This window comes from Curtobacterium sp. PhB136, assembly GCF_004346855.1.
Classification (GTDB): domain Bacteria; phylum Actinomycetota; class Actinomycetes; order Actinomycetales; family Microbacteriaceae; genus Curtobacterium.
On the sequence record NZ_SMGH01000005.1, the window covers coordinates 55,830 to 111,803 of the forward strand.

The 55,974-nt window shown below is 72.6% G+C and carries 54 protein-coding genes, 2 pseudogenes and 1 riboswitch; of the genes and pseudogenes, 23 read left to right on the forward strand and 33 right to left on the reverse strand.

The window, feature by feature from the left end:
* Nucleotides 1–65 precede the first annotated feature (65 nt).
* Nucleotides 66–896: a pyrroline-5-carboxylate reductase gene (proC, locus tag EDF27_RS06665; protein WP_132047865.1), complete on the reverse strand. Its 831-nt coding sequence runs from the start codon at nt 894–896 to the stop codon at nt 66–68.
* Nucleotides 897–960: 64 nt separating this feature from the next.
* On the opposite strand from proC, the gene EDF27_RS06670 reads away from it, so the two are divergent.
* A complete protein-coding gene (locus EDF27_RS06670; RefSeq protein ID WP_132047867.1) occupies nt 961–1,917 on the forward strand; it encodes a cation diffusion facilitator family transporter in 957 nt (318 codons plus the stop codon).
* 31 nt (nt 1,918–1,948) lie between these two features.
* Here EDF27_RS06670 and EDF27_RS06675 read toward each other — a convergent pair whose 3' ends face one another.
* Entirely contained in the window at nt 1,949–2,380 is a 432-nt protein-coding gene (locus EDF27_RS06675; protein ID WP_123655986.1) for a nucleoside deaminase, read from the reverse strand.
* Between the two features lie 120 nt (nt 2,381–2,500).
* Here EDF27_RS06675 and upp point away from each other — a divergent pair, with 120 nt between their 5' ends.
* The 5 genes from upp (at nt 2,501) to EDF27_RS06700 (ending at nt 7,976) form a co-directional block, all read left to right on the forward strand.
* Nucleotides 2,501–3,136, forward strand: a complete 636-nt coding sequence (gene upp, locus EDF27_RS06680; protein ID WP_123655519.1) for a uracil phosphoribosyltransferase — start codon at nt 2,501–2,503, stop codon at nt 3,134–3,136.
* A 445-nt stretch (nt 3,137–3,581) separates the two neighbouring features.
* A complete protein-coding gene (locus EDF27_RS06685) occupies nt 3,582–4,364 on the forward strand; it encodes a winged helix-turn-helix domain-containing protein (protein ID WP_123655520.1) in 783 nt (260 codons plus the stop codon).
* A 290-nt stretch (nt 4,365–4,654) separates the two neighbouring features.
* A complete protein-coding gene (locus tag EDF27_RS06690; protein ID WP_132047869.1) occupies nt 4,655–5,194 on the forward strand; it encodes a MarR family winged helix-turn-helix transcriptional regulator in 540 nt (179 codons plus the stop codon).
* Nucleotides 5,191–6,540, forward strand: a complete 1,350-nt coding sequence (locus EDF27_RS06695) for a deoxyribodipyrimidine photo-lyase (protein ID WP_123655522.1) — start codon at nt 5,191–5,193, stop codon at nt 6,538–6,540. The genes EDF27_RS06690 and EDF27_RS06695 overlap by 4 nt, the downstream gene beginning before the upstream one ends.
* Nucleotides 6,537–7,976 (forward strand): serine hydrolase domain-containing protein, encoded by a 1,440-nt coding sequence (locus EDF27_RS06700; RefSeq protein WP_132047871.1) that lies wholly within the window; start codon nt 6,537–6,539, stop codon nt 7,974–7,976. Before EDF27_RS06695 ends, EDF27_RS06700 begins: the two co-directional genes overlap by 4 nt.
* A gap of 80 nt (nt 7,977–8,056) precedes the next feature.
* Here the strand turns inward: EDF27_RS06700 and EDF27_RS06705 are convergent, their stop codons facing one another.
* Nucleotides 8,057–9,031 carry a PfkB family carbohydrate kinase gene (locus tag EDF27_RS06705; protein WP_165931382.1) on the reverse strand — a complete coding sequence of 325 codons (975 nt, stop codon included), beginning with the start codon at nt 9,029–9,031 and terminating at the stop codon, nt 8,057–8,059.
* Nucleotides 9,032–9,193: 162 nt separating this feature from the next.
* Here EDF27_RS06705 and EDF27_RS06710 point away from each other — a divergent pair, with 162 nt between their 5' ends.
* The gene (locus EDF27_RS06710; RefSeq protein WP_123702268.1) at nt 9,194–9,769 is read left to right on the forward strand and encodes a TetR/AcrR family transcriptional regulator; all 576 of its coding nucleotides are present in this window, start codon (nt 9,194–9,196) and stop codon (nt 9,767–9,769) included.
* A 126-nt stretch (nt 9,770–9,895) separates the two neighbouring features.
* Here the strand turns inward: EDF27_RS06710 and EDF27_RS06715 are convergent, their stop codons facing one another.
* From EDF27_RS06715 to EDF27_RS06735, 5 genes are all read right to left on the reverse strand, one after another.
* On the reverse strand, nt 9,896–10,510 hold the full coding sequence (locus tag EDF27_RS06715; protein WP_123655526.1) for a superoxide dismutase: 615 nt from the start codon (nt 10,508–10,510) through the stop codon (nt 9,896–9,898).
* A gap of 45 nt (nt 10,511–10,555) precedes the next feature.
* Nucleotides 10,556–11,065: a flavin reductase family protein gene (locus tag EDF27_RS06720; RefSeq protein WP_123702266.1), complete on the reverse strand. Its 510-nt coding sequence runs from the start codon at nt 11,063–11,065 to the stop codon at nt 10,556–10,558.
* Nucleotides 11,066–11,245: 180 nt separating this feature from the next.
* The gene (locus EDF27_RS06725) at nt 11,246–12,769 is read right to left on the reverse strand and encodes an MFS transporter (protein ID WP_132047875.1); all 1,524 of its coding nucleotides are present in this window, start codon (nt 12,767–12,769) and stop codon (nt 11,246–11,248) included.
* Nucleotides 12,770–12,960: 191 nt separating this feature from the next.
* A complete protein-coding gene (locus EDF27_RS06730) occupies nt 12,961–14,031 on the reverse strand; it encodes a LacI family DNA-binding transcriptional regulator (RefSeq protein ID WP_132047877.1) in 1,071 nt (356 codons plus the stop codon).
* A complete protein-coding gene (locus EDF27_RS06735) occupies nt 14,010–16,052 on the reverse strand; it encodes an aldo/keto reductase (RefSeq protein WP_132047879.1) in 2,043 nt (680 codons plus the stop codon). Before EDF27_RS06735 ends, EDF27_RS06730 begins: the two co-directional genes overlap by 22 nt.
* A 183-nt stretch (nt 16,053–16,235) precedes the next feature.
* On the opposite strand from EDF27_RS06735, the gene EDF27_RS06740 reads away from it, so the two are divergent.
* The 6 genes from EDF27_RS06740 (at nt 16,236) to EDF27_RS19610 (ending at nt 20,334) form a co-directional block, all read left to right on the forward strand.
* Entirely contained in the window at nt 16,236–17,537 is a 1,302-nt protein-coding gene (locus EDF27_RS06740) for an extracellular solute-binding protein (RefSeq protein ID WP_243698240.1), read from the forward strand.
* Nucleotides 17,534–18,577 carry a sugar ABC transporter permease gene (locus tag EDF27_RS06745; protein ID WP_123655534.1) on the forward strand — a complete coding sequence of 348 codons (1,044 nt, stop codon included), beginning with the start codon at nt 17,534–17,536 and terminating at the stop codon, nt 18,575–18,577. The genes EDF27_RS06740 and EDF27_RS06745 overlap by 4 nt, the downstream gene beginning before the upstream one ends.
* The gene (locus EDF27_RS20230; RefSeq protein WP_279433183.1) at nt 18,574–18,705 is read left to right on the forward strand and encodes a hypothetical protein; all 132 of its coding nucleotides are present in this window, start codon (nt 18,574–18,576) and stop codon (nt 18,703–18,705) included. Before EDF27_RS06745 ends, EDF27_RS20230 begins: the two co-directional genes overlap by 4 nt.
* A gap of 12 nt (nt 18,706–18,717) precedes the next feature.
* The gene (locus tag EDF27_RS06750) at nt 18,718–19,491 is read left to right on the forward strand and encodes a carbohydrate ABC transporter permease (RefSeq protein WP_243698241.1); all 774 of its coding nucleotides are present in this window, start codon (nt 18,718–18,720) and stop codon (nt 19,489–19,491) included.
* A 56-nt stretch (nt 19,492–19,547) separates the two neighbouring features.
* Complete coding sequence (locus EDF27_RS06755) at nt 19,548–20,096, forward strand: TetR/AcrR family transcriptional regulator (RefSeq protein ID WP_123655535.1); 549 nt, start codon at nt 19,548–19,550, stop codon at nt 20,094–20,096.
* A 67-nt stretch (nt 20,097–20,163) separates the two neighbouring features.
* The gene (locus EDF27_RS19610) at nt 20,164–20,334 is read left to right on the forward strand and encodes a hypothetical protein (protein ID WP_165931383.1); all 171 of its coding nucleotides are present in this window, start codon (nt 20,164–20,166) and stop codon (nt 20,332–20,334) included.
* Nucleotides 20,335–20,637: 303 nt separating this feature from the next.
* Here the strand turns inward: EDF27_RS19610 and ribH are convergent, their stop codons facing one another.
* The 7 genes and pseudogenes from ribH to EDF27_RS19910 form a co-directional block, all read right to left on the reverse strand.
* A complete protein-coding gene (gene ribH, locus EDF27_RS06760; RefSeq protein WP_123655536.1) occupies nt 20,638–21,126 on the reverse strand; it encodes a 6,7-dimethyl-8-ribityllumazine synthase in 489 nt (162 codons plus the stop codon).
* Between the two features lie 50 nt (nt 21,127–21,176).
* A pseudogene (gene ribB / locus EDF27_RS06765) lies at nt 21,177–21,770 on the reverse strand (3,4-dihydroxy-2-butanone-4-phosphate synthase); the annotation flags it as partial.
* A gap of 86 nt (nt 21,771–21,856) precedes the next feature.
* Complete coding sequence (locus EDF27_RS06770) at nt 21,857–22,507, reverse strand: riboflavin synthase (protein WP_123655538.1); 651 nt, start codon at nt 22,505–22,507, stop codon at nt 21,857–21,859.
* A 109-nt stretch (nt 22,508–22,616) separates the two neighbouring features.
* A riboswitch (FMN riboswitch) is annotated at nt 22,617–22,751 on the reverse strand.
* Nucleotides 22,752–22,808: 57 nt separating this feature from the next.
* Nucleotides 22,809–25,316, reverse strand: a complete 2,508-nt coding sequence (locus EDF27_RS06775; protein WP_132047883.1) for a DUF2156 domain-containing protein — start codon at nt 25,314–25,316, stop codon at nt 22,809–22,811.
* 20 nt (nt 25,317–25,336) lie between these two features.
* Nucleotides 25,337–26,761, reverse strand: coding sequence for an alpha/beta hydrolase-fold protein (locus tag EDF27_RS06780; RefSeq protein WP_132047885.1), 1,425 nt, complete (start codon nt 26,759–26,761; stop codon nt 25,337–25,339).
* Between the two features lie 156 nt (nt 26,762–26,917).
* Complete coding sequence (locus EDF27_RS20045; RefSeq protein WP_132047887.1) at nt 26,918–29,038, reverse strand: hypothetical protein; 2,121 nt, start codon at nt 29,036–29,038, stop codon at nt 26,918–26,920.
* Between the two features lie 83 nt (nt 29,039–29,121).
* Nucleotides 29,122–30,522 carry a hypothetical protein gene (locus EDF27_RS19910; protein WP_207909602.1) on the reverse strand — a complete coding sequence of 467 codons (1,401 nt, stop codon included), beginning with the start codon at nt 30,520–30,522 and terminating at the stop codon, nt 29,122–29,124.
* A 109-nt stretch (nt 30,523–30,631) separates the two neighbouring features.
* Between EDF27_RS19910 and EDF27_RS06795 the strand changes: the two genes are divergently transcribed.
* Complete coding sequence (locus EDF27_RS06795) at nt 30,632–31,063, forward strand: GNAT family N-acetyltransferase (protein WP_123702256.1); 432 nt, start codon at nt 30,632–30,634, stop codon at nt 31,061–31,063.
* A gap of 323 nt (nt 31,064–31,386) precedes the next feature.
* On the opposite strand, the gene EDF27_RS06800 is transcribed toward EDF27_RS06795, so the two are convergent.
* The 3 genes from EDF27_RS06800 to EDF27_RS06810 form a co-directional block, all read right to left on the reverse strand.
* Nucleotides 31,387–31,914: an Lrp/AsnC family transcriptional regulator gene (locus EDF27_RS06800; RefSeq protein WP_123655543.1), complete on the reverse strand. Its 528-nt coding sequence runs from the start codon at nt 31,912–31,914 to the stop codon at nt 31,387–31,389.
* A gap of 334 nt (nt 31,915–32,248) precedes the next feature.
* Complete coding sequence (locus tag EDF27_RS06805) at nt 32,249–32,755, reverse strand: hypothetical protein (RefSeq protein ID WP_132047889.1); 507 nt, start codon at nt 32,753–32,755, stop codon at nt 32,249–32,251.
* Nucleotides 32,756–32,797: 42 nt separating this feature from the next.
* A complete protein-coding gene (locus tag EDF27_RS06810) occupies nt 32,798–33,187 on the reverse strand; it encodes a DUF5997 family protein (protein WP_123702254.1) in 390 nt (129 codons plus the stop codon).
* A 33-nt stretch (nt 33,188–33,220) separates the two neighbouring features.
* Between EDF27_RS06810 and EDF27_RS06815 the strand changes: the two genes are divergently transcribed.
* Nucleotides 33,221–34,036, forward strand: coding sequence for a LysR family transcriptional regulator substrate-binding protein (locus EDF27_RS06815; RefSeq protein WP_165931384.1), 816 nt, complete (start codon nt 33,221–33,223; stop codon nt 34,034–34,036).
* Complete coding sequence (locus EDF27_RS06820) at nt 34,033–34,503, forward strand: GNAT family N-acetyltransferase (RefSeq protein WP_123702250.1); 471 nt, start codon at nt 34,033–34,035, stop codon at nt 34,501–34,503. The genes EDF27_RS06815 and EDF27_RS06820 overlap by 4 nt, the downstream gene beginning before the upstream one ends.
* Nucleotides 34,504–34,536: 33 nt before the next feature.
* On the opposite strand, the gene EDF27_RS06825 is transcribed toward EDF27_RS06820, so the two are convergent.
* The 7 genes from EDF27_RS06825 to EDF27_RS06855 form a co-directional block, all read right to left on the reverse strand.
* Complete coding sequence (locus EDF27_RS06825; RefSeq protein WP_185021612.1) at nt 34,537–35,367, reverse strand: DJ-1/PfpI family protein; 831 nt, start codon at nt 35,365–35,367, stop codon at nt 34,537–34,539.
* Between the two features lie 32 nt (nt 35,368–35,399).
* Nucleotides 35,400–35,990: a DNA-3-methyladenine glycosylase I gene (locus EDF27_RS06830; protein WP_123702248.1), complete on the reverse strand. Its 591-nt coding sequence runs from the start codon at nt 35,988–35,990 to the stop codon at nt 35,400–35,402.
* A gap of 175 nt (nt 35,991–36,165) precedes the next feature.
* Nucleotides 36,166–38,199, reverse strand: coding sequence for a copper-translocating P-type ATPase (locus EDF27_RS06835; RefSeq protein ID WP_132048435.1), 2,034 nt, complete (start codon nt 38,197–38,199; stop codon nt 36,166–36,168).
* 176 nt (nt 38,200–38,375) lie between these two features.
* Nucleotides 38,376–39,389 carry a type II CAAX endopeptidase family protein gene (locus EDF27_RS06840; protein ID WP_243698242.1) on the reverse strand — a complete coding sequence of 338 codons (1,014 nt, stop codon included), beginning with the start codon at nt 39,387–39,389 and terminating at the stop codon, nt 38,376–38,378.
* 25 nt (nt 39,390–39,414) lie between these two features.
* Complete coding sequence (locus tag EDF27_RS06845; RefSeq protein WP_132047893.1) at nt 39,415–39,831, reverse strand: VOC family protein; 417 nt, start codon at nt 39,829–39,831, stop codon at nt 39,415–39,417.
* Nucleotides 39,832–40,010: 179 nt separating this feature from the next.
* Nucleotides 40,011–40,340, reverse strand: a complete 330-nt coding sequence (locus EDF27_RS06850) for a hypothetical protein (RefSeq protein ID WP_207909576.1) — start codon at nt 40,338–40,340, stop codon at nt 40,011–40,013.
* 30 nt (nt 40,341–40,370) lie between these two features.
* Nucleotides 40,371–42,041, reverse strand: a complete 1,671-nt coding sequence (locus EDF27_RS06855; protein ID WP_123702246.1) for a sodium:solute symporter family protein — start codon at nt 42,039–42,041, stop codon at nt 40,371–40,373.
* 189 nt (nt 42,042–42,230) lie between these two features.
* On the opposite strand from EDF27_RS06855, the gene aroQ reads away from it, so the two are divergent.
* From aroQ to EDF27_RS20055, 3 genes and pseudogenes are all read left to right on the forward strand, one after another.
* A complete protein-coding gene (gene aroQ / locus EDF27_RS06860) occupies nt 42,231–42,674 on the forward strand; it encodes a type II 3-dehydroquinate dehydratase (protein WP_123655551.1) in 444 nt (147 codons plus the stop codon).
* Between the two features lie 85 nt (nt 42,675–42,759).
* Nucleotides 42,760–42,888: pseudogene (locus EDF27_RS20235) on the forward strand (gfo/Idh/MocA family oxidoreductase); the annotation flags it as partial.
* Between the two features lie 125 nt (nt 42,889–43,013).
* Nucleotides 43,014–43,823, forward strand: a complete 810-nt coding sequence (locus EDF27_RS20055; protein WP_279433184.1) for a Gfo/Idh/MocA family oxidoreductase — start codon at nt 43,014–43,016, stop codon at nt 43,821–43,823.
* A gap of 24 nt (nt 43,824–43,847) precedes the next feature.
* Here EDF27_RS20055 and EDF27_RS06870 read toward each other — a convergent pair whose 3' ends face one another.
* Nucleotides 43,848–44,444 (reverse strand): NAD(P)H-dependent oxidoreductase, encoded by a 597-nt coding sequence (locus tag EDF27_RS06870; RefSeq protein WP_132047895.1) that lies wholly within the window; start codon nt 44,442–44,444, stop codon nt 43,848–43,850.
* An 86-nt stretch (nt 44,445–44,530) separates the two neighbouring features.
* Here EDF27_RS06870 and EDF27_RS06875 point away from each other — a divergent pair, with 86 nt between their 5' ends.
* Nucleotides 44,531–45,022: an MSMEG_6728 family protein gene (locus EDF27_RS06875; RefSeq protein WP_123655553.1), complete on the forward strand. Its 492-nt coding sequence runs from the start codon at nt 44,531–44,533 to the stop codon at nt 45,020–45,022.
* Here EDF27_RS06875 and EDF27_RS06880 read toward each other — a convergent pair.
* From EDF27_RS06880 to EDF27_RS06910, 7 genes are all read right to left on the reverse strand, one after another.
* Nucleotides 44,982–45,272 (reverse strand): hypothetical protein, encoded by a 291-nt coding sequence (locus EDF27_RS06880; protein WP_243698243.1) that lies wholly within the window; start codon nt 45,270–45,272, stop codon nt 44,982–44,984. The genes EDF27_RS06875 and EDF27_RS06880 overlap by 41 nt on opposite strands.
* Before the next feature lie 260 nt (nt 45,273–45,532).
* Nucleotides 45,533–45,799, reverse strand: a complete 267-nt coding sequence (locus EDF27_RS06885; RefSeq protein ID WP_132047897.1) for a hypothetical protein — start codon at nt 45,797–45,799, stop codon at nt 45,533–45,535.
* Between the two features lie 91 nt (nt 45,800–45,890).
* The gene (locus tag EDF27_RS06890; protein WP_132047899.1) at nt 45,891–47,066 is read right to left on the reverse strand and encodes a cysteine desulfurase family protein; all 1,176 of its coding nucleotides are present in this window, start codon (nt 47,064–47,066) and stop codon (nt 45,891–45,893) included.
* 3 nt (nt 47,067–47,069) lie between these two features.
* Nucleotides 47,070–47,981 (reverse strand): carboxylating nicotinate-nucleotide diphosphorylase, encoded by a 912-nt coding sequence (gene nadC, locus EDF27_RS06895; protein ID WP_132047901.1) that lies wholly within the window; start codon nt 47,979–47,981, stop codon nt 47,070–47,072.
* A complete protein-coding gene (locus EDF27_RS06900) occupies nt 47,978–49,618 on the reverse strand; it encodes an FAD-binding protein (protein WP_132047903.1) in 1,641 nt (546 codons plus the stop codon). Before EDF27_RS06900 ends, nadC begins: the two co-directional genes overlap by 4 nt.
* 2 nt (nt 49,619–49,620) lie before the next feature.
* Nucleotides 49,621–50,892 carry a quinolinate synthase NadA gene (nadA, locus tag EDF27_RS06905; protein ID WP_123702234.1) on the reverse strand — a complete coding sequence of 424 codons (1,272 nt, stop codon included), beginning with the start codon at nt 50,890–50,892 and terminating at the stop codon, nt 49,621–49,623.
* Nucleotides 50,893–50,901: 9 nt separating this feature from the next.
* The gene (locus EDF27_RS06910) at nt 50,902–51,597 is read right to left on the reverse strand and encodes an NUDIX domain-containing protein (RefSeq protein WP_123655559.1); all 696 of its coding nucleotides are present in this window, start codon (nt 51,595–51,597) and stop codon (nt 50,902–50,904) included.
* A gap of 147 nt (nt 51,598–51,744) precedes the next feature.
* Between EDF27_RS06910 and EDF27_RS06915 the strand changes: the two genes are divergently transcribed.
* The 3 genes from EDF27_RS06915 to EDF27_RS06925 all read left to right on the forward strand — a co-directional run bounded on the left by EDF27_RS06915 (nt 51,745) and on the right by EDF27_RS06925 (nt 55,470).
* The gene (locus tag EDF27_RS06915) at nt 51,745–52,026 is read left to right on the forward strand and encodes an acylphosphatase (RefSeq protein ID WP_123655560.1); all 282 of its coding nucleotides are present in this window, start codon (nt 51,745–51,747) and stop codon (nt 52,024–52,026) included.
* Nucleotides 52,027–52,124: 98 nt separating this feature from the next.
* Entirely contained in the window at nt 52,125–53,678 is a 1,554-nt protein-coding gene (locus tag EDF27_RS06920) for an MDR family MFS transporter (RefSeq protein WP_123702232.1), read from the forward strand.
* Nucleotides 53,679–54,234: 556 nt separating this feature from the next.
* A complete protein-coding gene (locus tag EDF27_RS06925; protein ID WP_132047905.1) occupies nt 54,235–55,470 on the forward strand; it encodes a D-arabinono-1,4-lactone oxidase in 1,236 nt (411 codons plus the stop codon).
* Nucleotides 55,471–55,974: the final 504 nt, after the last annotated feature.

Consider the following 55,974-nt stretch of genomic DNA (forward strand, 5'->3'; position numbering starts at 1 on the left):
CGTGCCGGTGGGGAGAGGCCCGGTGCCGGCTGGCACCGAGCCTCCCGTCCGGTCTGTGGTCTGGTCTAGAGCTTCGACAGCTCCTCGGCACGCGCGATCGCCGCGTCGGCGGCACGCCGCAGGGTGTCGGCCAGGTCCGCCTCCCGCAGGACCGCGACCGCGCGCTCGGTCGTGCCCTTCGGGCTGGTCACGGCCCTCCGGAGGTCCGCCGGCTCCTTGCCGGAACGCTCGAGCAGCGCGACCGCACCCCGCACGGTGCCCTGCACCATCGTCTCGGCCTGCTCGTGGGTGAAGCCGAGCGCCTCGGCCGCGCGCTGCCACTCTTCCACGAAGAGGAAGACGTACGCCGGACCGGAGCCGGACACCGCGGAGAGGGCGTCGAGCTTGTCCTCGGGGACCTCGATCACTGCGCCGGACACGTCGAACAGGCTGGACGCGAGCGCGACCGCCTCGGTGTCCGCCGAGGCGCCGCCGCTGATGCCGGTGACGCCGTGGCCGACGCCGATCGGGGTGTTCGGCAGGGCTCGGACGACGCGGACGGAGTCCGGCACGCGGGCTTCCATCGCGGCCGTGGTGACCCCGACGGCGACGCTGACGACGACGGTGCCCGGTGCGAGGTCGCCGGCGATCTCGTCGAGGACGTCACCGATCGCGAACGGCTTCACCCCGAGCACGACGATGCCGGCGCCACGGACCGCAGCGCGGTTCGCATCCGGTTCGGTGTCGCTCGCGTGGGCGTCGAGTCCGCGCTCGCGATGGGCGGCGGCGGACGACTCGGACTTCGTCGTGATGACCACGGTGTCGGGTGCCAGACCGGCGGCGAGGAGGCCGTCGAGGACCGCGCCGGACATGGATCCGACGCCGACGAGGGCGGTGCGGGGCAGTTCGATCGTCATGGCCCGACCCTACCGAGGGACCTGCCCGTAGGATCGGGCAGCAGATCAGGAGACAGGGGTCACAGTGAGCGCTTCCGGAGGCAACCGGGCCATCCTCGCCGCACTCGGCGCGAACGTCGGCATCGCGATCGTGAAGTTCATCGCCGCCGCGATCAGCGGCTCGGCATCGATGCTCGCGGAGGGTGTGCACTCCCTCGCGGACTCGGCGAACCAGCTCCTGCTGCTCCTCGGTGGACGGCGCGCCCGACGTGCCGCCGACGAGGAACACCCCTTCGGCTACGGGCGCGAGCGCTACGTGTACGCCTTCGTCGTCTCCATCGTGCTGTTCTCCGTCGGTGGCGTGTTCTCCCTGTACGAGGGCATCGAGAAGTTCGCGCACCCGCACCCCCTCGAGAACTGGTGGCTGCCGCTGCTCGTGCTCGTCATCGCGATCGGGCTCGAGGGCTTCTCACTCCGCACCGCACTGAAGGAAGCGGCACCGCACAAGGGCTCGCTGTCGTGGGTGCAGTACGTGCGCCGAGCCAAGGCCCCCGAGCTCCCCGTCGTCATGCTCGAGGACACCGCGGCCCTGACCGGCCTGGTCTTCGCGTTCTTCGGGGTCGGCCTCACCGCGCTGACCGGGAACGGGGTGTTCGACGCGATCGGCACCGTGCTCATCGCGGTGCTGCTCATCGCGGTCGCGCTGGTCCTCGGCATCGAGACCAAGAGCCTGCTCGTCGGGGAGGGAGCGACGGCGGCGGACGTGACGAAGATCAAGGCGGCCGTGCTCGACGGTCCCGAGGTCGAGTCGATCATCCGCATCAAGACCCTCTACCTCGGCCCGGAAGAGCTGATGGTCGGCGTGAAGGTCGCCGTCGACGGGGACCGACGACTCGGCGACGTCGCCGCCGGGATCGACACCGTCGAGCAGCGCGTGCGTGCCGCCGTGCCGATCGCCCGGGTCATCTACGTCGAGCCGGACGTGCTCCGCACCGGACCGCGTCCGCCGACCGAGGCGATCGTGATCCGCGCGGCCGACTAGCGCCGTTCCGCGGAGCAGTGCGGAGCGGCGACTAGCGCCGTTCCGCGAAGAAGTCGTCGAGCAGGGCGGCGCACTCCGCCTCGAGCACACCCGCGACCACCTCGGACCGGTGCGGCAGACGACGGTCCCTGGCGATGTCGTAGACGCTGCCGGAGGCTCCCGCCTTCGGGTCCCACGCGCCGAACACGATCCGCGGGACCCGTGCGGCGAGGATCGCCCCCGCGCACATCGGGCACGGCTCGAGCGTGACGACGAGGGTGTGCCGGTCGAGGTGCCAGTCCCCGGTCACGGCGGCCGCGGCACGGAGGGCGAGCACCTCGGCGTGCGCCGTGGGGTCCTGCGTGGCCTCACGCTCGTTCCGGCCGGTGGCGACCACGCGGCCCTGTGCGTCGAGGACGACGGCCCCGACCGGCACGTCCCCGGTCGCGAGGCACGCCCGGGCCTCCTCGAGCGCCAGTGCCATCGCGGACACGTACGGACGCCCGGCCGGGTGCGTCGAGCGTGTCGTGTCCACGGGTCCTCCGGTCTGGTCGGGTACCGCCCGCGACCGCTGGTGGGCACGCGGCACGGTACGCTCGACCCTATGCGAGTCCACGTCGCCGACCACCCGCTCATCACCCACAAGCTCTCGGTGCTCCGCGACCGGACCACACCCTCCCCCACGTTCCGGGCACTGACCGAGGAACTCGTCACGCTCCTCGCGTACGAAGCCACCCGGAACGTCCGCGTCACGGCGACCCCGATCTCCACGCCGGTCGCGCAGACCATGGGCGTCTCGATCGCGAAGCCGCGCCCGCTCGTCGTCCCGATCCTCCGCGCCGGCCTCGGCATGCTCGAGGGCATGGTCAAGCTCGTCCCCACGGCGGAAGTCGGGTTCCTCGGCATGGCGCGCAACGAGGAGACCCTCGAGCCGCAGACCTACGCGGAGCGCCTGCCGGACGACCTCTCGAACCGCCAGTGCTTCGTGCTCGACCCGATGCTCGCGACCGGGGGCACCCTCGCCGCCGCCATCGACTTCCTGTTCGACCGCGGCGCCGAGGACGTCACCTGCGTGTGCATCCTCGGGGCACCCGAGGGCCTCAAGGCCGTCGAGGAAGCCGTGGGCGACCGCGACGTCACGATCGTGCTCGGCGCCCTCGACGAGCGCCTCGACGAGAACGGCTACATCGTGCCGGGCCTCGGCGACGCCGGCGACCGTCTGTACGGACTGGCCGAATAACACTCCTCCGCCCTCGACCGTCCGGGCGGACGGTTGACAGCGACTTGGTATACCGCGGATACTCGTCGTCATGACTGCAACCGTGTCCCGCGTCCTCTCCGAGGCGTGCTCCCTCTCGGGGGCAGTGGGGACCGCCGGCACGATGATGCCGGCGATGGCCGTCATGCGTTGTCGAATGTGTGCCTGATCGGCACCCGTTCCAGCCGGATCCCCCGCGACACCACCCCCGTCGCGAGCGCGTGATCCCCGGGTGACGACCACCGACGACGCGCACTTCACGTCACGAGGTCGTTCCCCGCACCCCCGGGTCAGCCCCGGTCCTCCCCAGCAGGACCGCAGGGCACATCGGCGCACCGCCGATGCGACGTCACCGTACCCGGGCCGACGCATTCGACACCGGCCGCACTGCGAGAGCAGCCGCGACCACATCGCCCGGAGAACCACCATGTCGCTCACCATCGCCCAGCCCCGCACCAGCCTCCGCACCGCTGCTCCCGCCCCGATCGACCTCGGCGCAGTCACCCCGATCCGGCCCCGCCGCGACGCGGCACCGTCGCGGGCCGTGCAGCCCGAGCGCACCGAGATCCCGACGAGCCCGGTCGTCGCACCGCAGCGGAACCGCGCACTGCCGGAAGGCACCGAGGCCCGCGGCTTCGCCCTCTACGTCGGCATCGACGAGGAGAAGGCCGCAGCGGCCGGCACGACCCTCGCCGCGGTGGTCGAGCAGCTGAAGGCGCTCACCGCGCAGCTCGTCCCCGCCGCCGAGACCTACGCCGCGGTCGCCGTGGCCGCCGAGGGCTCCGGTGGCCGTGACGTCGACGTCGTCCGGCTCGCGCTGCAGGACCGCTCCGCCGTCGCCGCACGCAAGCAGGCCGAGAAGCCCGAGCCCGAGGAGACCGGCGTCGTCATCGACATCTCCCGGAAGCGTGTGACGCTCGACGGTGAAGCCGCTCCCCTGACGTACAAGGAGTTCGAGCTCCTGCAGTTCCTCGTCCTCCGCGAGGGCCGCACGGTCGACCGCACCGCCATCATCGACGGTCTCTGGTCCGACGGTGAGGACGAGACCCCGAACGAGCGCACCATCGACGTGCACGTCCGCCGTCTGCGCTCCAAGCTCGGTGCGTTCGAGGAGATCGTCCGCACGGTCCGCGGGGTCGGCTACCGCTTCGACCGGCACGCGGACGTCGCCGTCCGCTACGCGTCGACCCCGTCGCCCGACCTGTTCTGAGCACCGCAGGCCGCGCATACCGGCCTCTTGGTGAACTCGCAGCGAACGTCGGCGGTTCCGGCTAGCGCCCGTTATCCGTTCGTTATACAGTCGGTGGTGCAGACGGTGTTTGCTGTGGCACCGGCTGCGGAATGTGATTGCAGGACACTCTTGGTGCAAGGGAGAGGGCCGGTCGCTCGTTGAGCGGCCGGCCCTCGTCCGTGTCCGGGGTCCGGCAGGCGCGTTGCTCGGTCCGAGTGTCCGACGCCCTCGGTAGGGTGGAAGACCACCGGACCAGAGGGAGCTCCACCGTGAACGACGAGGCGCGCGGCACCGACGGTGCCCGGACCGACGCCCACCGCAGCGAGAAAGCGGTCGCAGTCGGTGCCTGGGAAGCCCTGTTCCGGGCACAGGTCACGGTGATGCGGAACCTCAACACCGAGTTCCCGGGCGGCGAGATCTCGTTCAACGAGTACGACGTCTGCTTCAACCTCTCCACGCAGCCCGGGCGGCGCTGCCGGATGCGTGACCTCACCGGCCACCTCCTGCTCACCCAGCCGAGCGTCAGCCGTCTGGTCGACCGACTGGCCGCACGCGGCATCGTCGAGAAACAGCCGGACCCGACCGACGCCCGCGGCGTGATCGTCGCGCTCACCGCGCACGGGTTCGACGTCTACCGCGCCGTCGCCGTCCAGCACGCCGCGAGCATCGCCGCGCAGGTCAGCGCCGGACTGAGCGACAGCGAGCTCCGGACCCTGACCGAGCTCTGCACGAAGCTCCGTGTCGCCGCTGCCGACATCCCCCCGGTGCGCCGCACCGTCGCCGTCCAGACCGACCCGGCGCCCGTGTGACCGGCGCCCTCGTCTGGCTCCGCGACGACCTCCGGCTCGCGGACAACCCGGCACTCCGCGCGGGGATCGACCACGGCGGCGACCTCACGGTGGTCTACGTCCTCGACGACGACAGCGACGGCATCCGGCCGCTGGGCGCCGCTGCCCGGTGGTGGCTGCACCAGTCGCTGACCTCGCTCGACGCCGACCTGCGGGCCCGCGGGTCCCGGCTCGTCCTGCGCCGGGGCGCGGCCGCCGACGTCATCCCCCGGCTCGTCGCCGACACCGGCGCGGACGGCGTGTTCTGGAACCGCCGGTACGGACCGGTCGAGCGCGACATCGACGCGGGGATCAAGTCCGCGCTGACCGACGCCGGCACCGAGGCGCACAGCTTCGCGGCGACGCTGCTCTGGGAACCGTGGACGGTGCTCAACGGTTCCGGTGAGCCGTACAAGGTGTTCACCCCCTTCTGGCGCGCGGCGCAGGCGATGCCCGAGCCACGGCACCCGCTCCCGAAGCCACGGGAGCTGCCGTCACCCTCGTCCGCCGACAGCGACGACCTGGCCGACTGGGCGCTCCTCCCGACCGCCCCGGACTGGGCCGGCGGACTCCGTGACGCCTGGGATCCCGGCGAGCACGGTGCGGCGAAGCTCCTCGAGGAATTCGTCGAGAACGCCCTCGAGGACTACGACCAGCGCGACGAACCCGCGATGGCCGCCACGAGCGACCTCTCCCCGCACCTCCGCTGGGGCGAGATCAGCCCGTACCAGGTGTGGCACCGGCTGCACGGCAGGCTCGAGCCGCACCAGCGGCAGCAGGCGCCCGCGTTCCTCCGGCAGCTGGCGTGGCGCGAGTTCAACTGGAACGAGTACTTCCACTCGGAGCAGCTCGCCACCGTGAACGTCCGGCGGGAGTTCGACGCATTCCCCTGGCGCACCCCGTCCGACGACGAACTCCAGCGCTGGTACCAGGGGCGCACCGGGTTCGACCTGGTGGACGCCGGCATGCGCGAGCTCTGGAGCTCCGGCGCCATGCACAACCGCGTCCGCCTGGCCGCGGCGAGCTTCCTCGTGAAGAACCTGCTCGTGGACTGGCGCGTCGGGGAGCAGTGGTTCTGGGACACCCTGGTGGACGCCGACGCCGCGAACAACCCGGGCAACTGGCAGTGGGTCGCCGGCTCCGGGTTCGACGCGGCGCCCTACTTCCGCGTGTTCAACCCGGACCGCCAGCTCGAACGCTTCGACAAGCACCGCGAGTACGTCCGCCGCTGGGTGCCCGCCGACGAGGACCGCCCCGAACCGATGGTCGACCTCCGCGAGACCCGCCAACGAGCCCTCGACGCCTACGACAGGATGCGCCGCGCATGACGACCACCAGCCCGGAGACCATCGCGCGGATCGACGAGCTCTTCCGGGAGCGTGTCGAGCGCGGTGTCGCCCCGAGCACCGTGTGGGGCGTCTTCGACGCGGACGGCCTCGTCGCGTCTGGCGGCCACGGCGACCGCGGGGACGGCCGCGCACCAGACGCCGACACCGTCTACCGGATCGCCTCGTGCACGAAGAGCATCACCGCGGCCGCGCTCCTGACGCTCGTCGCGGCAGGCCGGGTCTCCCTCGACGCCCCGATCACCGACTTCGTGCCGGCGTTCGCCGACGTGGCACTGCCGACGCCGGACGCACCGATCCCCACGCTCCGGATGCTCCTGACGATGTCGGCGGGCTTCCCCACCGACGACCCGTGGGGTGACCGCCAGGAGTCGATCTCCGACGACGAACTCGACGCCGTCCTGCGGGCCGGGCTGCTGTTCGACTCCGTCCCGGGCACCGGCTTCGCGTACTCCAACCTCGGCTACGCGCTGCTCGGACGTGCCGTCGCGGTCGTGGCCGGGCGCCCCTTCGTCGAGGTCGCCCACGACGTGGTCCTCGAGCCGCTCGGTCTCGACGACACGGTCTTCGCGGCGGCCGACGCCCGCGGGTACGTCGTGACCGGTGCCCGCCCCTTCGAGGGCACCTGGGAACCACTCCCCTTGAGCAGCCCCGGCGCGTTCTCCCCGATCGGCGGCCTGTTCTCCACCGTCACCGACCTGGCTCGCTGGGCGCGACACCTGTCCTCGGCGTTCGCGCCGCTCCGTGCGCCGGGGTCCGTGGCCGAGGACGGCCCGGTCTCCCCCGCGGACCGCCGCCTCATGCAGCAGGCGATTCGGGTCATCCCGACGACGGTCCCCGGTTCCGGCCGGCCGGTCGGCTACGGCTTCGGGCTCTTCGTCGAGCAGGACGCCATGTACGGGCCGATCGCCTCGCACTCCGGCGGCTACCCGGGCTTCTCGGCGCACATGCGGTGGTCCGTCCGCTCGGGCCTCGGTGTCGTCGCGTTCGAGAACGCCACGCAGGCGAAGGTCTCCGTCGCGACCGAGGCCGCGCACGACCTGCTGCTCGCGGCCGACGTGCGGACCCGGCCGGCGCCCGTGAGCGTCCTCCCCGAGACGCGAGCCGCGCAGGCGGCCGTGTCGCGCCTCCTGGCCGGGTGGAGCGACGACCTGGCGGACGCGATCTGCACACCGAACGTGGCCATGGACGTGCCGTACGACCGGCGACGCGCCGCGATCGCCGCGGCGGCCGCCGCCGTCGGCGCCGACCTCGGTGCCGCGCCCGTCGCGGAGGCGTCGACGACGCCGACGCACCTGCGCTGGTGGCTGCCCGGCACCGCTGGACGGCTCCGGGTCGAGATCCGACTCGCTCCGCTCGCATCCGGGCGCGTCCAGACCCTGATCTGCACCGCGGAGCCCGTCGAAGCCGAAGGCTGACGCGCCGCGGGTCCGCCCCGCGACCGCCGCACGACCGGCACACGACCGCCCCGCGACCGCCGCACGACCGGCGCACGACCTCAGACCGGCGGCCGCCCGCCGACGAACCCGAGCGCGCGAGCGGCGACCCGCGTGCCCTCCCGCGCGGCGGCCCCGACCCGCACCGGGTCGGTGGCCCAGGCACGGATGAAACCCGCCGCGAACGCGTCGCCGGCGCCGATCGTGTCGACGACCGTGGCCGCCGTGGCGGGCACGCGTTGCGGGGTCCGCCCCGGCCGTCCGACGAGGACACCGTCGTGCCCGAGCGTGACGACCACGAGCGGCACGGCCCGGGTCAGGATGCGGGTGGCCTCGACGACGTCGGGCGCTCCCGTGAGTGCGAGCGCCTCGGCCGCGCCGGGGACGAGCAGGTCCACCCCGGCGATCGCGTCGAGGAACGCGGGGCCGCCCACGGCCCGGACCACCGCCGCCGACGACGGGTCGAAGGACACGCGGGCCGGCCCCGAGCGAGCGCGGGCGACGAGGGCCGCCAGGCGTTCCACCCCGCCGGCGCCGAGCATCGCCTCCCCCGTGAGGTGCACGATGTCCGCACGGGCGACGAGCTCGTCCGGCACGTCGTCGGCGGTGATCAGCGAGCTCGCCGCGCCGTCGGACATCGACGTCCGGGCGCGCGCGTTCCGGACCGACACGACGACCCCGGTGGAGGTGCCGGCGTCGTGGTGGATGTGCGGCCGGACGCCCGCGTCCTCGAGCGCGCGGGCGTGCCGGTAGACGTCGTCCACCCCGACGCGCCCGACCAGGTCGACCTCGGCGCCGAGCCAGCCGAGCCAGGTCGCCGTGTTCCCCGCGGCCCCTGCGGGGCGGTGCCGGATGGACGCGGCCGGGTCGTGGTCGCCCGGCCCGGTGGCCCGGGTCTGCACGAGCACGCCGTCCAGCACGTCGCCGATCACCAGGAAGCGCTTCCCGACGCCGCGGCGACGGCCCGCGACCGCCCGTCCGCCGGCCGCCTCCGCGGGACGTGACGGGGGCACGGAACGCTCGGACGGCAGGGACATCCTCGGCAGTCTACGTGAACCCGAGGAAATCTCCACTTTGCGGAGTGAGCCTGCACCCCTCTTCAGATCACGGATGCGATGCGGACTCCCAGCCCGGCGCCGGACTCTGCCGGTAACATTTTTCATGATTGTGTTCTGATCCACCGCACGGCCGGAGACCCCATGCCCCGCAAGCCCGATCCGACCCTGAAGCCGGCGATCGTCGCCAAGGTCGCCCAGCACCTGCAGGACACCAAGCTCGAAGACGTCTCGGTCCGCAGCCTCGGCCGCGTCCTCGGCACCAGCGCGTACCCGATCGTGTACCACTTCGGCACCCGTGAAGCCCTCATCGACGCCGTGGTCGAGCACCTGGCGGAGCGCACCGCGACCGTCGCACTCGACCCTGACGCCGACGACCTCGGCCTCGCCGCCTACCTCGTCGCCGTCTTCGGCGGCCTCGACGACCCGGAGCGCTCCCTCGCGGCGCGGCTCACCTTCGAGCTCGGGTCGGTGGAGTCCCTCGACGGGCGGGACCGCGAACACGTCTTCCACCGCGCGCAGGTGGCCGCCATCGCGGCCTGGTGCACCACCCACGGCTACGGCGCCCGCGACGGGGAACGAGCGGCCCGCGGCGCGGTCCTCGCCGCCCGTGGCGCGCAGTGGGGCACCATCGTCGACCGCGAGCACACGGACATCGACGCCGTCCTGCGGGCGGTGGCCGACCGGCTCGTCTCCGGCGCGCGGTTCGCCACGGCCTGATGCGACGGACCGGGCGCCCGGTTCGCACGGCCTGACGGTGACGGACGTGCGGTGGGCGCGACCACGAACGGACGGGAGGCCCGGTGCCAGCTGGCACCGGGCCTCCCGTCCGTCAGGTCAGAGCGTTCAGAGCGTGACGAACGACTGCGACTTGGCGTTCGCGAAGCGAGCCGCGACGTTCTCCCAATCGACGATGTTCCACACGGCCTTGACGTAGTCCGCCTTGACATTGAGGTAGTCGAGGTAGAAGGCGTGCTCCCACATGTCGAGCATGAAGATCGGCACCAGGCCGAACGGCACGTTCGCCTGCTGGTCGAACAGCTGGAAGGTGGTGAGCTTCTGGCCGACGGTGTCCCAGGCGAGGACGGACCAGCCGGAGCCCTGGATGCCCGTGGCGACGGCGGTGAACTGGGCCTGGAACTTCTCGAACGAACCGAAGAACTCGTCGATCGCAGCGGCGAGCTCGCCCTCCGGGACCTTCGTGTCCGGGCCGAGGTTGGTCCAGAAGATCGAGTGGTTGACGTGACCGCCGAGGTTGAACGCGAGGTCCTTCTCGAGCTTGTTCACGTTCGCCAGGTTGCCCGACTCACGGGCCTCGGCGAGCTGCTGGAGCGCGGTGTTCGCACCCGTCACGTAGGTCTGGTGGTGCTTGTCGTGGTGCAGCTGCATGATCTTGCCGCTGATGTGCGGCTCGAGTGCGGCGTAGTCGTACGGCAGCTCCGGCAGGGTGTACTCAGCCATGTGAGTTCCTTTCGATCAGTGGATTGGCGGATGGTGCTCCGCGGCTCACGAGAGCCGGGAACGATCGGTGAGGGAGTGGAATTCCCGGTTGTGGTAGACCAGCGGCTCGCCCCGTTCGGAGCCGAGCACGATGTCCAGGACCTCGGCGACGACCACGGTCGAACTGCCGATCGGCGTCGTGGAGAGCGGACGGCATCGGAGGGCGGACGCGGCGGACGGCAGGTAGCGGTCACCGGAGGGCAGCGTGCCCCAGATCGGGTCGTCGGCCGCCGGGCTGCCGGTTGACGCGAAGCGCTTGGCCAGGGCGACGCCGTGCGAGTCCATCAGGTGCACGACGAACAGCGGGGCTCCGAGGACGATGCCGGCCGACCCGGACTGGGTGGACAGCGAGAAGACCAGGACGGGCGGGTCGATCGCGACGCTCGCCACGCTCGAGGCGGTGAGCCCCGTCGGGCCGTCGGGCCCCTCGGCGGTGATGACGGCGACGCCGGCGGGGTGACCGCGGAACGCCGACTTGTACGCGTCCGCGATGGTGGCCGGTGCTGCTTCGGGCATGGGAGTCGTGGTCGTTCCTCGTTCGGGAGTGGGTGACCCGCTGTCCTGGCGGGCATCTCCCAACGTAGGACCTCAACCTATGTTGAGGTCAACGATTCCCAGGTTCGCCTCATCCCGGGCGTGCCGGATGACGCCGTGTGACGCGGAGCGGCGGCGTCGCACGGTGCGGGGTGCGGCACTTCAGCGCCGCCGGAGCATCACGACGGCGCCGGCAGCGGCGACGACCATGAGCACCGCGGCGACGCCGGACGTGATCGTCACGCCGGAGTCGAACGCCGCCCGCGCCGAGTCGAGCAGCGCCTGACCGGCCGACCCGCCGAGCGAGGTCGCCGCGGACACCGCACCACCGAGCGTCTCCTGCGCCGCCGTGTGGGCCGAGGACGACAGCCCGCTCGGCACCGACACGTGCGCCCGGTACGCGGTCGCGAGGATCGTCCCGAGCACGGCCGTCCCGAGCACCGCACCGATCTCGTACGCGGTCTCGGACACGGCCGAGGCCGCGCCGGCCTTGTCCGCCGGGGCGGTCGAGATGATGAGGTCGTTCGTGACGGTCTCGGACGCGCCGATCCCGATGCCGAGCAGCACGAACGCGAACGCCAGCGCCACGATCGACGCGTGGTGCCCGAGCACCGCGACCATCCCGTACGCGGCCGCCGAGAACAGCAGCGCGACGGCGACGACCCAGCGCGGTGCGACCCGGGCCACGATCGGCACGACGACGAGTCCGGCGACGATGGTCAGCACCGACCCGGGGACCAGCACGACGCCCGAGGTGAAGGGGTCGAGCCCGGCGACGAGCTGCAGGTGCTGGGCGATGAAGAACAGGAACCCGGTCAGCGAGAACATCGCCGCCATGTTCATCAGGACGCTGCCCGTGAACGCGGTGCTGCGGAACAGCCGGAGGTCGAGCATCGGGGTGCGGGTGCGGAGCTGCCGCCGCACGAAGGCGACGCCGCAGAGCACGCCGACGGCGACCATCGCGATCGCGAGGCCACGCTCCTCCGGGTGCACGATCGACTTGATCGCCCAGGCGATCGGCGCGAGGGTGCCGAGCGAGAGCAGCATGCTCGGGACGTCGACCGGCCCTGGGTTCCGGTCGCGGGACTCCGGCACGCAGAACGGCACGCCGACGAGCATGAGCACGAGGATCGGCACCGCGACGAGGAACACGCTCCCCCAGTGGAAGTGCGCGAGCAGCACGCCGCCGACGAGCGGGCCGAGGGCGTTGCCTGCGGCGAACATGGTCGACCAGACCGCGAGTGCCATCCGACGCTCCCCCGCGTGCGGGAACACGTTCCGGATGATCGACAGCGTCGCGGGCATGAGCATCGCACCGAACACGCCCATGGCGATGCGGGCGGCGACGAGCATCCAGGCGTCGGTGGCGAAGGCCGCGGCGACCGAGAGCAGCGCGAACCCGCTGGCACCGATGACCAGGATCTTCCGGCGCCCGATGCGGTCACCGATGCTGCCCATCACGACGAGGAGCCCGGCGAGCACGAGCGGGTACGCGTCCACGATCCAGAGCTGGGTGGTGGCGTCCGGGTCGAGGGCGCGGGAGATCGAGGGCAGCGCGAAGCTCAGGATCGTGTTGTCGATCGAGATGAGGAGGACGGGCAGCATCAGCACGGCGAGCGCCAGGAACCGTCGCGCCCGACTCGTGGTGACACGGGTGGCGATCGGGCTGGTGAGGAGTGCGGACATGGTGGTGCTCCACGGACTTCGAGGGTGTTGCTCCGGGCGCGGAAGTCGTCACGCCGCCCGGCAGGACCCGTCTACTGTACCGTCTGGACGGGTAACGTTGCAAACGCAACAAGGAGACGGCCGGGAGGCTCGCGACGACGCCGCCACGAGCCTCCAGGCCGTCTCCTGTCCCCCTCCAGGGCCCGCGGTCGCTAGGCGGACTCGCGCAGCAGCAGACGGTGGCGCACCGTGCGCTGCACGGTCGGACCGTTGCGCGGGAGCTCGCCCGCGAGCATGCCGAGGGCGAGGTCGAGCGCCTCGCGGGCGACCTCGTCGAGGTCCACCGCCAGCGTCGTGAGCTGCGGCGAGACGAGCGCGCCGAGCGGCAGCCCGTCGACGCCGACGACCCGCACGTCACCGGGGACGTCGACGCCGGCGCGACGGCAGGCCTGCAGCACGCCGAGCGCCATCACGTCGTTGAAGGCCAGGATCGCGTCGAGCCGACGCTTCCGGCCGAGGATGCGGACCGTCTCCTCGGCCCCGCACTCGGCGGTGCCGTGCGGTGCGTGCACGACGTCGGGCAGGTAGCCACGGCGGCGGAGCGCATCCGTCATGAGGACGCCGCGCACGCTCGTGTGCTCCGGCGAGGAGTTGTCGAGGACGACCGGGTGACGCACGCCGGTGGCGACGAGGTGGTCGGCGAGGACCTCGATCCCGTCGCTCGGGTCGATCCAGACCGCGGCGGTCGGCGGGTCCGAGGAGGGGTCGAGCTCGACCATCGGGACCGTGCCCAGCAGGTCGTTCCAGCGCTCACGGCGGTCCCCGAAGTACCCGATCACGACGTCCGTCTGCGCACCGAGCGCTGCGACCATCCGGTCCGGGTCGCTCGCCAGGTCGACGTCTGCGAGCATCACGTTCCAGCCCTGCTCGGCGGCGAGCTGGAACACCGAGGCCGCGAGCTGCGGGGTGTACGGGTTCCTGAGGTCGTTGACCACGAGCCCGAGCTGGTGATCGCCGCCGGTGACGAGGCCCCGGCCGAACCGCGACGGCCGGTAGCGGAGCTGCTCCGCGACCGCGAGCACCCGTTCCTTCGTCGCGGCGCTGATGCCGGTCATCCCGTTCATCGCACGGGTGACGGTCTGCCGGGACACCCCGGCGGCCGTGGCGACGTCGATGATCGTCGCCCGGCCGCCGGGGGTGTGGTCGCTGACCTGGCCGGCGCTGCCGGCGCCGGTGGCGTCGGTTGCGCCTGTGGCGTCGGTCAGTCGCGGAGGTCCAGCCATGCCACCTGTTCCGGAGTGAGTTCGACGGAGAGCCCCGTCATGGAGGAACGGGCTTCCGCGATCGTACGCGGTCCGAAGAGCGGGAACGTCGGGAACGGCTGGTTGAGGACGTACGCCAGGGCGATCGCCGTCGCCGGGACGCCGAACCGCGCACCGAGCTCGGACGCCCGGCGCAGGCGCTCGAAGTTCTCGTCGGAGTAGTAGCAGCGGACGAGCTCGGCGTCGCTGGTGTCCTCTGGCGTCGCACGGCCGGTGAAGAAGCCGCGGGCCTGCGACGACCACGGCAGCAGCGGCACCTGACGCTCCTCGAGCCACGCCTTCGACGCCGCGTCCGTGACGTGGCGGCAGCCGGCCCACGGCACGTCGTACGCCTCGGCCAGGCCGAAGTGGTTGCTCAGGACCTCGAACTCGTGCTTCCCGTTGGCGCGGGCGTACGCGTTCGCCTCGTCGAACCGGGCGAGGCTCCAGTTCGAGCCACCGTAGACACGGATCCGGCCGGCGCGACGGTGCTCGTCGAGGACGTCGACGAACTCCCCGACGGGGATGTCCTCGTTGTCGCGGTGCATCATGTAGATGTCCGCGTAGTCGGTGCCCTGGCGGTCGAGGCTCTCCAGGAGCTGGCGGCTGAGGGACTCCGGGTCGCAGTACGGGGTGTGTGCGCCCTTGGTGATGACGACCACGTCCTCACGGATGCCGCGGTTCTGGATCCACTTGCCGAGCCGCCCTTCGAGCACCCCGCCGCCGTAGATGTAGCCGGTGTCGAAGACGTTGCCGCCCTGCTCGACGAACAGGTCGAAGATGGCGCTGGCGTGCGCCAGGTCGGGCTGGTTGTCGACGCCCATCACCAGACGGGACATCCGCTTGCCGACGCCGGGGATCTCCCCGAACCGCATCGGGTTGCCGTCCTGCACGGCCAGCGGGCGGCCGCTCACCGTGGGGATGTCCGCGGCCTCGGCCTCGAACGGGTAGCGCAGGTCGATCGCGGCGCGCCACTTGTCGAGCGTGCGGGCGGTGGCGAGCGACTCGTCGACCGTGTACTCGGGCACGTCCACGCGACCCGCAGCGAGGGCCGCGGTCGTGGCGTCGGCTTCGAGCGCGTACGGCTTCGCACCGGCGAAGGACAGCGTGCGCGGGTCCTCGTCGACGGTGCGGATCTCGATCGTCGGGTCGTCGCCGAGGGTCCACGGGTCGGTGAGCGTGATCTTGCCGGTGGTGCCGTGCACCGTGACGGCGTTGTCGTCCTGCACGCGGACGCCGGTGCGGACGTCGGCGGTGATGCCGCCCTTGTACGTCAGCGTCGCGGTGGTCCACTCGTCGACGCCGGTCGGCCCGAGGGTCCCCGCGGCGGTGAGCTCGGTCGGCTCGGCGACGGCGACACCGGTCGCGGCCTGGACGATCGCAGCCGCCATCGTCACCGGGTAGCCGCCGACGTCGAGGATGCCGCCACCCGCGGTGTCGACGTCGAACAGTCGACCGGTCCGGGACCCGGCGCGGAACGCGAACGACGCGTCGATGTGGGTCACGTCGCCGATCGCGCCCTGGCGGACGAGGTCGAGGAGCGCGGCGGTCTGCGGGTGGAAGCGGTACATGTACGCCTCGACGAGCGGGAGCCCCGCCTGCCTGGCGGCGTCCGCGAGCGCCATCGAGGTGCCGTGGTTCGGCGACAGCGGCTTCTCGCAGAGGACGGCCTTGCCCGCGGCGAGCGCGGCGAGCACGAGGTGCGCGTGCCCGGTGTGCACGGTCGAGACGTAGACGGCGTCGACGTCCGGGTCGGCCAGGACCTCGTCGTAGGTGCGGGCGGCGACGTCCGCGAAGCCGTGCTCGACGGCGTCGTCCGCGAAGGCCTGCGCCCGCTCGGTCGAGGAGCTGCCGGCGGCGACGAGGGTGGCCCCGGCAGCGCTCGCGGGCAGCTGGGAGAGGAAGCGGCGGGCGATGCTGCCCGGCCCGAGGACGGCCCATCCCGGGGTGTCGTGGGTGGCCCCGGTCGGGGTGCCTGCGGTGGTCGCGGTCTGCGCTGACATGCGGATCCTGTTCGTCTCGTGAACCTTCACGGTCACGACGACGGTAACGCGCCCGCCCCGGTGCCGCAACGCAATCGTTGCTTGACACGGCGTGTCGGTCAGAGCATGCTCTGATCCACTTCGTGAGCGTTCACGGTCGAGCGTTCACGGCAACCGATCTCAACGACGAGAGCAGGTCCAGAAGTGACAGCAACGCCATCGATCAGTCTCAGCCGGCGGGGGTTCCTCGCCGGCGCAGGTGCCCTCGGCGCCGCCGCCCTCCTTGCCGGGTGTTCGACCGGCACGTCCATCTCGAAGGACCCCGACGAACTCGTCCTCTGGTACTGGAACCGGTCGCTCGACCCGAAGTTCCTCAAGCGGGCCGCTGCCGGGATCGACGGGCACCGGCCGATGCGCCTCCGCCCCGATCTCATCGGCGGGGCGTCGTACGACACGAAGTTCCGGACCGCGCTCGCCGGCAACGCGTTCATCCCCGACGTGCTCATGGTCAACTCGAACTGCTGGCTGTACTTCCCCGACGAGGACCTCTTCACCGACTTCGACGAGCACGGGGGCACCGCGAAGAAGAGCGAGTACTACGACTGGAAGCGCGCCCTCGGCACCACCCCGAGCGGCCGGCAGTGCTTCTGGCCGGTCGACACCGGGCCCACCGGGTTCTTCTACCGGCAGGACGTCCTCGCGAAGGCCGGACTGCCGACCGACCCGGACGAGGTGTCCGCCTCGATCACCACGTGGGACGACTTCCGGAAGCTCGGCGCGACGCTCCGCAAGAAGGCCGACGTCGCGACGGTGATCACCGCGAACCAGCTCTTCAACCAGTACGTCTACGCCAGTCCCACCCGGTACTTCGACCGCGACGACCAGCCCGTGTTCGAGCGGGACGACAGCAGCATCCGCAAGGCGTGGGAGAACGCCGTCGCGTGTGCGAAGTCCGGCGTGACCGGCAACCTGCAGTCCGGCACCGACCAGAACGCCGGGTGGGTGTCGGGCCGCGTGGCGGGGCAGATCGAGGGCGCCTGGTGGACGCAGGTGATCCACGACACCGCGCCGGACTCGTCCGGGCAGTGGCGGATCGCACGCCAGCCGGAGCGTCCGGGCAACAGCGGCGGCTCGTTCCTCGCCGTCCCGAAGACGTCGAAGAACCCCGCGGCCGCCGTGGCCTTCGCGCAGTGGATCACCTCCCCCGAGGTGCAGTCGCACACCTACAACGACATCCAGCTGTTCCCGTCGACGCCGTCGTCGTTCGAGAACGGCCTGATGCAGAACCCGGGGGACTTCTTCGGTGACCAGGACCCGCTCGGGTTCTTCAGCGACACCGCGATGGACGTCCCCGTCACCTACATCTCGAACAACGAACGCTTCATCGGCGCCTTCGCGACCGAGATCACCAACGTCGAGGCCGCCGGCAAGGACCCGGACCGGGCCTGGCAGGACGCCGTCGACCAGACCAACCGTGTCCTCGAGAAGCGCGGGGTCGCCGCATGAGCACCAAGCAGGCCCCGCCCACGACGAGCATCCCCGCCGTCGTCGGGACGCCCACCTCCTCCATCACGACCGCTGCCACCGGGAAGCGGTTCGGTCTCCGTCGGTTCTGGCCGCAGTACGTGGCGATCGCGCCGTTCTACGTCCTGTTCCTCGTCTTCGGGCTCTTCCCGATCGTGTTCTCGATCGTGCTGTCCTTCACCGACTGGGACGGCATCGGCGCGCCCGCGTGGGTCGGGTTCGCGCAGTACGAGTACCTGCTCGGCGACCCGCGCTTCTGGAACGCCGTCGCGAACACGTTCCTCATCTGGATCATGTCGACGATCCCGATGCTCTTCCTGGCGCTCGTGCTGGCGTTCCTGCTGCACGGGAACATCCGCGCGAAGGGCTTCTACCGGGTGGCCTTCTTCATCCCGAACGTCACGAGCATGGTCGCGATGGCGATCGTGTTCGGCTCGGTCTTCTCCGACGGCTTCGGCCTGGTGAACGCCGCGCTCCGGACGCTCGGCGCCGACCCGGTCGGGTGGCTGTCGTCGTACTGGGGCATCAAGGTCACGATCTCGGTGATGGTGATCTGGCGCTGGACCGGCTACAACGCGATCATCTACCTCGCCGGGCTGCAGTCGATCCCGACGGAGCTGTACGACGCCGCGAAGGTCGACGGCGCGAACACCTGGCAGATCTTCTCCCGCATCACCGTCCCGCTCCTCCGGCCGGTGATCCTGTTCACGCTCATCACGTCCACGATCGGCGGGCTGGGGCTCTTCACCGAGCCACAGATCCTGTTCAACGGCGGTTCGGTCGGTGGCCCGGACGAGGCCGGCATGACGATCGTGCTCTACCAGTACGAGCAGGCGTTCAACCAGTTCGACTTCGGCTACGGGTCGGCGATCGCCTGGGTGCTGTTCCTCTTCTCGGTGGTCTTCGCGATCATCAACTGGCGCCTGCTCAGCGAACGCGACGGCCTGAAGACACCGAGGCGTCTGCGGACCGCGCGCACCGTCCGTCCCGTCCGCTCGACCACGAAGGGGGTCGACGCATGACCGCGACGCAGCCCACCACCACGACCACGAACACCGCCGCCGCCCTCGGGCGCCCCGGTGCCGCCGGAGACGACCGGCGCCACGGCTTCCGCCGCGGCTGGGTCGGGACGCTCGTCACCCACGTCTGACTGGTGGTCGGGGTGGTGCTCTCGATCTTCCCGTTCTACTGGCTCCTCGTGATGTCCACGTCGACGAACGCGGAGATCTTCGGGTACCCGCCGTCGATGTGGTTCGGCAGCAACGCGATGGCGAACGTCGCGTCGGTGTTCGCGAACGTGGACATGCTCCGGGCGCTGCTGAACACCGTGATCGTCGCCGGCAGCACCGCGGTCCTCGTGATGGTGTTCGACTCGCTCGCGGCGTTCGCGTTCGCGAAGTACGAGTTCCCGTTCAAGCGGTCGCTCTTCACCGTGATGCTCGCCACGTTCCTCGTCCCCGGCAGCCTGTCCCTGGTGCCGAGCTTCGTGTTGATGTCGCACCTCGGGTGGATCGGCGGGCTGCAGGCGCTCATCGTCCCGGGAGCCGCGAACGCGTTCGGGATCTTCCTCCTCCGGCAGTTCGCGACCGGGTCGATCCCGAACGAGATCATCGACTCCGCCCGGGTCGACGGCGCCGGGTTCTTCCGGACCTGGTGGTCGATCGCGGTGCCGATGCTCCGCGGTGGCCTCGCGTTCCTCGGGATCTTCACGTTCATCACCGCCTGGAACGACTACGTCTGGCCGTTGATCGTGCTGATCGACCCGAAGGGGCAGACGCTCCAGGTGGCCCTCGCCGGGCTGAGCTCGGTGAACGCCACCGACCTCGGCGCGGTGATGGCCGGTGCGGTGATCAGCGTCTTCCCGCTGATCGGGGTGTTCATCATCGGGTCGCGGCACTTCATCGCGAACATCGCGGCCGGTGCGCTGAAGGGCTGACGGTGCGGGCGGCGGGGCAGTGCGTCCCGCCGCCCGGCACTCCCTAGACTCCCCCTATGGCAAGTGCTCGCGACCGCGTCCTCGACAGCTTCGTCGCCATCGTCTGCGAAGAGGGCGAGCGCACCGCCACCCTCGACGCCGTCGCCGCGCGGGCGGGGGTGTCCAAGGGCGGCCTGCTCTACCACTTCGGCTCGAAGGCGGCCCTGGTCGAGGGACTCTGCGACCGGCTCGCCGACCTCTCCGCGATCGACGTCGACCGGATGCGGGACGCCGAGGACGGCCCCGCGCGGTACTTCGTCCGCAACTGCCAGTTCGTCGGCAGCGAGCTCGACCTGGCGCTCCTCGCCGCCAGTCGGCTGCAGCAGGCCGGGTACGAAGAGGCCGGCCGCACCCTCGACGAGACCGAGAACGCCTGGCTCGCGACCCTCGTCGACGCGCTCGGCGACGCCCCGACCGCGCAGGCGATCAAGCTGATGGGCGACGGTCTGTACCACGCCGCCTCGCTCGGAGCGGCGAGCGACGTCCGGCCCGACCGCGCGACCGTCGACATGGAGTCACTCCTGGTCGTGGTGGACCGACTCGTGTCCACGAAGCCCGCTGCGTGAACCAGCACACCCCTGCCTGGGGATAGACTGGGGGCGATCCACCCGCCTGATCTCCGGAGGTACCACTGTGGGCCGCGTCATCGCCGCTGTTTTCTCGATCCTGCTCCTGCTGGTGTCGATGTACCTGTTCGGCGTCGCGTTCCAGGTGAGCTCGGGCCAGGCATTCGTCTTCCTGGGCGGCGTGCTGCTCATGTCGCTCTCGTTCTTCCTGCCGATCCACGTGTTCGGCAAGCGCTGAGTCAGCGCACCTGAACGGGCCCCGCACCTCTCGGTGCGGGGCCCGTTCTGCGTCCGGGCGCCGTCGTCGCCCCTGCGGAACCGCGTTCCGGACATGCGCCCTGGTCGCGGTCGCGCCCCGATACGCACATCGCGCCCCGTTGTGACGGGGCGCGATGTCTGCGCGGGGGCGCGAAGGCCGCGTGCGTGACGACCGGCGCGGAGCGCGGGTGCCCGGCGCGGAGCGCGGGTGTCGCCGCGGAGCGCGGGTGTCGGCGCGGAGCGCGGGTGTCGGCGCGGAGCGCGGGTGTCGGCGCGGGGTGGGTCAGGCCGGGACGGAGGCGCCGCGCAGGGTGCGGAGCGTGACCGCGGTCGCGATGGCGGCGTGCGCGGCCTCGGCGCCCTTGTCCTCCTTCGAGCCGGGCAGGCCGGCGCGGTCGATGCCCTGCTGCTCGTCGTCGAGGGTGAGCACCCCGAAGCCGACGGGCTTCCCGGTCTCGATCGCCACGCGGGTGAGCCCACTCGTCGCCGCGTCGGACACGTACTCGAAGTGCGGGGTGCCCCCGCGGATGATCACGCCGAGGGCGACCGCGGCGTCGAAGCCGTTCTCGAGCGCCGTCTTCGCCACGACCGGCAGTTCGAAGCTGCCGGGGACCGGGAGCACGGTGGCCTCGGCGCCGAGGCGCTCGACCTCTCGCTGGGCTCCGGCGAGGAGCCCCGCCGCGATCGTGTCGTGCCACTGCCCGGCGACGATCGCCACCCGGATGCCGCTGCCGTCGACCTGGTCGCGGTCTGCCGCGCCTGCTCCGCTCATCGTGCTGTTCCTTCCGTGGGGGCGACGTCCGTCGCCGCCCGGTCTGCCGCGTCGAGCCACTCGACGAGTGCGGCGATGGTGATGACGGGCACGCCGGCGCGTGCCCCGAGTTCGACGAGGCGCGGCAGACGCATCATGCTGCCGTCCTCGTCGACGATCTCGCAGATCGCGGCGGCCGGACGGAGCCCGGCGGCCGTGACGAGCTCGATCGCGGCTTCGGTGTGGCCCGCGCGTTCGCGGACGCCGCCGGGGCGCGCCCGCAGCGGGACGACGTGCCCGGGGCGGTGCAGATCGGCGCGGACCGACGTCGGGTCGGCGAGGACCCGGAGCGTTCGGGCACGGTCGTGCGCGCTGATGCCCGTCGTGATCCCGGCGGCGGCGTCGACCGTGACGGTGTAGGCGGTGCCGCGGGGGTCCTCGTTGGTCTCGACCATCGGCGGGAGGTCCAGCGCGTCGGCGATCGCGGCGCTCACCGGGGCGCAGATGAACCCGGACGAGTGCGCGACGGTCCAGGCGATCCACTCCGGGGAGGCGAGCTCGGCCGAGAGGATCACGTCGCCCTCGTTCTCGCGGTCCTCGTCGTCGGCGACGATCACGGGACGCCCGGCAGCGATGGCGGCGACGGCGTCGTCGATGCTCGCCAGACCCTGGACGCGTGCCGGGGCGTACTCGTGGCCGACACCGGGCACCGGAGTCGCCACGTCGTCGACGGGCCGTGTCTCGGCGACCATCACCGGGCCTCCAGACTGTCTTCCAGGACCTGCGCGGCGGCGTCGAGCCGAAGCATCCGCCGGACGTGCCGGGCGAGGACGTCGGTCTCGACGTTGACCCGGTCGCCCGGGACGCGGTCGCCGAGCGTCGTCGCCGCGAGGGTCTCCGGGATCAGGTTGACCTCGAACCAGGCGTCCGACGGGGCGGTCGTCTCGGTGGAGACGGCGCTCACCGTGAGCGAGACGCCGTCGAGCGCGATCGAGCCCTTGTCGACGACGAGGGGGCTGAGCTCCGGCGTGAGCGCGAACCGGACCCGGCGCCACCCGTCGCCGTCCGCGGTCTCGAGCACCGTCGCGGTGCCGTCGACGTGCCCCTGGACGATGTGGCCACCGAGTCGGTCGCCGACGGAGGCCGCGCGCTCGAGGTTGACCGGGTCCCCCACGCGGAGGGAGCCGTGCGCGCTCATGTCGAGCGTCTGCTTCATCACGAACGCCGTGAAGGTGTCCGGGGTCTGCTCGACGACGGTGAGGCAGACGCCGCTCGTCGCGATCGAGTCGCCGTGCTGCGCGTCCGCGACCACGAGCGGGCCACGGATGGTGAGCGCGACGGAGTCGCCGCGCTGGTCGACGGCGGTGACGGTGCCGAGTTCCTCGATGATGCCGGTGAACACTGGTGTCCTCTCAACGGGACTCCGGGTGTGCACGACGGTCGTCGGCAGAGCGGCAGGAACGCCCGGTCCGGGATCCGTGAAGGGTCTCCGGGTTCGGTCGTGCCTTCCGCCAGCGCGCCTCCCATCCGGACTCTCACCGTCGGTCCCGGAGTTTCACCGAGTCAGCACCGGCCGGGAGTTCACCCGTCCGACGCTCGTGGACTGTCACCACCGGTTCGGAATTACACCGACCCCGGAGCGCTTGCGTACCCGGAACGATACCCCAGGCGTGCGACGGCGGCGCTGCCGGGGTCACGAACCGTCATGCGTTCCGGCCGCGCGCCAGGGCCACGGCCTGTCGGAGGGACAGGTCGGGGAGGTACGCGCGGACGACCGCGACGCCGATCGCCGGGAGCGCGACCGGATCCGGGTACGCGAGCACCAGCGGGTGCAGCTCCGGGCCGAACTTCAGCTTGAACCGGAGGAGCGAGCGGAACCCGTAGACCGGCTCGAGCACACCGCCCACGAGGTCGAGGAGGGTCTGCACGCCATCGGTCGCCTGCGCCTGCGCCTGTGACTGGGGCGCCGGCGCGGGGGGTGCCTGCGCGAGGGGTGCCGCGGAGAGGCTGAGCCGTTCGATCCCGTCGGTGCGCATCCGGTCGGCGGCGCTCGCGACGAGGAACTCCATGACGCCGTTCGGTGCCGCGCCCGTCCGCCGCATCACGTCGAGGGTCCAGCCGACCACCCGTCCCTGGCGGTACGAGGGCAGCCAGCTCGTGACGGCGAGGACCGTGCCACCGGAGTCCTGCGCCACGAGCGTGCGGACCGCGGGGTCCCGCATCTCGTCGACCCCGCCGAGGGTGAAGCCCATCTCCGGGAGCTCGCGGTCCGCGACCCACTCCTCCGAGATCGCCTCGATCTGCCGCGTCGTCGCCGCCGGCAGGTCCTGCCAGCTCGCCCACGTCGCGGTGGTCCCCTCGCGCGCGGCGCGGTTCACCGAGGTGCGGACGTCCTGCTTCTTCTTCCCGCTGGTCGTCCAGTTGCGGGGGTCGAAGTCGGCGTCCTCCGCGACGGGCAGCGTTCCCCAGCCGAGTGCGCGCAGCGGCGAGGCGACCGCCTCGTCGACGCCGTAGAACACCGGCGTCCAGCCGTTGTCGTCGCAGTGGCGGGCGAAGGCGGCGAGCGCCGGGACCCGCGCGTCGGCGTAGCCGAAGGGACCACCGAGCGTCACGGCGACGGTGCCGTTCCGTCGGTACGCGACCCCCGCCCGGCCGTCCTCGGCGAACCAGTACGCGTTGCCGCGCCACGTCGTCATCCACCCGAAGGTGTCGCCACCGCCCGCGGTCAGGAGGGCACGGGCGCGGTCGCGCGCCGCGCGGGTGCCGTCGGCGTCCGTGTCCTGCGGCGCCGCTCCGGTGGGCCGGATCGCGGCGATGGCGACGACGAGCCAGAGCAGCGGGCCGGCGATCCCGAGGGTGAACCGCAGGCCGGGGTCGAGCGCCGGCACCTGCTCCCAGAACGTGACCGGTGCGACGGGGCCGAGCGCGGCGACGACGATCCGCCAGGGGTCTTCGACACGGGTCGGCGAGGCGTCCGCGACGACCAGCATCGCGGCGACGAGGACACCGGCCGCGACGAGGACGACCACCGCGAACCCGACGACCCGGCGCCGGGTCGGGAGCACGGTGAACGACCGCCGCAGGACGACCAGCACGATGGCGGTCGCGAGGGGGACGACGACGGACGCGGCGATCGAGAGCGTGACGAGGAACCGGTCCTCGACGCCCTGCAGCCGCCCCTGCACCGCACCGTACGTGACGGCGGCAGCGACGGCCGTGACCGTGTCGACGACCACCACGAGCCAGACGGCGAACCGGCTGCCGCGGAAGAGCCCGAGCCCACCGACGACGAGGACGAGGAGCGGCGGGACCGCGAGGAGCAGCGTCCACGGGTCCGTCGCGCGGTACGCGAGGAGGCCGCGCAGGCACTCCCCCGAGGTCCTCGCCACCGCGCCGGCGGTGTCGGACGTGCAGCCGGAGACCGGCGTCACCGGGCCGGAGCCGACGACCGCCGCGATCGGCGCGAGGATCCCGACCCGGGCCCGGGACACCAGGGCGATCACCGGGCCGATCGCCGACACCAGCACGACGGTGCCGAGGAGCACCCGCGTCTCCCGGTGGGAGCTCCGCGTCCACCCGGTGCGCTTCGGCGTCCGGCGGAGCAGCTCGCCGAGCGCCCACCCGGCCCCCGCCGCGAGCACCGCGTACAGGTCGGACGCGTGCCCGGCGTAGAGGAAGAGCGCTGCGACGACCGCCAGGGTGTTCACCCGGATCCGGCGGCGCCACAGCGGACCGGCGAAGGCGCTCGCGGTGGCGACGGTCCCGACGACCGCCGTCCACGGGTCGAAGCTCGTCGCCCGCCCGAGGAGCAGCGCTCCGACATCCCGGCCGTCCAGGTCGACGAACGCGCTCAGCGCACCGAGCCCGGTGCCGACGACGGTCGTCAGGACGAACGCGACCGCCGTCCGCCACGACCCCATCAGGCGCTCGGACGCACCGACGAGCACGACGACCCCGGCGAGGGTGAGGAGGAGCGCGGCGGCACCCGTCGAGACCGCGAAGACCCGGAGCGGGCCGAAGGACTCCGTGGTGCTCGTCGCGTGCGACACCCGCATCGCGATGCCCACGGCGGATGTGGCGACCACGAGGGCGACGATCACGGCGGTGACGGGGTACCGGCGGAGGGTGCGGGTGACCGTGGCGCCGGCGGAGCTGCGCGTCGCTGCACGGCGCTCGTCGCGGGTCACCGGGGGCCCGCCCTCGCGGGTCATCGGGCGTCCGCCGCCACGGGTCACCGGGGGCCCGCCGTCGCGGGGAGGCCGAGGTGCGCGAGGACCGGCGGCAGCCCGTGCGCGAGCACGTACCGCACCGTGTTCCAGTCGTGCGCCGAACCCGGGGACACGATGAGCTCCGTCTGCATGCCCGCGCGCACGGCTGCCGCGCGGAGCGCGGTCGTCGACGCCCGGTACGGCGCATCGTCCTGCCCGAACCCGAACACGGTGAGGTGGTCGCGGTAGGGGCCGTACCGGTGCATGGTGGCGATCGGTGCCGCCGCACGGTACGCGTCCTCGGATCCGTTGAACCCCACCTGCACAGTGTGCTGCTCCGATCCGTTCCGTGGTGCGAGCTCGCTCGAGATCGCCAGTGCCGTGCCGAAGACCTCGGGGTGTCCGGTCGAGAACTGCATCGCGCAGGTGGCCCCCTCGGAGAACCCGGCGATCCCCCACCCGGCCGTCGTCGACGCCACGTCGAGGTGTGTCCTGATCCAGTGCACCGTGTCGGTCATCACGTAGGTCGCGCTGCGCCCGAGACCCCGTGAGTCCACGCACATCGGGTTCCGCCCCGGTGCGCCGAGCTGGTCGGGTGCGACGACGATCGGCGCGAGACCCCGGTGCGCGCTGGCGTACGCGCCGAGGGTGCGGCCGAGATCGCCCGACTGGAACATGTCCGCAGGCTGCCCGGGCTGCCCGGACAGCGCGATCAGCACCGGGAGCGTCGGCGGGTCCGGGGTCAGCGCCGCGGGCGGCAACCACACCACCGCCTTCCGTGCGCGGAAGTGCGACACCGTGCCGGGGATCCGCACCGACAGGGTCCTGCCGTGACGAGGCATGCCGGCGGGCGCCCTCCACGCTGCGGTGTCCACGGTCTGCGGGGTGGCCGACACGGCGTGTTCGTGTCCGAGGGTGCCTGCCGGGTACGGGTTCGTGGTCACGACCTGCCCGATCGTCCGGTAGGCGCCGAAGTCGACGTTCACGCCCAGCCCGGCGGCGAGCGCGACGACCGCGGTGGCTCCGATCGCGGTGGACAGGCGGCGTCGGACCGCGCGGCGGGGCTCCGGTGCGTCGGACAGGAAGCCGCGGCCACGCGCGGTCCGCGCGCTCTGCGCGCTCCGCGCGCTCTGCGCGGTCTGCGCGGTCTGCGCGCTCCGCAGGGTCTGCACGGCGACGACGGCGCAGAGCCCCAGCGCTCCGCTGGCGAACGTCAGCCACATCCGGGTCACCGGCGTGAAGTCGACGCCGAAATCGTCCCGGACGTCGCCGAACCACCAGATCACGACGAGGCCGAGCGCCGCCCCCGCCAGGAGGCCCGTGGCACGGGCGAGGACGCCGCGACGACGACCGAGGAGCACCCAGAGCACGAGGAGTCCCGCGACCACGTCGACGGGGACCAGCACGGCCGGGGAGACGATCGGCAGGCGGAGGAGCGCGGTGAACACGGTTCATCGTCCTGCTCCGCGGCTCCCGGGCGCCTGCCGGAGCGCTTCCGCTGTTCACAGCATCGCCATCACCGTCCCCCAGACACTGTCCTGCTCCTTCCCAGGCGTGGGTCTGAGGGGCACCGGCGGACCGGTGCCCCTCAGCGTGGACCGTGCTCAGCGGCGGTGTCGGAGGACGAGCGTCCCGGCGCCGGCGAGGAGCAGCAGCAGTGCGAACACCGCGGGCAGGACCGGCGAGGTCGCCCCGGTGTACGCGAGACCGGCGGGCGTGCTGGTCGCTGCGGTCGCCGCTGCACGAGCAGCGAGGGTCGACACCTGTGCGGCGACAGCGGTCGTCGCGGTGACGCCCGTCGTGCCGGCGGTGGTCACGACGTCCGCCGTGACGATCGAGCCGGAGCCGCCGTCACCGACCGGGGTGGTCGTGTCACCGGGGGTCGAGCCACCGTCACCGGGGGTCGTGCCGTCACCAGGCGTCGTGCCGTCACCAGGCGTCGTGCCGTCACCGGGGTCGGTGCCGTCACCAGGGGTCGTACCGTCACCGGGGTCGGTGCCGTCACCGGGGTCGGTGCCGTCACCAGGCGTCGTGCCGTCACCGGGCGTCGTGGTCGTCCCGGTGCTGGTCCCGTCACCGATGATGCCGATGCCGTTCCCACCGATGGTGATCGGCAGCCCGATCACCGGCACGATCTGCGTCCCGGAGAGGAGACGACCGTCACCGGAGGTGCTACCCGCCGTACCCGTGCCCGTTCCCGTACCCGTGCCCGTCACCGGGACCGTCGTGGTCGAGCCCGAGCTGGTCCCGTCACCGACGAGACCGATGCCGTTCCCACCGACCGTCACCGGCAGCGACACCACCGGCGACACCTGCGTGCCAGCAGCGACACCATCCGAACCGTCCGTCGAACCAGCGGTGCCGGCCGACGTGCCCGTGCCCGTGCCGGTGCCCGTCGCCGGGACCGTGGTGGTCGAACCCGAGCTGGACCCGTCACCGACGAGACCGATCCCGTTCCCACCGATCGTCACCGGCAGCGACACCACCGGCGACACCTGCGTGCCAGCAGCGACACCATCCGAACCATCCGTCGAACCAGCGGTGCCGGCCGACGTGCCCGTGCCCGTGCCGGTGCCCGTCGCCGGGACCGTCGTGGTCGAACCCGAGCTGGACCCGTCACCGACGAGACCGATCCCGTTCCCCGAGACCGTCACCGGCAGGGAGACGGCCGGCGTCAGCTGGGTGCCCGAAGCGATCCCGTCCGACCCGGAGGTCGTCGAGGAGTCACCCACGGAGGGAGCGGCAGGAGCGCTGGCGGACGACGAGCCGGTGGAGCTCGCATCGCCGAGGAGGCCGATCCCGTTGCCGGAGATCGTCACCGGGATCGAGACGAGCGGCGACACCTGGGTGCCGGACGCCGTGCCGTCAGCGCCCGACGTGGAACCGCCCGACGTGGATCCGCCCGACGCAGCCGCCGGAGCGGCCGGAGCCGCCGTGGAGGTCCCAGTCGAGGTCCCGTCCCCGAGCAGCGCGATCCCGTTGCCGGCGATCGTCACCGGGACCGACACCGTGGGGACGACCTGCGTCCCCGAGGCGGTGCCGTCCGACCCGGACGTCGTCGGTGCAGCAGCAGCCGGAGCTGCGGGAGCGTCAGCGGCAGGCGCAGTGGCAGCCGGTGCCGGCGACGCCGCGACGGCGTCACCACCGACCGACACCGCGTTGCCGGAGACGTCGACCGGCGCGGCCACATCGCCGGCGACCTGGGTCCCGGAAGCGACCCCGTCCGCACCGGACGTGGCCGGGGCCGCAGGCGCAGCAGCCGGAGCGGCAGGCGCCGCAGCAGCAGGCGCCGCAGCAGCAGGCGCGGCAGCCGCAGGCGCCGACGAGGTCGACGCCGCGTCACCACCCACCGCGACGGCGTTGCCCCCGACGGCCACGGGCGCACTCACGGAAGGGACCGCCTGGGTCCCCGACGCGACACCGTCCGCCCCCGAGGTGGTCGGAGCAGCGGGAGCGGCAGCAGCGGGTGCAGCAGCGGGAGCAGCAGCCGGAGCAGCAGCCGGAGCAGCCGGCGCCGACACCGCCGACGACACCGCGTCGCCGAGCAGGCCGAGCGCGTTCCCGGCGACGGACACGGGTGCGTCGACAGACGGCGCCACCTGGGTCCCGGACACGGTGCCGTCAGCCCCGGAGGTCGTCGCCGCGTTCGCCGCAGCAGCACCTCCGAGCGTCAGGCCACCGACGAAGAGGGCGAACCACAGCCCTCTGGAGACGTACTTGTTCATGGTCATCACTCCTGATCGAGATGTTCCCGACCGCGGTCGCGGCCGGTGGTGCGCTTCCTGCCGTGGGGGCAGGTGCACCGATCTCAGTCAGGAGCGACGTCGTGGTCGCCGGTTGCGGACGCCGGGACGGCGTCGTCGGCGATGGTGCCGCGTGTCCCCGCGGCGAGGGGGTCCTGGTCGGCGCTGGCGCCGACGGTGCCGACGACACCCGCGCCGGCCGAGCCGGAGGTCGAGGTGCTGCCGGTGAGTCCGGAACCGGAGCCGCCACCGAGCGGCGAGTCTCCGGGGGTACGGCCGTCCGGCAGCAGCAGGGCTGCACCGCCGAGCGACGCCGACTCCGGCGCTGCCGACGACGACGTGGCGCGCAGGGCGGACGCCGAGACGACGGTCGCCGGGTGGTTGCCCGCGATCGTCGCCGCAGCGCTCGGACCAGCCGCAGCGGCGGTCGTCGGAGCCTCCGCCACGCCGGACGCCACGGCACCGAGCGTCACGGATGCACTCGGACCGGCCACGGCGGTGGACCCGCCACCGATCGTGGGCAGGGGTGTCTGTGGGAGGGGTGCCGAGCCTCCAGGCAGGGTCACGAGCGGCGGCGGCGACGAGCCGTCGACGATCCCCGGAACCGTCCCCACCACGGTCCCGACGCCGCCGAGGGTGTCGTCGACCAGCCCGGTGACGGGTGCCGTCACGGTGCCGAGGGTGTCGTCCCCGAGCACGGTCCCGACGACCGGCAGCGCCCCGACCACGTGGTCGAGCGTGCTGACGACGGTCGTGACCGGACGTGCGCCGGTGAGCCCCTGGACCGTCCCGGTGACGGGGCGGAGCACGGTTGCGACGGTGCCGAGCAGCGGACTGGAGGCCGTGCTCGCCGCCGTCTCGCCGGAGGCCGTCGCGGGGGTGGTCGGCACCGTCGCCGGGGCCGGTCCCGCCGGCTGGGCGGCGGTCGCGGGGGCCGAGGTGGCCGGGGCTGCGGGAGTCGTGGCCGCCGGGGTCGTCGCGGGCATCGTGCTCGACGGCTGCGGTGCCGGAGCGGGCGATGCCGGGGCTGGGCGCGTGGGCGCGGCAGCCGCTGGCGCAGGTGCTGCCGGAGCGGGCGTGTGTGGAGCCGGCGCAGCGGGAGCCACGGGAGTGGGCACGTGTGCAGCGGGCGCTGCCGGAGCGGGGGCCGCCGGGGCCGGCGCTGCCGGAGCGGGGGCGGGGGCCGCCGGACGGACGGCGTCGCGCACCGGGTCGACGACTCCGCCGACGACCTGTCCGACTCCTCCGGCGACTCCGTGGACGGTGTCCCCGAGACCGCGGGCGATCCCGCCGACGAGGCCGGACGAGTGCGACGACTGCGACGTGGACGATGCCGGCGCCTCGGCTGCGGAGGCGGCGTGCACGCCGAACGTGAGCGAGAGCAGCACACCGGCGGCGCTCACCCCGGTGCCCAGCAAGGCGTACCGGATCGCAGCGCGCCAGGGTGCGCGCAACGGCTTGTCCATGCGCTCACCTCCTGGTCTGGCTGCGCACGTAGAGTGGTTGATCGGCACGGTACGCCCCTCGCGGCGATCGCGCACCAGCTCTCCCACGAAACCGTCAGGAACCAGCGGCATGCCCTCGATCTTCAGCGCCCCAACTCGCAACCTCGACGTCGTCACCCTGCACGAGGTCCTCCGGCTGCGTCAGGACGTCTTCGTCGTCGAGCAGGGGTGCGCGTACCCGGACATCGACGGCCGTGACCTGGAGCCGGGCACCGTCCAGTTCTGGGCCGGCGAGGGCTCGGTCGACGCGACGCTCCGGCTCCTCCGCGAGCCCGACGGCAGCGAGCGCATCGGCCGGGTCGCGACCGCCGCGCACGCCCGCGGCGCCGGACTGGCGGCGAGCCTGATGGAGGCCGCGATCGCCGAGACCCGCTCCCCCGTCGTGCACATCGACGCGCAGGCGCACCTCGAGCAGTGGTACGGCCGGTTCGGGTTCGTGCGTTCGGGCGACGACTTCCTCGAGGACGGGATCCCGCACCTCCCGATGACCCGGACGCGCTGAGCGGCGGGCGCGGGCAGGGGCTCGGGGCTGCGCCGCGGGCGGTGGCTCGGGGCTGCGTGCGGGCGGGGCCGAGCCGAGCGCCGGGCGCGGGCCGCGGGGCGGAGCGGAGCCGAGCCTCCCGTCCGCGCTGCTCGTTCCGAGCCGGCATGCGCGTTCCTTCCCATCACGCTCGCGCTGGGAAGTGGTTTCCCGCGTACCTGCTCGAAAGAAACAGCCGACTACGCACGAAATCACCACCCACGGGCGGGGCTGCGGGCGGCGCTGCGGGCGGGGCTACGGGCGGGGCTGCGGGCGGGGCTGCGGGCGGGGCTCCGCGCGGAGCGTCAGGCGCGCCAGCGCCGGAGTTCGTCGTAGGAGCGCGCCTGCCGCTCCCGGTCCGCCACGAGCCGCTCGAACACGATGTTCGTCTGTGTCGTCGCGACGGACGGGTCCCCGCTGAGCTCGTCGGCGACGAAGTCCCGGAGCTGCTCGGTCGACGTGCACGCGATGTGCACGAGGAAGTCCTTGTCCCCCGCCAGGAACGACACGTCGAGCACGACGGGAACGCGGAGCAGCCGCTTGGCGAACTCCCGGAGCTCGTGCCGGGCGGCGGCGTGCACGCGGACGGACACCATCGCCTCGATCGAGAACCCGAGCCGGGCGACGTCGACGTCCGCGCGGTAGCCCCGGATCACGCCGGCGTCCTCGAGTGCCCGCACCCGCGCCAGGCACGTCGACGGGGCGATCCCGACCGCGGCGGCCAGCCGGTTGTTCGGCATCCGGGCGTCAGCCGCGAGGGTCCAGAGGATCCGCTCGTCGACCTCGTCGAGGCGCGGGGCCGGATCGGGACGGCGGACGGGGCGGTCGGTCACGCGACCACCGTAGCGCGCGGGTCGGGCGCCGGGCCCGCCGGGGCCGCCGGGCCGCCGGGCCGCCGTGGCCCGCCGGGCCCGCCGGGGCCGCCGGGCCGCCGGGCCGCCGTGGCCCGCCGGGCCAGCCGGGGCCGCCGGGGCCGCCGTGGCCCGCCGGGCCAGCCGGGGCCGCCGGGGCCGCCGGGGCCGCCGGGGCCGCCGGGGCCGCCGGGGCCGTCGAGTGCGCAGAAGTGGTGCCGCTCCGTGGAGGAACACCGCCACTACTGCGCACTCGACGCTCAGCGCACGGCGCCCGACCCGCACCGCCGACCCGCGCCGCAGCCCCGCACCTGTCCTACATCGCGAGCGTCATCCCGATCACGGCGACCGTCATCGCGAACACCTCGCCGCTCCGGACCGCCCGCCGGTCCTCGCGCGCCCACTCGTACCGGAGCAGCCACCCGCTGAACGCGCAGTACCCGATCACGCCGCCGCCGAGCACCGCGGTCAACGCGATCCCGTGTCCGGCGTGCCCGTCGGCGAGCCCGGTCGCGTGTCCCATCAGGAGCATCCCGGCCATCACGACCGACGAGAGCGCCCGGTGCACGTCCATCGGCTCGGCACGACGACCGTCGGCGCGACGACGGCGCATCACGGGCAGCGGGGCGAGGAGCAGCAGCACCGTCGCCGCCAGCAGCGTCCACGACGCGCCGGCGTGCACCACCGGCATGACCATCGCGACGAGCATCACCGCGGCGGGGACGATCACCCCGGGGCGCGGGCGGTACCGGTCGCCGAAGATGCAGCACACGGACGCGAACTGCGGCACGACGAGCATGGCGTCGGCGACGGTCTCGTGCACGGGCGGTCCTCGGTGCGTCCGGGGTGGATGGGTCGGGGCGGGTCAGCCCTCGGCGCGGGCAGCGGCCTTCGCGGCGCGTTCCTGCTTCACGCGGGCGTTCTCCGCGTGCACGGCGGCCTGCGTGGCGCGCTCCTGCACGAGCCACTCGGGCTTCTCGACGAGCAGGTCCTTGATCTGGGCCGTGGTCAGGGCTTCTTCGATCCCGGAACGGCTCAGGCCGGAGATGGACACGCCGAGCTTCTGCGCGACGACGGGTCGCGGGTGCGGGCCGTCGCGACGGAGGTCCTCGAGCCATGCCGGCGGCTGGGTCCGCAGTTCCTCGAACGCGGTCCGCGTGACGGGCGCGTCGCGGAAGGACTCCGGAGCGGCCGACAGGAGGATCCCGAGCTTCTTCGCGGCCGTCTCGGGCTTCATCGTCTGTTCCTGCGCCATGGTGACCAGAGTACGGCCCCTATGCTCGGTTGCATGACCGCGGCACTGACCATCGCCTTCGTGCCCGGGGTGTCCCCGGCCAAGTGGGCTCGGGTGTGGCGTGACCGCTTCCCCTCCGTCGAGCTCCTGCTCCGTCCGATCGGCCAGGATGACGTCGACGATGCCCTCGCCGGCGACGTCGACATGGTCTTCGCGCGGGTCCCCGTCTCCGAGGACCACAACGCGATCCCGCTCTGGACCGAGACCGCGGTCGTGGCGACCCCGAAGGACTCGGCGCTGGCGAAGTCGTCCGAGCTGACCGCGACGGACCTCGCGGACGTGCACGTCATCGACGCGGGCCCCGTCCCGGCAGACGTCGACGGTGCGCTGGACCTCGTCGAGGCGAACGTCGGCGTGGTCGTCCTCCCCCAGTCACTGTTCCGGAAGGCCAGCCGCAAGGACCTGGTGGCCCGTCCGCTCGCCGACTCCCCCGGCACGCGCGTTGCGCTGGTCTGGCGGGACGAGGACGCGTCCGAGCTCACCGAGGAGTTCATCGGCGTGGTGCGTGGCAGGACCGCCAACAGTTCACGGCAGACGGGAGGCCCGGATCGCGACCCCGACGACGGCTCGCCGTCGGCACGTGGCGGGTCCACGGCCGGTGCCGGGTCGAAGGGCGCGTCCGGGTCGAAGGGCGCGTCCGGCTCGAAGGGCACCGGCAAGGGCGATGCCGCCGGGGGCAAGGCCAAGGCGAAGTCCCCCGGGGGCGCGAAGTCCGGTTCGGGCAAGGGCTCCAAGAGCAGCAAGAGCCCCAAGCCCGGGCGCGGGAAGATGCGCGGGAAGCCGAGCCGCGGGTCGAAGGGGAACCGGTGACGGCGACCCGTCTCGTCACGATGCCGGCCGACCGGCTGCCGGCCTGGCTCGACACGACGATGGCCGAGTACGTGGAGTCCCGGATGGTCGCGGGTGAGACCCGCGAGCAGGCCGAGGCCAACAAGCAGCAGTCCCTCGACACGTGGTTCCCGGGCGGTACGCCGCTCGACGGGCACCACGTGTGGGACGTCGTCGACGGCGCGGACACCGTGGTCGGGTACCTCTGGATCGGGCCGTTCACGCCGGGCAGCGCCGACTGGTGGGTGTTCAACGTGGAGATCGACGCGGCACACCGTCGGCAGGGACACGCGCGGCGGGCGCTCGAGGCCGGGCACCGGATCGCGAAGGACGAGGGCGCGACGAGCATCGGGCTGAACGTCTTCGGCTACAACGCCGGTGCGCAGGAGCTCTACGAGCGCCTCGGCTACGGCGTCACGGCCGTGCAGATGAAGCTGCCGCTGGCCTGAGCTCCCCTGCGCGGTGCCGTGCTGCCCGAGCGGTCAGCGCATGATCGCGGCCGCTGCCCGTGCGACCCGGTCGCCCCGGGCGTCCTCGGCGGCTGCACGTGCCTCCGCGACGCCCCTGGCGTCCGCGCGGTCGGCGGACCCGGCGTCGAACGGCGGCTGCGGGTCGTACTCGATGTACAGCTGGATGCGCTCCGCCGCGGGCTGACCGGCGAGCTCGGCAGCGAACCAGAGCGCCATGTCGATGCCGGCGCTCACCCCGGCCGCGGTGACGATCGACCCGTCGTCGACGATCCGCTCGTCCACGGTCGTCGCACCGAAGGCGGCCAGCATCGGCTTCGAGGCCCAGTGCGTCGTCGCACGCTTGCCCGCGAGGAGACCCGCGGCACCGAGCACGAACGCCCCCGTGCACACCGACGTGACCCAGGTCGCACGCTCGGCTTCCCGCCGGACGAAGTCGATCACCACGGGGTCGAGCATCGCGTCGAAGGCCCCGTCCCCACCCGGCACGACGAGGACGTCCGCGGGGTCGGCGTCTGCGAAGGTCGCCGTCGGCACGATCGAGAACCCGCAGTCGGTCGGCACCGGGTCGAGCGTCGCGGCGACGTACTGCACGCGTGCTCCCGGGACGCGGCTGAGCACCTGCGCCGGACCGGTCAGGTCGAGCTGGGTGACGTCCGGGAAGAGCAGGAACGCGATCCGGACCTCGGCCGGGTCGTGCTCCGGGACGGTGGCGTCCTCGGCGAGGGCGTCGGGCGCCGGGACGTCGACGTCGATCGGGACGTCCACGTGCTCGGCGTCGACCGGGGTGACCGGTGTCACACGCGGGTTCGGGGTGGTCCGCGGGTCCTGGTGCTCGTTGGTCATGGGCGCGACGCTACGCCCAGACGCCCGAGGTGCTACGCCCAGACACCCGACGTGCCTCGGCGGTGACTGCCGACCAGGTGGGTGTCGACGATGCCGAGCGCTTCCATCAGCGCGTACATCGTGGTCGGCCCGACGAAGGCGAACCCGCGCTTCCGGAGCGCCTTCGACAGCGCGACCGACTCGTCGCTCTTGGTCGGGACGTCGGCGTACGTGACGGGCTCCGGGGTCGTCGCCGGCCGGAACGACCACACGAACTCCGACAGTCCGCCGTCGTCCCGCAGGGCGACGGTCGCGTTGGCGTTCGTGATCGTCGCGAGGATCTTCGCCCGGTTGCGGACGATGCCGGCGTCGGCCATCAGCCGGGCGACGTCGTCCTCACCGAAGCCGGCGACGGTGTCCGCGTCGAAGTCCGCGAAGGCGAGCCGGAACGCGGGGCGCTTGGCGAGGATCGTCCGCCAGGACAGCCCGGACTGGAACGCCTCGAGCGAGAGCCGTTCGAACACACCACGCTCGTCACGCACCGGCATGCCCCACTCGGTGTCGTAGTACTCGCGGAGCATCGGGTCCGTCGACGCCCACACGGGTCGGGCGAGGCCGTCGTCCCCGGTCACCAATTCACTCACGCCCCCATCCTGCCGCCCCGCACCGACACCGCGCCCCACGCGGCGACGCCGGCCACGGGCACACCTCGGTGAGATCGCATTTCGTGTCGGTTCGTCGTGATCGATCCGACACGAAGTGCGATCTCACGCCCGCCTGGGGCGCGCGCGCCCGCCCGCGCGCCCGCGCGCGCCCGCGTCAGGCGCGGAAGCGGCGGAGCAGCTGGGCGTTCAGGCTGACGATCACCGTCGACAGGCTCATGAGGACCGCGCCGACGGCGGGCGACAGCACGAACCCGACCCCGGCGAGCACCCCGGCCGCGAGGGGCACCGACAGCACGTTGTACCCGGTCGCCCAGACGAGGTTCTGCACCATCTTCCGGTAGGTCGCGCGGGACAGGTCGATCACGGTCAGCACCCGGCGAGGGTCGTTCGACGCGAGCACGACGCCCGCGCTCTGCACCGCGACGTCCGTCCCGGCGCCGATCGCGATGCCGACGTCGGCCCGGGCGAGCGCCGGCGCGTCGTTGACGCCGTCGCCGACCATCGCCACGACGGCACCGGACTCCTGCAGTCGAGCGACCTCGCCCTCCTTGTCCTCGGGGAGCACCTCGGCGCGGACCTCGTCGATGCCGAGTTCCCGGGCGACGGCGTCGGCGACCTGCTGCGCGTCGCCGGTGACCATCGCGACCCGGATCCCGCGGTCGTGCAGGGCACGGACGGCTTCCGCCGACTCCGGGCGCACGGCGTCGCGCACGGCGAACGCTGCACGGACCGTGCCGTCCACCACGGCGACGATCACCGCGGCGCCGTCAGCACGCCAGCCGTCGACCCGCTCGGCGAAGTCGTCCGGCATCACGGCGCCGCTCTCCCGGAGCATCGCGGGCCCGCCGACCTCGATCCGCTGGCCGGCGACGGTCGCGCTGACGCCACGACCGGGCACCGATCCGGTGTCGTCGACGTCGGACGGCACCGCGATCCCACGGTCAGCAGCCGCGGCGACGACCGCCCTGGCGACCGGGTGTTCGCTGTCCCGCTCGGCAGCGGCCGCGAGCCCGAGGACCGCGTCGTCGCGGATCGTGTCCACGACCTCGGGCGAGCCGGTCGTCAGGGTGCCGGTCTTGTCGAACACGACGGTGTCGATGCCGCGCATCCGCTCGAGGGCGAGCCGGTCCTTCACCAGGATGCCGGCCTTCGCGGCACGCTCGGTCGAGATCGCCACGACGAGCGGGATCGCGAGCCCGAGGGCGTGCGGGCAGGCGATGATCAGCACCGTGACCGTGCGGGTGATCGCCTCGGTGGGGCTGCCGAGGAGGATCCACACCACGAACGTGATGATCGCCGCCCCGGTGGCGAAGTAGAAGAGGAGTGCCGCGGCCCGGTCGGCGAGCACCTGCGTCCGCGACGACGATGCCTGCGCCTCGGCCACCATCCGCTGGATCCCGGAGAGCGCGGTGTCGTCCCCGGTCGCGGTGATCCGGACGCGGATCGAGCTGTCGGTCGCGACGGTGCCCGCGACGACGCGGTCGCCCGCGGCTCGCTCGACGGCGACGGACTCCCCCGTGATCATCGACTCGTCGACCTGCGCGCGGCCGTCGACGACCTCGCCGTCAGCGGGGACGCGTCCGCCGGGTCGGATCACGACGGTCTGTCCGACCTGGAGGCTCGACACCGGCACCCGGGACACGTCACCGCCGTCGTCGATCACCTCGGCCTCGTCGGGCAGCAGCGCCGCCAGCGCATCCAGGGCACTCGAGGCGACGCCCATGGCACGCATCTCGATCCAGTGCCCGAGCAGCATGATCACGATGAGGAGTGCGAGCTCCCACCAGAAGTCGAGGTCGAGCCCGAAGAGCCCGAGGCTGGTGATCCACGAGGCGACGAACGCCACGACGATCGCCATCCCGATGAGGAGCATCATCCCGGGGTGCTTCGTGCGGGCCTCGGACCAACCGCCCGTCAGGAACGGCCAGCCGCCGTAGAGGAACAGCACCGTGCCGAGCACCGGCGAGACCCAGCCGGCCCAGGCGGCGTCGGGCAGCGGGTAGTGCAGGATGTCGGCGAACATCGAGCTGAACGCGACGACCGGGACGGCGAGCACGAGGCTCCACCAGAACCGGTCGCGGAACATCGCGGCGTGGTCGCCGTGCCCGCCGTGCCCGTGGTGCATGTGGCCGTGCCCCGCCATGTCGTGCCCGGCGTGGTCGTGCCCAGCCATGTCGTGCCCGGCCATGTCGTGCCCGGCCGCATTGTGCCCGGCGTGATCGTGGTGCGCGTGCTCGCCGCCGTCGACGTGCCCGGGTTGGTCCGACGCGTCCTGGACGATCGTCTTCCGGTCCTCGTGGTCGTCGCGCTGGTCCATGCCACCCACCATACCCCCTAGGGGTACCCAAAGAACGGACGGAACGGTCAGGACACCGCGTGATCGGCCGGAGTGGACGGTGTCGTCGGCGGCGGCGCGAGGTCGCCCCGGCGCCGGATCGCCCCGGTGAGGACGAGCACGAGGACCACGACGGCGAGCACGATCCACCCCGCCACACCGAGGGGACTCCGCAGGACACTCGAGACGTCCACGCCCGAGGCCGCCACCACCGCCCCGACCCCGGCGGCACCGTTCACCCCGGCATGCGCGAACACCGCGGGCCACACCGAGCCCGTCCGGAGCCGCAGCCACCCGAGCACGATCCCGAGCAGCACGCACGCGATCACCATGAACAGCACGCCGAGCCAGTCGGTCCGGCCGAAGTTGTAGCCGAGCAGGATGATCGGCGCGTGCCAGAGCCCCCACACGACACCGGAGCCGACGAGCGCGGGCCAGGTGCCGAACCGTGCCAGCGCCGGGACGAGGAACCCGCGCCAGCCGATCTCCTCCCCGATGGTGACGAACGCGTTGAAGCAGGCGACGAACGGCAGCTGCGCGAGCTGCAGCGTCACGAGCACCCCGATCGGCATCGGGAGGCTCCGGAGACCCTGCGCCTGCAGGACGTCGTGGAAGCCGCCGAACCCGACCAGGTCGACGGGGAACCACCCGGCGAGCGCGGCGACGACCAGCGCCGCCACCGGGAGGAGCAGTCCGCCGAGGTAGGCGGCAACCGTCGTCCAGATCGTCCGGCCCACCGGTCGGAGGGGCCAGACCCCGAGGAAGCGGAGCACCGGGCGGGGTCGACGGTGTCCGAGCAGGAAGAGCACGAGCGCGGCGGACACGAGCGGGGTGAACATCATCCCGACGATGAACAGCGTGGCGAACGGCGTGCCGAGCCCGCGCCCGGAGAGCCAGAGCGGCAACGCGACCGCCCACGCCCCCGCGAGCGCGATCAGGACGAAGGCGACGATCGCCCACGTCGGCACGGACTGCATCCGCGCGGACTGCACCGGCCCGGTCGGCATCGGCCCGGACGGCTGTGGTTCCCCCTGGTGGTTCATGCCGAAATGCTACCGGCCACCACCGTCACTCGGCTGGCGGGCCGTCCTGCGCCGCCTGCATGTCCATCCACACGTGCTCCCAGCGGTGCCCGTCCGGGTCGAGGTAGCTCCGCTGGTACATGAAGCCGAGGTCCATCGCCGGCCGGTCCTCGGTCCCGCCGGCGGCGACAGCCGCGTCGACGATGCGGTGGACGTCGTCCTTCGAGTCCGCCGTGAGGGAGTTGATCACCTCGATCGTCGAGCCGTCCGAGATCGGCTTGTCGGTGAAGTCCGTGAACCGCGCGTGCGTGATCGCCATCACGTACACGGTGTCGCTGATCACCACGCACGCGGCCGTCTCGTCGCTGAACTGCGGGTTGATCGAGTACCCGAGCGCCTCGTAGAACGCGGTCGAGCGCTCCAGGTCGGCGACGGGGAGGTTGATGAAGACCATGGTCGGCATGTGATCAACCTGGCCCGACCGAGAGCGGACCGCAACCGTTTCGCAAGAACGACGAGGTCGCTGTCGTACGACAGCGACCTCGTCGTTCGGGGTCAGGCAGCCAAGCGCAGCCCGCGGCGGGTCAGGCAGCCAAGCGCAGCCCGCGGCGGGTCAGGCAGCCAAGCGCAGCCCGCGGCGGCTCAGGCCAGCTCGCGGCCCTCGCCGGCGGCCTTCTGGTGCTCCTCCGCCTCGGCCTGGCCGATGATGTCCTCCGCCGGGACGGGCGCGAGCCGGTCCCAGAGGAAGAATAGCAGCCCGCCCGCGAGCATCGACAGCCCGACCCAGAGGTTGATGTGGATGCCGCCGGTCTTCACCGGGTCCGAGTCCCAGTTGACGATGCCGACGATGGTGGTGATGACGCCGTAGAGCACGAACAGTCCGCCGAGGATGCGGCGCAGGTCGAGACGGCGGGTGGAACGGACGAGTTCGGCCTTCTGCTCGTCCGTCATGGCGTTGGTGGTGTCACTCATGAGGTGTGGTCTCCTTCGCAGGACAGCGGATCAGAGGAACGGCAGGTAGAGGACGACGCAGAGCACGAGGGCGACCGTGCCGAGGAGCGCCGGGGACCGGTACCAGGCGGTGTCGGTCGCGACGGAGTCACCGTGCAGGTCGATCTTGCCGACGCCGTAGACCAGACCGCTGAGGTCTTTCTCGGCCTTCGGCTTCGTGAACATCGACACGACGAACCCGACGATGAGCACCGTCACGAAGGAGATGATCGCGCCGTAGAGCGTCTCGGCGGTCCCGGTCGCGAACAGCTTCGGGTTCACCAGGTAGGCGATCCACGTGATCGTCGGCGTCACGATGCCGAGGATGTAGCCCCAGAGCGCGCCCTGGGTGGTCATCCGCTTCCAGAGCAGACCGAGGATGAACACGGCGAACAGCGGCGCGTTGAAGAAGGAGAACAGCGTCTGCATGTACGTCATGATGTTCTGCGCCTGGGCGGCGATGAACGCGGTCGCGATGCCGACGACGACCCCGACGACGGTGACCCAGCGGCCGGTCTGCAGGTAGTGCGCGTCGGGCATGTTCGGCTTCACGTAGCGCTGCCAGATGTCGTACGTGAACACGGTGTTGAACGAGGACACGTTGGCGGCCATGCCGGCCATGAACGAGGCGAGGAGCCCGGTGACCGCGACGCCGAGCACGCCGGTCGGCAGGTACATCTGGATGAGCTTCGGGATCGCGTCGTTGTACGTCAGCGTGCCGTCCGCGAACTGGTTGCCGACGACGGCGGCCGCGATGAGGCCCGGGATGACGACGATCGCCGGGATGAAGAGCTTCGGGATCGCGGCGATGAGCGGGGTGCGGCGGGCCGCGGACATGTTCTTCGCGGAGAAGGCGCGCTGCACCTCGGTGAAGTTCGTCGTCCAGTAGCCGAAGCCGAGCACGAAGCCGAGCCCGAGCACGATGGCGAGCCAGTTCGCACCGATCGGGTTCGTGACGTTGCCGAACCCGGTGCCGGCCCACGCCTGCAGGTGCTGCACGCCCTGCGTCTCGACGATCGCGGACTTCAGGCCGCTCCAGCCGCCGACGCGGTGCAGACCCACGATCGTCAGCGGGACGAGGCCGGCGATGATCACGAAGAACTGCATGACCTCGTTGTAGATCGCGCTGGAGAGCCCGCCGAGGGTGATGTAGACGAGGACGAAGCCCGCGGAGACGATGATGGCGAGCCACTCCGGCCAGCCGAGCATGGCCTCGATGACGATCGCCATCGCGTAGAGGTTGATGCCGGCGATGAGGACGTTCGACACCGCGAACGCGATCGAGTTCACCAGGTGCGGCGCCTTGCCGAAGCGGCGCAGCATGAACTCCGGCACGGAACGCACCTTGGAGCCGTAGTAGAAGGGCATCATCACGAGCCCGAGGAACACCATCGCCGGCACCGCGCCGACGAGGTAGTAGTGCAGGGTCGCCATGCCGATCTGGGCACCGTTGGCGGCCATGCCGAGGATCTCGGTCGCGCCGAGGTTCGCGGACACGAACGCCAGGCCCGTGATCCACGCGGGCATGGACCGGCCCGAGAGGAAGAAGTCCATGCTCGTCCGGACCTGCTTCCGGGCGGTGAACCCGATCCCGATGACCACCGCGAAGTACACGATGATCATGAGGTAGTCGACCCAGCCCAGGTTGAGCTGGATCCCGTTGTTCGCTGCAGCGAGAACCATGTAGTGACTCCACGTCGAGGTGATCAGGACCGGCGTCTGCGCCGATCCAACGGGGGACACTACCCGAGTAGTACCGTTTTGTAACTTTTGCTCCGATCCGCGCGGTGGCCTATTGTGACCGTTCACATAGCCATGACATGTGTCATGCGAACCGGGGGACGCCACAAACCCCGCCGGTAGGCTCTGGACATGACCGAGCAGCCGCGCATCCTCGTCCTCAACGGCCCGAACCTCGACATCCTCGGCCGCCGCGACCCGGAGCAGTACGGCACGGTGACGCTCGCCGAGATCGAGGCGGTCGTCCACACCGAGGCGGCGGTGCACGGACTCGACGCGGACTTCCGGCAGACCAACCGCGAGGGCGAGCTCGTCGAGTGGCTGCACGAGGCGCTCGACGACTTCGTCGGCGTGGTGATCAACCCCGCGGCCTACGCGCACACCTCCGTCGCGCTGCACGACGCCGTGGAGGCACTGTCGGTCCCGGTCGTCGAGGTGCACCTCTCGAACACGTGGAAGCGCGAGCCGTTCCGGCACGTCGACCACGTCGCGACGGCGGCGACCGCCGTCATCGCGGGCGCCGGCGCCGACGGCTACCGTCTGGCGGTCGCGCACGTGGCGGCCCTGCAGGGCTGACGCGACCGAGCGGCGGACGGGAGGCTCGTGGCGGTGCCGCCACGGGCCTCCCGTCCGGTTCTGGGCTATGTTCGCATGTATGGACATGGTGCGGATCGGACTCGTCGGCTACGGCATCGGAGGGCGCGCCTTCCACCGGCCCTTCATCCTCGACGCCTCCGGCGTCGAACTGGTGGGCGTCGTCGCCCGCTCCGCGGACAAGCGCGCGCAGCTCGCGACCGACCTGCCGGACGTCCCGGTGTTCGACTCGCTCACCGCGCTCATCGCGGGGGGTGTCGACGCCGTCGTCATCACCACGCCGTCGTCATCACCACGCCGCCGTCCACCCGTCGTGACCTCGTGCTCGAGGCCGTCGCTGCCGGGATCGCCGTCGTCGCGGACAAGCCGTTCGCGCCGGACCCCGCGACCGCGCGCGAGATCCGGGCGGCTGCGCTCGAGGCGGGCGTCCCGGTCGCGCCGTTCCACAACCGGCGGTGGGACACCGACCTCGTGACGCTCCGGGGTGTGCTGGACGGCGGCGCGCTCGGCGAGGTGCTGCGGTTCGAGTCGCGCTTCGACCTGGTCGAGCGAGCGGGCATCGCGACCGGGGTCGGCGGCGGCGTGCTCTCCGACATCGGGTCGCACCTGGTCGACCAGGCGGTGTCGCTGTTCGGGCCGATCGCGTCGGTGTGGGCCTCGCTCGACATGCGCGACGCGCGCTCGCTCGGCCGCGACCAGGACGGGCAGATCGACGCGGGCTTCACGCTCGAGGCGACGCACCGTTCGGGCGTGGTCTCACGGCTCACGTCGAACAAGGCCGGGTTCCTCGCCGCTCGCCGTCTGCGAGTGGACGGGGTCGACGGGACCTACGAGGCATCGAGCACCGACGTGCAGGCGCAGGCAGCCGTCGCCGGGCGCTCCCCCGCTGTCGACCGCGCCGGGTGGGGCGTCGAGCCGGCCGGCGGCACGCTGACCACGGAGTCCGGCACCGCGTCGGTGCCGTCGGCGCAGAGCTCGTACACCGACTACTACGAGCGGTTCGCCCGGGCGGTCCGGGGCGAGGGCACGGTGCCGGTGTCCGTCGACGACGCCGTGCACGTGGTCGAGGTGCTCGATGCGGCACGGCGCGCGGCGGAGTCCGGCCAGGTGGTCGAGGTCCCGGCGGCCTGACGGCTGCGCGTGGCGAGCGCGTGGCTAGAAGTCGGCGGGGCGGGGGACGTCCGTCGTGGCGGCCGTGACGAAACCGCCGCGGATGATCGGCAGCGCGCGCCGGACGGCCTGGTCGATCCGGAGCTCGAGGTCGATGTTCGTGATGTCGTAACCACCCTCGCGCTTGGTGAAGTCGCGCTCGTTGCCGAAGACCCCGATCGGCAGCGTGGTGGACTGGAAGAAGCCGAAGAGCGGGCGCATCTGGTGCTCGACGAGCAGCGCGTGCCGGTCGCTGCCGCCCGTCGCCGTCAGGAGCACCGGGGTGTCGACGAGGTCGTACTGCCCGATCCAGTCGAAGAAGAGCTTGAACGCGCCGGAGTACGCGGCACGGAACGCCGGGCTGCCCACGACGAGCACGTCGGCGGCTTCGACGGCCTCGAGCGCGGCGACCGTGGTCGGCGACATGGTCGAGCGGTCCGACGCCGCGCCGAGGTCGGCCAGCAACGGACCGATCTCCACGGTCAGGGTGCGCGCGTCCTCGATCTCCTCACCGAGTCGCGCAACGGTCGCGGCCACGAGGGTCGAGGTGCGCGACGGGTCCGATGGGCTGCCGCTGACGCCGACGACGAGTTCTCCGCTCATGCGTTCGATGCTCACACGACGCCGGAGCCCCCGCGCGGTTGTGACGACATGTGTCGCCTCAGCCGCGCCCGCGTACCGTTCGCCGCATGCAGACGTTCCTGCCGTACGCCGACTTCCGCGCATCCGCCGAGTCCCTCGACGACCGCCGGCTCGGGAAGCAGCGCGTCGAGACCCTGCAGGTGATGCGCGCGCTGACGCTGCCGGACTACGGGTGGCAGCACCACCCGGTCGTGGCGATGTGGCGCGGGTACCGGCCGGCGCTGATGGCGTACCAGGACGCCACGTGCGGGGTGTGGCTCGAGCGCGGACACGTCGACACGTGCCTGGCGAAGACCCTCGCGGACCTCGGCCGCTCCCCCGAGGACCTTGCGGCGTACGAGCGCGGCGACTACCCGGTCCCGGCGTGGAACGCGGACGAGGCCGTGCACCGGTCGCACCGGTCCAAGCTCGTGCAGAAGGACCGGGAGCACTACCTCCCGCTCTTCCCGGACGTGCCGGACGACCTGGACTACGTCTGGCCGGTGCCGAGCGCTGCGGTCAGGCGATCGGCGTCCACCGCGCCCCGTCGCGCCGGGTGACCCGGTCGGAGCGGACCTCGACGGTGCCGGCGAGGCCGTCGACGGCGTGCCGGGCGACGGCCACGGCGAGCTCGTCCTCCGCGGCTTCGTAGCGGACGACCGCGCACGGCACACCGCGGAGCAGGCGGACGTCCTGCGCCTCGACGACGGCGAGCTCGGCGACGAGCCGGGCGGCGGCGGGCAGGACGGCGTCGGGAGCGACCCCGGGTGCGAGCGCACCGATGGCGAGCGTGACGCGGTAGGAGGGCACGCCCACACGGTACCGGCGCGCGCTGCTCGGCCGCGCGGTACCGGCAGGCAGAAAGGTGCACCCGGACCCGCCGTGGGTTCGAGGGGGAACGGGACGCCGCTCAGGGAAACGGCGTCCTTGACCCACGGCGGGTCACGGGGTGCAGCAGACTGCGACGACAGGGATCGTCGCGGCCCGCTCCGGACGCTGGTTCAGGGGTGCGTCCGGTTCATCGCGCCGACCGGCTCCCGCAGGGGAACGGAGCCGGGCGGCGCGGGTCCTCAGAGGTGTTCGGTGTCCTCTCGGTACCGCTCCGACTCGGTCGGAGCAGGCATGGATCGTCGTGCAGCGGCCGGGCAGATCATCGGGAGCAGGGCACTCCCGATGGTCGCGAGCGCGCCCACCACGGCGATGAGACCGAGGGGCGCCGAGCCGACGTCGTGTCCGGCTGCCACGGCGAGCGCGAGGACGGTCGCGGGTGCCGGCAGGAGCTGTACCGCCCGGAAGCGGTCCTCCCGGGGGACTCGAGTCGTCATCGCGTTTGCCATGTGAACACTCTGACGCAGAACGGGTGTCCGCAAAAGGGGGGACACGTACCCAGAGATGGAGTAGAACGTCTAGTACACCCCTGAATGCGGCTCAGCCCAGCGAGCGGACCGCCGCCACCGCATCGACGACCGCGGCGACGACGAGCGGGACGTCCTCCCCCGTCAGGGTCCCGTCGAACGTCAGCCGGACGGCACTCCGCGCGACCTCGTCGGACAGCCCGAGCGCGGTGAGGACGTGCGACGCCTCGGTGCTGCCGGCGGCACAGGCGCTCCCCGAGGACGACACGACGTCCCGCTGCTCCAGCTCGAGCAGCACGGTCTCCCCGTTGACGGCGGGGACCCGCGCGGCACCGGCGGCACCGGGTACCTCGGGGAAGCAGAACGACGCGTGCCCGGGCAGCCGGTGCACAGCGGACCCGGTGAGCACCGCACCGGGGGCCCCGGCGAGGACCCCGGCGACCACCGCGTCCCGAGTGGCGGTCGCCGTCGCGGCGGCGACAGCGCGCCCGGCCGCCGACAGCGCCACCGCGGTCGACACCGCGACCGCCCCGGCGACGTCCTCGGTGCCCGACCGCCGTCCGCGCTCCTGGCCCCCGCCGTGCACGAGCGGCTCCATCGGCACACCGGACCGGATCGCGAGCACCCCGGTGCCCTTCGGCGCGCCGAGCTTGTGTCCGGAGAACGTCAGCGCGTCGACACCGAGCAGGTCGAGGCCGATCGGCAACCACGGCGCGGACTGCACCGCGTCGGTGTGGAAGCGGGCGCCGACCCCGTGCGCGAGCGCCGCGAGGGCGGGGATGTCCTGCACCGTGCCGATCTCGTTGTCGGCGTGCGCGATCGACACGAGCGTGGTGTCCGGCCGGAGCGCCGCGGCGAGCACCGACGGGTCGACGCGGCCGTCCGGCGACACCGGCAGCACGGTCACCTCGAACCCGTGGAAGCGGTCCAGGTACGCGCAGCTCGCCAGGACCGCCTCGTGCTCGATGGCGCTCGTGACGACGTGGCGGCCCCGCGGTACGGCGAGCGCGATGCCCTTCACCGCCGTGTTCGCGCCCTCGGTGCCGCCCGCGGTGAACACGACCTCGGCCGGACGGCAGCCGAGCACCGACGCCACCTGTCCACGCGCGGCCGCGAGCCCGCGGGACGCCTGGTCCCCGATCCCGTGCGTGGACGACGGGTTGCCGAAGCCGCCCGTCAGCCACGGCCACATCGCCTCGAGCACCTCGCGGCGGACGGGTGTCGTGGCGGCGCGGTCCAGGTAGAACACCGGTCAGGCCGACGGCGCGGACGGGACGGCGACGTCGATGTCGATGTCGAGCCCGAGGTCGAGGGCACGCGCCGAGTGCGTCAGCGCGCCCACCGAGATGACGTCGACCCCGGTGGCGGCGATCGCGGCGACGGTGTCCAGCGAGACCCCGCCGGACGCCTCGACGAGCGCACGGCCGCCGACGATCGCCACGCCCTCGGTCAGCATCGCCGGCGTGAAGTTGTCGAGCATGATCGTGTCGACCCCGGCGCCGACGACCGGCTCGATCTGGTCGATGCGGTCCACCTCGACCTCGAGGTGCACCGTGTGCCCGAGCCGCTCCCGGGCGCCGCGGATCGCCTCGCCGATGCCGATCCCGCTCGCGAGCAGCACCGCGAGGTGGTTGTCCTTCGCCAGGACCGCGTCGGACAGCGACGTCCGGTGGTTGTGCCCGCCGCCGCACCGCACGGCGTAGCGCTCGAGTGCGCGGAGCCCGGGCGTGGTCTTCCGGGTGTCGACGATGCGCGCGCGGGTGCCGGCGACGGCGGCGACGTACCGGGCGGTCGCGGTCGCGATGCCGGACATCCGCTGCACGAGGTTGAGCGCGACCCGCTCGGCGCGGAGCACCGCCCGGGCCGACCCGGTCACGGTCGCGAGGACGTCCCCCGGCGCGAACGGGTCCCCGTCGGCGACGTGCACGACCGCCTCGATGGTGGGGTCCACGGCGTGCATCACGGCCACGAAGACCGCGCCGCCGCTGAGGACACCGGGCTCACGGGCGCCCAGCGTCGCGGTGGCGGTCGCGTCCGCCGGGATGAGCGTCTCGCTGGTGACGTCGCCCCACGGCGCGTCCTCCTCGAGCGCGGTCTCGATGACGCGGCGGAGCGCGTGCGGCGGGATGGAGCCGACCTGGGTGGTGGGCACGGTGATGGTCATGCGAGTGCTTCCTCGGGGACGGGAACGGGTGCGGTCGCCGGTGCGGCGACCCACGCGAGCGACGCGGGGGCGTCCGGGTCGGTGTCGGGGTGGTCGGTGCGGGCGTGTGCGCCGCGGGACTCGGTGCGGGCCTCGGCAGCGCGGGCGACGAGCCGGGCGAGGTCGAGGAGCGCGCGGTCCTCGTGCGCCCGGACGGTCGACGGAGCATCGACGGCCAGCGCGTCGAACTCGCGACGCGCGGTCGCCAGCCCACCCGCGTCGCGGAGCAGGCCGACGCGTTCGGTCATCACCCGCTGGACCGTCTGCCGGACGTCGGCCGACCCGTCGAGGCGAGCCGGGCCTCCCGTCCGGCGGTCCGTACCGATCGTCGGACGGGAGGCAGTGGTCGGCCCCACGACCCCCGGCACCGTGGTGACGGGGAGCGTCGCGGTGCCGCGGAGACGGAGCAGGCCGGGTCGCGGTGCGCCGAGCGCGTCCGCTGCGCGGACCGCGAAGACCAGTCCCTCGAGGAGGGAGTTGGAGGCGAGGCGGTTCGCACCGTGCACACCGGTGCACGCGGCTTCACCGATGGCGGCGAGACCCGGGATGCTCGTGCGCCCTTCGGCGTCGGTGGCGATGCCGCCCATGAAGTAGTGCGCTGCCGGGGCGACCGGGACGCCGTCGCGGGTCCAGTCGAAGCCGGCGGCACGGGTGGCGCGGGTGAGGCCGGGGAAGCGGGCGACGAGGAAGCCGGGGTCGAGTGCCGTGGCGTCGAGGACGACCTCCCCGGAGTCGCGGATCGCGGCGGCGATGCCCCGGGCGACGACGTCACGCGGGGCGAGTTCGGCGTCCGGGTGCACGGCGGTCATGAAGCGGCGACCGCGGGCGTCGCGGAGGACGGCGCCCTCGCCGCGGACGGCCTCGGAGACGAGCCCGCCGCCGGGGACCGCGAGGCGTGTCGGGTGGAACTGCATGAACTCGAGGTCGGCCAGGACGGCTCCGGCACGCCAGGCCGCGGCAGCCCCGTCGCCCGTCGCGACGAGCGGGTTCGTCGTCTCGCGGTACAGGTGCCCGGCGCCGCCCGATGCCAGGACGACCGCGTCGGCGTCGATCCGCCGCGGCTCGCCGAGGAGATCGAGGACGTCGATGCCGACCACCGCCCCGTCACGGAGCACGAGGTCGGTGAGGCAGGTGCGCTCCAGGATCGTCACGTGCTGCCGGTGCAGTGCCGCGATGAGCGTCTGCTCGATCGCCGCGCCGGTGGCGTCGCCAGCCGCGTGCACGACCCGCCAGCGTCCGTGCGCCGCCTCACGCCCGCGGGCGAGGTCGTCGCCGTACCGGTCGAGGCTCGCCGGGTCGGCGGTGCGGTCGAACGGCACGCCGAGCGCCAGGAGGTCGCGGACGCGGGCCGGACCGTCGGTGCAGAGGACCTCGACCGCGCGGGCGTCGGCGCTGCCGGCCGCCGCGACGTGCGTGTCGGCCTGGTGCAGCGCCGCGGTGTCGTCGGCGCCGAGGGCGACGGCGATGCCGCCCTGGGCGTGGCTCGTCGCCGCGTCCGCCAGCGCGCCCTTCGTCACGAGGGTGACGTCGTGGCGGGCGCTCGCGCGGATCGCGGCGGTGAGCCCGGCGATGCCGGAGCCGACGATGACGACGTGCACGCTCAGTCCTTCGGACGGGCCGCGAGCATCCGCTCGAGCGCGACCTTGGCGTCGGCCTTGACGTCGTCCGGGACGACGATCTCGTTGAGGACCTCGCCGTTCACGAGGGCCTCGAGCACCCAGGCGAGGTAGCCGGGGTGGATCCGGTACATCGTCGAACACGGGCAGACGACCGGGTCGAGGCAGAAGATCGTGTGCTGCGGGTACTCCGCGGCGAGCCGGTTCACCATGTTGATCTCGGTGCCGATCGCGAACGTGGTCGGCTCGGTCGCCGCGGCCACGGTCTTCCGGATCAGGTCCGTGCTGCCGGCGGCGTCCGCGGCGTCGACGACGGCCATCGGGCACTCCGGGTGGACGATGACCTGGACGCCGGGGTGGTCCACGCGGGCCTGCTCGATCTGGTCCACCGTGAAGCGACGGTGCACGGAGCAGAAGCCGTGCCAGAGGACGACCTTCGCGGCGAGCAGCTCGGCCGCGGTGTTGCCGCCGCCGGGCAGTCGGGGGTTCCACATCGGCATCAGGTCCGTGCTGATGCCCATCGCCTTCGCGGTGTTCCGACCGAGGTGCTGGTCCGGGAAGAAGAGGACCCGCTGCCCGCGCTCGAACGCCCACTCGAGGACGGTCGCCGCGTTCGAGCTGGTGCACACGATGCCGCCGTGGCGGCCGCAGAAGGCCTTGAGGTCGGCAGCGGAGTTCATGTACGTGACGGGGATGACCGGCACGCGGCCGTCGGCGTCCGGCTCGGTGCCGTAGACCGCTTCGAGCTCGGCCCACGCGGCCTCGACGCTGTCGATGTCGGCCATGTCCGCCATCGAGCAGCCGGCCGCCAGGTTCGGCAGGATCACGCGCTGGTCGTCGCGCGCGAGGATGTCGGCCGTCTCGGCCATGAAGTGCACGCCGCAGAACACGATCGCCTCGGCGTCGGGCTTCGTCAGCGCGGCGTTCGCGAGCTGGAACGAGTCGCCGAGGAAGTCCGCGTGCCGGACCACCTCGTCGCGCTGGTAGAAGTGCCCGAGGACGACGACGCGGTCCCCGAGGGTCGCCTTCGCCCGTTCGATGCGCTCGTGGAGCTCGTCGACGGGGGCGTGCTTGTACTCGTCCGGCAGGACGCCCTGGCGCGGGGCGGTGGTCGGGATGACGTCGGACATCGACGAGCCGGGCCCGTACCCGGGGCGGGCGTCGAAGTCCCAGGTCGGCATCGCGAGGTCCGGCGTGCAGGTGCTGCCGTCGGCCTTGCCGTTGGAGATGAGTTCGATGGTGGTTGCGATGGACACCGGGGGTTCCTATCGGTTCTGCGGTTTCGTGCCCTGCTGCAGCGGGCCGTTGTCCGCGTAGGCCAGGTCGGGGTTCGAGCGGTACAGCCGGGCCGGGCGGTGCCGGTCCCCGCTCGTGGTCTCGTCGGTGGCGATCACCGCGTCGGACTGCGCGACCTGCCGGCGGAAGTTCGCCGGGTCGAGGGTGCGGCCGAGGACGGCTTCGTACACCGCCCGGAGCTCGGCGAGGGTGAACCGCTCGCCGAGGAACGCCTGCGCGATCCGGGAGTACGACATCTTGTTGCGGAGCCGCCAGAGCGCGTACTCGGCGATCCGGTCGTGGTCGAACGCCAGGGGCGGGTGCTCGTCGGCGAGGAACCAGCGGACGTTCCAGTCCTCCGGCACCGAGCTCGCCTCGTCCGGGCGGACGAGAGCCCAGTACACGATCGAGACGACCCGGGTCGGGGAGCGGTCGACGTCGCCGAACGCGTAGAGCTGCTCGAGGTACCGCGGCTGCACGTTCGTGGTCTCGCGGAGGCGCGCCGCCGCGGAGTCCTCGAGCCCTTCGTCCGGACGCACCCAGCCGCCGGGGAGCGCCCATGATCCCTCGTGCGGTTCGGTCGTGCGGCGGACGAGCGGCATCCACAGCGCGGGCGCCCCGGTGTCGGGGTGCGGGCGCAGCGCGACGATCACGGTGGAGACCGCGACGCGGATGTCGTCTGCCATGTTCTGGTCTTTCTGACTGTAAGTGTTCGGGTTGAGCCGACTCTATCACCGGGACCGGCCGACGCTGACACGTTGCCGAAACAAACCGTCTCCACACCGAAAAACTCCGGTGACCGCCCAGAAACCCGCCAGGCATACGGTGGCGACATGACAACGGTGACCAGGGTGCACGCCGTCGTGACGGGGACCGTCCAGGGGGTCGGGTTCCGCTACTGGACGGCACGCAAGGCCGACGGGCTCGAACTCGCGGGCTACGCTCGGAACCTCTTCGACGGAACGGTCGAGGTCGAGGCGGAGGGGCCCTCGCCGGCGGTCGACGCGCTCATCGAGATGCTGCGCAGCGGACCGCCGACGGCGACCGTCACCGAGGTGACGACCAGGGCGGTCGTGCCGCACGGGGACGTGGAGACGTTCGACATCCTGCACTGAGCGTCCATCCGGCGATGTCGGTGCGGCGCGGAATAATCGAGTTCGTTCAGGTGCTGCACCGTTCGTCCTCGCCCACTCCCCTCTCGTTCGGAGCCTCCATGACCGACCACGCCACCGACGCCGCGCCGCGGACGGGCGCCGTCCCGCAGCAGGGCTCGCGCCAGCAGGGCTCGCGCCAGGAGGGCTCGCGCCAGCAGGGCGGTGGGTCGCAGCCGGTGCGGTCCGCAGCTGACGACCGGCTGGTGATCGGCCTGCTGCTGGTCTCCGCCTTCGTCGTGATCCTCAACGAGACGATCATGGGCGTCGCGCTCCCGCGGCTCATGGACGACCTCGACATCAGCGCCGCGACCGGGCAGTGGCTCACCACCGGGTTCCTGCTCACGATGGCCGTCGTCATCCCGATCACCGGGTTCCTGCTGCAGCGCTTCAACACGCGGCCGGTGTTCGTCTGGGCGATGAGCCTGTTCTCCGCCGGCACGCTCATCGCGCTGCTCGCACCCGGGTTCACGATGCTGCTCGTCGGCCGTGTCGTGCAGGCCAGCGGCACCGCGATCATGATGCCGCTCCTCATGACGACGGTCCTCACCCTGATCGAGCCCGCACACCGCGGCCGCGTGATGGGCAACATCTCGATCGTCATCTCGGTCGCGCCCGCCATCGGCCCGACGATCTCGGGGCTGATCCTCAACGCGTTCTCGTGGCGCTGGCTCTTCGGCTTCGTGCTGCCGATCGCGATCGCGGCGCTGATCCTCGGCATGGTGAAGGTCCGAAACGTCGGCACCCCGCGGACGGCTCCGCTCGACGTGTTCTCCGTGGTCCTGTCGGCCTTCGCGTTCGGCGGGGTCGTCTACGGCCTGTCGAGCATCGGCGAGATCGCCACCACCGGCCCGGTCGTCCCGATCACGGCCCTGGTCGTCGGAGCCGTCGCGCTGACGCTGTTCATCCTCCGGCAGACCCGGCTGCAGCGGAGCGACCGCGCACTGCTCGACCTCCGGACGTTCCAGACGAAGGGCTTCACCGTCCCGATCGTGGGGATGGGCCTGAGCTTCCTGGTGATGCTCGGCACGCTGATCCTGCTGCCGATCTACCTGGAGCGCGTTCTCGGGCTCGACGTCCTGAACGTCGGACTGCTGCTGCTCCCCGGTGGCCTGCTGATGGGGCTGCTCTCCCCGATCGTCGGCCGGATCTACGACCGTCGTGGTCCGCGGGTGCTGCTCATCCCGGGCACGATCATCATCAGCCTCGTGATGTGGGCGCTGTCCACCGTCGGCACCGACACCAGCGTGTGGTTCGTCCTCGGCGCACACGTCGTCCTGAGCATCGGCCTGGCGCTGACCTTCACGCCGCTGTTCACCGCGGCGCTCGGCGGCCTGCCCCCGAAGCTCTACTCGCACGGCAGCGCGGTGCTCGGTACGGCGCAGCAGCTCGCCGGTGCTGCGGGCACCGCACTGTTCGTCACGCTGCTGACCATCGGCGCCGCGACGGCCACGGCGGGCTCCGGCGCGGACGGGCTCGCCGCGGCGACGGCGTCCGGCGTGAAGACGGCGTTCCTCGTCGGCGGGATCATCTCCCTGTTCGGGATCCTGACGGCCGTCTTCGTGCGGAAGCCCGTCACGCCCGAGGGCGCGCCGACGCCCCCGGCCGCGCACTAGCGCGGCCGGCGCGCGCCGCGGCGCGGCGCGGCGCGCGCTCCGCTCGGCGGTGTCGCGCTCGCACGACCGAAACCACCGCGAACCACGGACTTCCGTGGTTCGCGGTGGTTTCCGTTGTGCGGACGCACAACGCACCGCATGCGCGGTGCGCGGTGCGCGGTGCGTTTTGCGGTGCGCGGTGCGCGGTGCGCGGTGCGTTTTGCGGTGCGCGGTCGGCGCGGTCGGCGCACGCCCGCCGCGGCGCCGCCGAGGCGGCCGCGGCCGCGGCGCGCGGCCTCGGCGCTCGGCGCTCGGCGCTCGGCGCTCGGCGCTCGGCGCTCGGCGCTCGGCGCTCGGCGCTCGGCGCTCGGCGCTCGCATAACGGAAACCGCGCCGAACCACGGACTTCCGTGGTTCGGCGCGGTTTCCGTTGTGCGGAGGCATTCCGCACCACGGTGCGCGGCGCGGCTGCCGCGCCGCCGCGCGGCAGCCGCCCGCCGCGCCGCGCCGCGCCGCGCCGGCCGCGCCGCCGCGCCGGCCGCGCCGCGCGCACGGGGGCGCGTGGCATCGTGGGCGCATGCGGTCGACGACGAGCGAACTGAACTGGTCCGGCACGGTGACGTACACGGCGGAGCGCGTCGAACGCCCGACCTCCGTCGAGCAGGCCGCCGAGATCGTCGCGCGCGAGCCCCGCGTCCACGGCCTCGGCACCCGGCACTCGTTCAACGACGTCGCGGACACCCCCGGCGTGCTGCTCGACCTCACCGCGATCCCGACCGACCTGGCGATCGAGCACGGAGCCGGCAGGAGCACCGCGACACTCGGCGCCGGCACCCGCTACGGCGTCGTCGCCCCCGACATCGACGCGGCCGGCCTCGCCCTGCACAACCTGGGCTCGCTGCCGCACATCTCGGTCGGCGGCGCGATCGCGACCGGTACGCACGGCTCCGGCACGACGCTCGGCTCGCTGAGCACCGCCGTCCGCGCGCTCGAGTTCCTCGGCCCCGACGGCACGACCCGCACCGTGCACCGCGAGGACCCCGACGGCCCGGGCAGCGTCATGCACCTCGGCCTGCTCGGCATCGTCACCCGCGTCACGCTCGAGGTGCAGCCGACCTACCTGATGCGACAGGACTCGTACGGCCCGTTCCCGTGGCGCACGTTCCTCGACCACGTCGCCGAGATCCACGCCGCCGGGTACTCCGTCTGCTCGTACACCCGGTTCGGCGACGAGATCGGCGAGGTGCTCGTGAAGAGCCGCGCCGAACACGTGCCCGACGACCTGTTCGGCGCACCACGACTCCCCGGCACCCCGGGCGACGCCTCCCGCACCGCCCGGGACGGCTCGATGGGCCCGTGGTGGGACCGGCTGCCGCACTTTCCCATCGACTCCGTCCCCTCACACGGCTCCGAGGTGCAGAGCGAGCACTTCGTCCCGCTCCGCCACGCCGCGGCAGCGCTCGACGCCCTCCGCGGGCTCGCCGATCGCATCCAGCCGCACCTGCACGTCGCCGAGCTCCGGACGATGGCCGCCGACGACCTCTGGCTCAGCCCGTCGCAGGGCGAGGACGTCTTCTGCATCGCCTTCACCTGGAAGAAGCACCCCGAGGAGGTCGCGGCGCTCCTGCCCGACCTCGAGGCCCGCCTCGCACCCCTCGGTGGCCGCCCGCACTGGGGCAAGATGAGCTCGCTCGACGGCGACGCGGTCGCCGCCCTGTACCCGCGCCTCCCCGCGTTCCGCGAGCTGGTCGCCCGGGCCGACCCGGACCGGACGTTCGCGTCCGCCTTCGGCGAGCGGTCCTTGCGGACCTGACCCGAGCCTCCCGTCCGGTGCATCCCGGCCCACCACCGGACGGGAGGCACTGCCCACGTCCGCCCCGCCGCTCACGGCAGGTGGGTGACCACCTTCGCCTGCCCGTCCCAGTGCCGGAGGCCGCCGACGGTGAGCACCTCGGGGAGCGGTCCCGCCGCCGTGAGCGCCCGGAGCGCCGCGGGCAGGTCGACGTCCCGGATGCGGCGGGCCAGGGTGACGTGCGGCGCCCACCGTCCCGGGCGGCGGGGTCGAGCGAGCCGGGAGCCGCGCGGTGAACGGCCTGGTGGAACCGCGCCAGGGGCTTGTCGACGACCACGCCGAGGCCGAGCACGTGCCGACCGGGCCCGGCGGGGAAGAGCAGGACCCCGGCGACGCGGAGCTCGGCGGGCAGGGCCGTGTCGAAGCCGGTGGGGACGGGCAGGGACTCCCCCGCGGCGAGGGTCACGTGTGGGTCGTTCGTGCCGGAGTGCCCGAGACTCGGCAGTTCCGCGGCGACGAGCGTCT

Coding starts and splice junctions, on each gene's coding strand:
- EDF27_RS20045 (WP_132047887.1), bottom strand. CDS start 29,038: ATGAACAAGTACGTCTCCAGAGGGCTGTGGTTCGCCCTCTTCGTCGGT.
- EDF27_RS06685 (WP_123655520.1), top strand. CDS start 3,582: ATGTCGCTCACCATCGCCCAGCCCCGCACCAGCCTCCGCACCGCTGCT.
- EDF27_RS06710 (WP_123702268.1), top strand. CDS start 9,194: ATGCCCCGCAAGCCCGATCCGACCCTGAAGCCGGCGATCGTCGCCAAG.
- EDF27_RS06920 (WP_123702232.1), top strand. CDS start 52,125: ATGACCGACCACGCCACCGACGCCGCGCCGCGGACGGGCGCCGTCCCG.
- EDF27_RS06675 (WP_123655986.1), bottom strand. CDS start 2,380: ATGGCACTGGCGCTCGAGGAGGCCCGGGCGTGCCTCGCGACCGGGGAC.
- EDF27_RS06845 (WP_132047893.1), bottom strand. CDS start 39,831: ATGCCGACCATGGTCTTCATCAACCTCCCCGTCGCCGACCTGGAGCGC.
- EDF27_RS06700 (WP_132047871.1), top strand. CDS start 6,537: ATGACGACCACCAGCCCGGAGACCATCGCGCGGATCGACGAGCTCTTC.
- EDF27_RS06720 (WP_123702266.1), bottom strand. CDS start 11,065: ATGCCCGAAGCAGCACCGGCCACCATCGCGGACGCGTACAAGTCGGCG.
- EDF27_RS19910 (WP_207909602.1), bottom strand. CDS start 30,522: ATGGACAAGCCGTTGCGCGCACCCTGGCGCGCTGCGATCCGGTACGCC.
- EDF27_RS06885 (WP_132047897.1), bottom strand. CDS start 45,799: ATGGCAAACGCGATGACGACTCGAGTCCCCCGGGAGGACCGCTTCCGG.
- proC (WP_132047865.1), bottom strand. CDS start 896: ATGACGATCGAACTGCCCCGCACCGCCCTCGTCGGCGTCGGATCCATG.
- EDF27_RS06910 (WP_123655559.1), bottom strand. CDS start 51,597: ATGGCAGACGACATCCGCGTCGCGGTCTCCACCGTGATCGTCGCGCTG.
- upp (WP_123655519.1), top strand. CDS start 2,501: ATGCGAGTCCACGTCGCCGACCACCCGCTCATCACCCACAAGCTCTCG.
- EDF27_RS06705 (WP_165931382.1), bottom strand. CDS start 9,031: ATGTCCCTGCCGTCCGAGCGTTCCGTGCCCCCGTCACGTCCCGCGGAG.
- nadC (WP_132047901.1), bottom strand. CDS start 47,981: ATGACCATCACCGTGCCCACCACCCAGGTCGGCTCCATCCCGCCGCAC.
- aroQ (WP_123655551.1), top strand. CDS start 42,231: ATGACCGAGCAGCCGCGCATCCTCGTCCTCAACGGCCCGAACCTCGAC.
- EDF27_RS06755 (WP_123655535.1), top strand. CDS start 19,548: ATGGCAAGTGCTCGCGACCGCGTCCTCGACAGCTTCGTCGCCATCGTC.
- EDF27_RS06715 (WP_123655526.1), bottom strand. CDS start 10,510: ATGGCTGAGTACACCCTGCCGGAGCTGCCGTACGACTACGCCGCACTC.
- EDF27_RS20230 (WP_279433183.1), top strand. CDS start 18,574: ATGACCGCGACGCAGCCCACCACCACGACCACGAACACCGCCGCCGCC.
- EDF27_RS06835 (WP_132048435.1), bottom strand. CDS start 38,199: ATGGCCGGGCACGACATGGCTGGGCACGACCACGCCGGGCACGACATG.
- EDF27_RS06815 (WP_165931384.1), top strand. CDS start 33,221: ATGACCGCGGCACTGACCATCGCCTTCGTGCCCGGGGTGTCCCCGGCC.
- EDF27_RS06875 (WP_123655553.1), top strand. CDS start 44,531: ATGCAGACGTTCCTGCCGTACGCCGACTTCCGCGCATCCGCCGAGTCC.
- EDF27_RS06825 (WP_185021612.1), bottom strand. CDS start 35,367: ATGACCAACGAGCACCAGGACCCGCGGACCACCCCGAACCCGCGTGTG.
- EDF27_RS06795 (WP_123702256.1), top strand. CDS start 30,632: ATGCCCTCGATCTTCAGCGCCCCAACTCGCAACCTCGACGTCGTCACC.
- ribH (WP_123655536.1), bottom strand. CDS start 21,126: ATGAGCGGAGCAGGCGCGGCAGACCGCGACCAGGTCGACGGCAGCGGC.
- EDF27_RS06840 (WP_243698242.1), bottom strand. CDS start 39,389: ATGAACCACCAGGGGGAACCACAGCCGTCCGGGCCGATGCCGACCGGG.
- EDF27_RS06725 (WP_132047875.1), bottom strand. CDS start 12,769: ATGTCCGCACTCCTCACCAGCCCGATCGCCACCCGTGTCACCACGAGT.
- EDF27_RS06855 (WP_123702246.1), bottom strand. CDS start 42,041: ATGGTTCTCGCTGCAGCGAACAACGGGATCCAGCTCAACCTGGGCTGG.
- EDF27_RS06925 (WP_132047905.1), top strand. CDS start 54,235: ATGCGGTCGACGACGAGCGAACTGAACTGGTCCGGCACGGTGACGTAC.
- EDF27_RS06745 (WP_123655534.1), top strand. CDS start 17,534: ATGAGCACCAAGCAGGCCCCGCCCACGACGAGCATCCCCGCCGTCGTC.
- EDF27_RS06810 (WP_123702254.1), bottom strand. CDS start 33,187: ATGGCGCAGGAACAGACGATGAAGCCCGAGACGGCCGCGAAGAAGCTC.
- EDF27_RS06735 (WP_132047879.1), bottom strand. CDS start 16,052: ATGTCAGCGCAGACCGCGACCACCGCAGGCACCCCGACCGGGGCCACC.
- EDF27_RS06915 (WP_123655560.1), top strand. CDS start 51,745: ATGACAACGGTGACCAGGGTGCACGCCGTCGTGACGGGGACCGTCCAG.
- EDF27_RS06775 (WP_132047883.1), bottom strand. CDS start 25,316: ATGACCCGCGAGGGCGGGCCCCCGGTGACCCGCGACGAGCGCCGTGCA.
- EDF27_RS06870 (WP_132047895.1), bottom strand. CDS start 44,444: ATGAGCGGAGAACTCGTCGTCGGCGTCAGCGGCAGCCCATCGGACCCG.
- EDF27_RS06730 (WP_132047877.1), bottom strand. CDS start 14,031: ATGGCTGGACCTCCGCGACTGACCGACGCCACAGGCGCAACCGACGCC.
- EDF27_RS06850 (WP_207909576.1), bottom strand. CDS start 40,340: ATGAGTGACACCACCAACGCCATGACGGACGAGCAGAAGGCCGAACTC.